This window comes from Pantoea sp. JGM49 (assembly GCF_018257655.1).
Classification (GTDB): domain Bacteria; phylum Pseudomonadota; class Gammaproteobacteria; order Enterobacterales; family Enterobacteriaceae; genus Pantoea; species Pantoea communis.
The window spans coordinates 57672-114831 of the sequence record NZ_JAERJM010000004.1 but is presented as its reverse complement, the minus strand read 5'-3'; the positions used below and the strand labels follow the sequence as shown (position 1 = coordinate 114831).

60 protein-coding genes and 1 tRNA gene (2 of these 61 only partly in view) are annotated in these 57160 nt (G+C 54.1%); 23 read left to right on the top strand and 38 right to left on the bottom strand.

Features of this window, described 5'->3' with window-relative positions:
- The 12 genes from fliI to JK231_RS08575 form a co-directional block, all read left to right on the top strand.
- Positions 1-675 carry the end of a flagellar protein export ATPase FliI gene (gene fliI / locus JK231_RS08630; protein ID WP_045815130.1) on the top strand. The gene continues 690 nt to the left of window position 1, outside the view, so 675 of the gene's 1365 nt are visible here — the last part of the coding sequence; the start codon falls outside the window, past its left edge; it ends in the stop codon at positions 673-675.
- Positions 676-698: 23 nt separating this feature from the next.
- Positions 699-1142 (top strand): flagellar export protein FliJ, encoded by a 444-nt coding sequence (gene fliJ / locus JK231_RS08625; protein ID WP_038646338.1) that lies wholly within the window; start codon positions 699-701, stop codon positions 1140-1142.
- Positions 1139-2422 carry a flagellar hook-length control protein FliK gene (locus JK231_RS08620; RefSeq protein WP_160832787.1) on the top strand — a complete coding sequence of 428 codons (1284 nt, stop codon included), beginning with the start codon at positions 1139-1141 and terminating at the stop codon, positions 2420-2422. Before fliJ ends, JK231_RS08620 begins: the two co-directional genes overlap by 4 nt.
- Before the next feature lie 130 nt (positions 2423-2552).
- Positions 2553-3038: a flagellar basal body-associated protein FliL gene (gene fliL, locus JK231_RS08615; protein WP_160832786.1), complete on the top strand. Its 486-nt coding sequence runs from the start codon at positions 2553-2555 to the stop codon at positions 3036-3038.
- A gap of 4 nt (positions 3039-3042) precedes the next feature.
- Positions 3043-4050 (top strand): flagellar motor switch protein FliM, encoded by a 1008-nt coding sequence (fliM, locus tag JK231_RS08610; protein ID WP_034824442.1) that lies wholly within the window; start codon positions 3043-3045, stop codon positions 4048-4050.
- Complete coding sequence (fliN, locus tag JK231_RS08605; protein WP_034824445.1) at positions 4043-4450, top strand: flagellar motor switch protein FliN; 408 nt, start codon at positions 4043-4045, stop codon at positions 4448-4450. Before fliM ends, fliN begins: the two co-directional genes overlap by 8 nt.
- 2 nt (positions 4451-4452) lie before the next feature.
- Positions 4453-4848, top strand: a complete 396-nt coding sequence (gene fliO / locus JK231_RS08600) for a flagellar biosynthetic protein FliO (protein ID WP_034824448.1) — start codon at positions 4453-4455, stop codon at positions 4846-4848.
- Positions 4848-5579, top strand: coding sequence for a flagellar type III secretion system pore protein FliP (gene fliP / locus JK231_RS08595; protein ID WP_034825234.1), 732 nt, complete (start codon positions 4848-4850; stop codon positions 5577-5579). The genes fliO and fliP overlap by 1 nt, the downstream gene beginning before the upstream one ends.
- Before the next feature lie 77 nt (positions 5580-5656).
- On the top strand, positions 5657-5926 hold the full coding sequence (fliQ, locus tag JK231_RS08590) for a flagellar biosynthesis protein FliQ (RefSeq protein ID WP_034824451.1): 270 nt from the start codon (positions 5657-5659) through the stop codon (positions 5924-5926).
- Positions 5926-6714 carry a flagellar biosynthetic protein FliR gene (gene fliR, locus JK231_RS08585; RefSeq protein WP_211728376.1) on the top strand — a complete coding sequence of 263 codons (789 nt, stop codon included), beginning with the start codon at positions 5926-5928 and terminating at the stop codon, positions 6712-6714. The genes fliQ and fliR overlap by 1 nt, the downstream gene beginning before the upstream one ends.
- 629 nt (positions 6715-7343) lie before the next feature.
- Positions 7344-7979: a transcriptional regulator RcsA gene (rcsA, locus tag JK231_RS08580; protein ID WP_097116789.1), complete on the top strand. Its 636-nt coding sequence runs from the start codon at positions 7344-7346 to the stop codon at positions 7977-7979.
- A gap of 176 nt (positions 7980-8155) precedes the next feature.
- Positions 8156-9862 (top strand): methyl-accepting chemotaxis protein, encoded by a 1707-nt coding sequence (locus JK231_RS08575; RefSeq protein ID WP_097116788.1) that lies wholly within the window; start codon positions 8156-8158, stop codon positions 9860-9862.
- 78 nt (positions 9863-9940) lie between these two features.
- On the opposite strand, the gene dsrB is transcribed toward JK231_RS08575, so the two are convergent.
- Both dsrB and JK231_RS08565 read right to left on the bottom strand, forming a co-directional pair.
- Complete coding sequence (gene dsrB / locus JK231_RS08570; RefSeq protein ID WP_160832784.1) at positions 9941-10135, bottom strand: protein DsrB; 195 nt, start codon at positions 10133-10135, stop codon at positions 9941-9943.
- A 67-nt stretch (positions 10136-10202) separates the two neighbouring features.
- Positions 10203-10361, bottom strand: coding sequence for a YqaE/Pmp3 family membrane protein (locus JK231_RS08565; RefSeq protein WP_034824466.1), 159 nt, complete (start codon positions 10359-10361; stop codon positions 10203-10205).
- A gap of 319 nt (positions 10362-10680) precedes the next feature.
- On the opposite strand from JK231_RS08565, the gene JK231_RS08560 reads away from it, so the two are divergent.
- The 3 genes from JK231_RS08560 to JK231_RS08550 all read left to right on the top strand — a co-directional run bounded on the left by JK231_RS08560 (position 10681) and on the right by JK231_RS08550 (position 13316).
- Positions 10681-10914: a DUF2525 domain-containing protein gene (locus tag JK231_RS08560; protein WP_160832783.1), complete on the top strand. Its 234-nt coding sequence runs from the start codon at positions 10681-10683 to the stop codon at positions 10912-10914.
- A gap of 360 nt (positions 10915-11274) precedes the next feature.
- Complete coding sequence (locus JK231_RS08555) at positions 11275-12072, top strand: mannosyl-3-phosphoglycerate phosphatase-related protein (RefSeq protein WP_097116786.1); 798 nt, start codon at positions 11275-11277, stop codon at positions 12070-12072.
- A gap of 23 nt (positions 12073-12095) precedes the next feature.
- Positions 12096-13316 carry a glycosyl transferase gene (locus JK231_RS08550; protein WP_034824481.1) on the top strand — a complete coding sequence of 407 codons (1221 nt, stop codon included), beginning with the start codon at positions 12096-12098 and terminating at the stop codon, positions 13314-13316.
- On the opposite strand, the gene dgcQ is transcribed toward JK231_RS08550, so the two are convergent.
- The 6 genes from dgcQ to vsr form a co-directional block, all read right to left on the bottom strand.
- Positions 13313-14965 carry a cellulose biosynthesis regulator diguanylate cyclase DgcQ gene (gene dgcQ, locus JK231_RS08545; protein WP_097116785.1) on the bottom strand — a complete coding sequence of 551 codons (1653 nt, stop codon included), beginning with the start codon at positions 14963-14965 and terminating at the stop codon, positions 13313-13315. The two genes, JK231_RS08550 and dgcQ, sit on opposite strands and share 4 nt — an antisense overlap.
- A gap of 131 nt (positions 14966-15096) precedes the next feature.
- The gene (locus JK231_RS08540; RefSeq protein WP_034824498.1) at positions 15097-15276 is read right to left on the bottom strand and encodes a DUF2158 domain-containing protein; all 180 of its coding nucleotides are present in this window, start codon (positions 15274-15276) and stop codon (positions 15097-15099) included.
- 180 nt (positions 15277-15456) lie between these two features.
- Positions 15457-15591 (bottom strand): hypothetical protein, encoded by a 135-nt coding sequence (locus JK231_RS25645; protein ID WP_255253243.1) that lies wholly within the window; start codon positions 15589-15591, stop codon positions 15457-15459.
- A 36-nt stretch (positions 15592-15627) separates the two neighbouring features.
- Positions 15628-16539, bottom strand: a complete 912-nt coding sequence (locus JK231_RS08535) for a DUF808 domain-containing protein (protein ID WP_034824501.1) — start codon at positions 16537-16539, stop codon at positions 15628-15630.
- Between the two features lie 11 nt (positions 16540-16550).
- Positions 16551-16826, bottom strand: coding sequence for a hypothetical protein (locus JK231_RS08530; RefSeq protein WP_034824504.1), 276 nt, complete (start codon positions 16824-16826; stop codon positions 16551-16553).
- A gap of 70 nt (positions 16827-16896) precedes the next feature.
- On the bottom strand, positions 16897-17373 hold the full coding sequence (gene vsr, locus JK231_RS08525) for a DNA mismatch endonuclease Vsr (RefSeq protein ID WP_097116783.1): 477 nt from the start codon (positions 17371-17373) through the stop codon (positions 16897-16899).
- A gap of 127 nt (positions 17374-17500) precedes the next feature.
- Between vsr and dcm the strand changes: the two genes are divergently transcribed.
- Positions 17501-18901: a DNA (cytosine-5-)-methyltransferase gene (gene dcm, locus JK231_RS08520; protein ID WP_211728375.1), complete on the top strand. Its 1401-nt coding sequence runs from the start codon at positions 17501-17503 to the stop codon at positions 18899-18901.
- Positions 18902-19023: 122 nt separating this feature from the next.
- Complete coding sequence (locus tag JK231_RS08515; RefSeq protein ID WP_211728374.1) at positions 19024-20625, top strand: methyl-accepting chemotaxis protein; 1602 nt, start codon at positions 19024-19026, stop codon at positions 20623-20625.
- 48 nt (positions 20626-20673) lie between these two features.
- Here the strand turns inward: JK231_RS08515 and JK231_RS08510 are convergent, their stop codons facing one another.
- Together JK231_RS08510 and JK231_RS08505 are read right to left on the bottom strand one after the other, a co-directional pair.
- On the bottom strand, positions 20674-20922 hold the full coding sequence (locus tag JK231_RS08510) for a hypothetical protein (protein ID WP_211728373.1): 249 nt from the start codon (positions 20920-20922) through the stop codon (positions 20674-20676).
- 76 nt (positions 20923-20998) lie between these two features.
- The gene (locus JK231_RS08505; protein ID WP_211728372.1) at positions 20999-21697 is read right to left on the bottom strand and encodes a phosphohydrolase; all 699 of its coding nucleotides are present in this window, start codon (positions 21695-21697) and stop codon (positions 20999-21001) included.
- 589 nt (positions 21698-22286) lie between these two features.
- Between JK231_RS08505 and JK231_RS08500 the strand changes: the two genes are divergently transcribed.
- The 3 genes from JK231_RS08500 to JK231_RS08490 all read left to right on the top strand — a co-directional run bounded on the left by JK231_RS08500 (position 22287) and on the right by JK231_RS08490 (position 24084).
- The gene (locus JK231_RS08500; RefSeq protein ID WP_034824525.1) at positions 22287-22967 is read left to right on the top strand and encodes a hypothetical protein; all 681 of its coding nucleotides are present in this window, start codon (positions 22287-22289) and stop codon (positions 22965-22967) included.
- 170 nt (positions 22968-23137) lie between these two features.
- Positions 23138-23905, top strand: coding sequence for a DgsA anti-repressor MtfA (gene mtfA / locus JK231_RS08495; RefSeq protein WP_211728371.1), 768 nt, complete (start codon positions 23138-23140; stop codon positions 23903-23905).
- Positions 23906-24008: 103 nt separating this feature from the next.
- Positions 24009-24084: transfer RNA gene (locus tag JK231_RS08490), tRNA-Asn, on the top strand.
- Positions 24085-24337: 253 nt separating this feature from the next.
- On the opposite strand, the gene ybiX is transcribed toward JK231_RS08490, so the two are convergent.
- From ybiX to JK231_RS08445, 9 genes are all read right to left on the bottom strand, one after another.
- Positions 24338-25015: a PKHD-type hydroxylase YbiX gene (gene ybiX / locus JK231_RS08485; RefSeq protein ID WP_097116735.1), complete on the bottom strand. Its 678-nt coding sequence runs from the start codon at positions 25013-25015 to the stop codon at positions 24338-24340.
- 47 nt (positions 25016-25062) lie between these two features.
- Positions 25063-27342: a catecholate siderophore receptor Fiu gene (locus JK231_RS08480; protein WP_211728370.1), complete on the bottom strand. Its 2280-nt coding sequence runs from the start codon at positions 27340-27342 to the stop codon at positions 25063-25065.
- Between the two features lie 361 nt (positions 27343-27703).
- Entirely contained in the window at positions 27704-27871 is a 168-nt protein-coding gene (locus tag JK231_RS08475) for a hypothetical protein (protein WP_166932180.1), read from the bottom strand.
- A gap of 135 nt (positions 27872-28006) precedes the next feature.
- Positions 28007-29419 (bottom strand): EmmdR/YeeO family multidrug/toxin efflux MATE transporter, encoded by a 1413-nt coding sequence (locus JK231_RS08470; RefSeq protein WP_160832776.1) that lies wholly within the window; start codon positions 29417-29419, stop codon positions 28007-28009.
- Positions 29420-29539: 120 nt separating this feature from the next.
- Positions 29540-30289, bottom strand: a complete 750-nt coding sequence (locus tag JK231_RS08465; RefSeq protein WP_166932178.1) for an ABC transporter ATP-binding protein — start codon at positions 30287-30289, stop codon at positions 29540-29542.
- Positions 30282-31157 carry an ATP-binding cassette domain-containing protein gene (locus JK231_RS08460; RefSeq protein WP_211728369.1) on the bottom strand — a complete coding sequence of 292 codons (876 nt, stop codon included), beginning with the start codon at positions 31155-31157 and terminating at the stop codon, positions 30282-30284. The genes JK231_RS08465 and JK231_RS08460 overlap by 8 nt, the downstream gene beginning before the upstream one ends.
- Complete coding sequence (gene livM, locus JK231_RS08455; RefSeq protein WP_211728368.1) at positions 31150-32433, bottom strand: high-affinity branched-chain amino acid ABC transporter permease LivM; 1284 nt, start codon at positions 32431-32433, stop codon at positions 31150-31152. The genes JK231_RS08460 and livM overlap by 8 nt, the downstream gene beginning before the upstream one ends.
- Positions 32434-32443: 10 nt before the next feature.
- Positions 32444-33358 (bottom strand): branched-chain amino acid ABC transporter permease LivH, encoded by a 915-nt coding sequence (locus tag JK231_RS08450; protein ID WP_211728367.1) that lies wholly within the window; start codon positions 33356-33358, stop codon positions 32444-32446.
- An 80-nt stretch (positions 33359-33438) separates the two neighbouring features.
- Positions 33439-34497, bottom strand: coding sequence for a branched-chain amino acid ABC transporter substrate-binding protein (locus tag JK231_RS08445; RefSeq protein ID WP_160868152.1), 1059 nt, complete (start codon positions 34495-34497; stop codon positions 33439-33441).
- A 402-nt stretch (positions 34498-34899) separates the two neighbouring features.
- Here JK231_RS08445 and JK231_RS08440 point away from each other — a divergent pair, with 402 nt between their 5' ends.
- Positions 34900-36348, top strand: a complete 1449-nt coding sequence (locus JK231_RS08440; RefSeq protein WP_097116728.1) for an AMP nucleosidase — start codon at positions 34900-34902, stop codon at positions 36346-36348.
- Between the two features lie 48 nt (positions 36349-36396).
- Here JK231_RS08440 and JK231_RS08435 read toward each other — a convergent pair whose 3' ends face one another.
- A complete protein-coding gene (locus JK231_RS08435) occupies positions 36397-37185 on the bottom strand; it encodes a hypothetical protein (protein ID WP_160832772.1) in 789 nt (262 codons plus the stop codon).
- 257 nt (positions 37186-37442) lie between these two features.
- Positions 37443-38741: an NCS2 family permease gene (locus tag JK231_RS08430; protein ID WP_211728366.1), complete on the bottom strand. Its 1299-nt coding sequence runs from the start codon at positions 38739-38741 to the stop codon at positions 37443-37445.
- A 416-nt stretch (positions 38742-39157) separates the two neighbouring features.
- Between JK231_RS08430 and JK231_RS08425 the strand changes: the two genes are divergently transcribed.
- Positions 39158-39904: a response regulator transcription factor gene (locus tag JK231_RS08425; protein ID WP_058959928.1), complete on the top strand. Its 747-nt coding sequence runs from the start codon at positions 39158-39160 to the stop codon at positions 39902-39904.
- On the opposite strand, the gene JK231_RS08420 is transcribed toward JK231_RS08425, so the two are convergent.
- The 6 genes from JK231_RS08420 to JK231_RS08395 all read right to left on the bottom strand — a co-directional run bounded on the left by JK231_RS08420 (position 39841) and on the right by JK231_RS08395 (position 46020).
- Complete coding sequence (locus JK231_RS08420; protein ID WP_160832770.1) at positions 39841-40893, bottom strand: carbohydrate kinase family protein; 1053 nt, start codon at positions 40891-40893, stop codon at positions 39841-39843. The two genes, JK231_RS08425 and JK231_RS08420, sit on opposite strands and share 64 nt — an antisense overlap.
- Before the next feature lies 1 nt (position 40894).
- The gene (locus JK231_RS08415) at positions 40895-41755 is read right to left on the bottom strand and encodes a ketose 1,6-bisphosphate aldolase (protein ID WP_166932172.1); all 861 of its coding nucleotides are present in this window, start codon (positions 41753-41755) and stop codon (positions 40895-40897) included.
- 11 nt (positions 41756-41766) lie between these two features.
- Entirely contained in the window at positions 41767-42450 is a 684-nt protein-coding gene (locus JK231_RS08410) for a D-lyxose/D-mannose family sugar isomerase (protein WP_097116724.1), read from the bottom strand.
- A gap of 50 nt (positions 42451-42500) precedes the next feature.
- Positions 42501-43439: an ABC transporter substrate-binding protein gene (locus JK231_RS08405; protein ID WP_058962098.1), complete on the bottom strand. Its 939-nt coding sequence runs from the start codon at positions 43437-43439 to the stop codon at positions 42501-42503.
- 81 nt (positions 43440-43520) lie between these two features.
- The gene (locus tag JK231_RS08400; protein ID WP_097116723.1) at positions 43521-44504 is read right to left on the bottom strand and encodes a ribose ABC transporter permease; all 984 of its coding nucleotides are present in this window, start codon (positions 44502-44504) and stop codon (positions 43521-43523) included.
- A gap of 10 nt (positions 44505-44514) precedes the next feature.
- Positions 44515-46020, bottom strand: coding sequence for a sugar ABC transporter ATP-binding protein (locus JK231_RS08395; protein WP_097116722.1), 1506 nt, complete (start codon positions 46018-46020; stop codon positions 44515-44517).
- Between the two features lie 145 nt (positions 46021-46165).
- Between JK231_RS08395 and JK231_RS08390 the strand changes: the two genes are divergently transcribed.
- Positions 46166-48751 (top strand): ATP-binding protein, encoded by a 2586-nt coding sequence (locus tag JK231_RS08390; protein WP_211728365.1) that lies wholly within the window; start codon positions 46166-46168, stop codon positions 48749-48751.
- Here JK231_RS08390 and phnE (JK231_RS08385) read toward each other — a convergent pair.
- The 11 genes from phnE (JK231_RS08385) to JK231_RS08335 form a co-directional block, all read right to left on the bottom strand.
- Positions 48705-49589: a phosphonate ABC transporter, permease protein PhnE gene (phnE, locus tag JK231_RS08385; protein WP_097116720.1), complete on the bottom strand. Its 885-nt coding sequence runs from the start codon at positions 49587-49589 to the stop codon at positions 48705-48707. The two genes, JK231_RS08390 and phnE (JK231_RS08385), sit on opposite strands and share 47 nt — an antisense overlap.
- Positions 49586-50449 (bottom strand): phosphonate ABC transporter, permease protein PhnE, encoded by an 864-nt coding sequence (phnE, locus tag JK231_RS08380; protein ID WP_182058129.1) that lies wholly within the window; start codon positions 50447-50449, stop codon positions 49586-49588. The genes phnE (JK231_RS08385) and phnE (JK231_RS08380) overlap by 4 nt, the downstream gene beginning before the upstream one ends.
- A gap of 80 nt (positions 50450-50529) precedes the next feature.
- Positions 50530-51456, bottom strand: coding sequence for a phosphonate ABC transporter substrate-binding protein (gene phnD, locus JK231_RS08375; protein WP_034824564.1), 927 nt, complete (start codon positions 51454-51456; stop codon positions 50530-50532).
- Positions 51457-51482: 26 nt separating this feature from the next.
- Positions 51483-52313, bottom strand: a complete 831-nt coding sequence (phnC, locus tag JK231_RS08370; protein ID WP_034824566.1) for a phosphonate ABC transporter ATP-binding protein — start codon at positions 52311-52313, stop codon at positions 51483-51485.
- A 79-nt stretch (positions 52314-52392) separates the two neighbouring features.
- Entirely contained in the window at positions 52393-53163 is a 771-nt protein-coding gene (gene phnP, locus JK231_RS08365; protein ID WP_211728364.1) for a phosphonate metabolism protein PhnP, read from the bottom strand.
- Complete coding sequence (phnN, locus tag JK231_RS08360) at positions 53160-53696, bottom strand: ribose 1,5-bisphosphokinase (RefSeq protein WP_211728363.1); 537 nt, start codon at positions 53694-53696, stop codon at positions 53160-53162. The genes phnP and phnN overlap by 4 nt, the downstream gene beginning before the upstream one ends.
- A complete protein-coding gene (phnM, locus tag JK231_RS08355) occupies positions 53696-54832 on the bottom strand; it encodes an alpha-D-ribose 1-methylphosphonate 5-triphosphate diphosphatase (RefSeq protein WP_211728362.1) in 1137 nt (378 codons plus the stop codon). The genes phnN and phnM overlap by 1 nt, the downstream gene beginning before the upstream one ends.
- Positions 54829-55533 (bottom strand): phosphonate C-P lyase system protein PhnL, encoded by a 705-nt coding sequence (gene phnL / locus JK231_RS08350; RefSeq protein ID WP_034824574.1) that lies wholly within the window; start codon positions 55531-55533, stop codon positions 54829-54831. The genes phnM and phnL overlap by 4 nt, the downstream gene beginning before the upstream one ends.
- Before the next feature lie 18 nt (positions 55534-55551).
- Positions 55552-56313, bottom strand: coding sequence for a phosphonate C-P lyase system protein PhnK (gene phnK, locus JK231_RS08345; protein WP_039332167.1), 762 nt, complete (start codon positions 56311-56313; stop codon positions 55552-55554).
- A complete protein-coding gene (locus tag JK231_RS08340) occupies positions 56303-57151 on the bottom strand; it encodes an alpha-D-ribose 1-methylphosphonate 5-phosphate C-P-lyase PhnJ (RefSeq protein WP_058962106.1) in 849 nt (282 codons plus the stop codon). The genes phnK and JK231_RS08340 overlap by 11 nt, the downstream gene beginning before the upstream one ends.
- On the bottom strand, positions 57144-57160 hold the final stretch of the coding sequence (locus JK231_RS08335; protein ID WP_211728361.1) for a carbon-phosphorus lyase complex subunit PhnI. The gene runs 1060 nt beyond the window's last position; 17 of the gene's 1077 nt are visible here — the last part of the coding sequence; its start codon lies off the right edge, out of view; it ends in the stop codon at positions 57144-57146. The genes JK231_RS08340 and JK231_RS08335 overlap by 8 nt, the downstream gene beginning before the upstream one ends.

Sequence of the window (57160 nt, the reverse complement as noted above, 5' to 3'; positions counted from 1 at the left end):
CGCTCGGTGGTGATCGCCGCACCGGCTGACGTTTCGCCGCTGCTGCGTATGCAGGGTGCCGCGTATGCGACACGCATCGCGGAAGATTTTCGCGATCGCGGCCAGCACGTGCTGCTGATCATGGACTCCCTCACCCGCTACGCCATGGCGCAGCGTGAAATCGCCCTGGCGATTGGCGAGCCACCGGCCACCAAAGGTTATCCGCCTTCCGTGTTCGCGAAGCTCCCCGCCCTGGTGGAACGCGCCGGTAACGGCACCCACGGCGGCGGTTCGATTACGGCTTTCTATACCGTGCTTACCGAAGGTGACGATCAGCAAGACCCGATTGCCGACTCGGCGCGCGCCATTCTTGATGGTCACATTGTATTGTCGCGCCGTCTGGCCGAAGCCGGTCACTATCCGGCGATTGATATTGAAGCCTCAATCAGTCGTGCGATGACCGCGTTAATTGATGACACCCACTACGCGCGGGTGCGTCAATTTAAACAACTGCTCTCCAGTTTCCAGCGCAACCGCGATCTGGTGAGTGTAGGCGCGTATGCCGCTGGAAGCGATCCGATGCTCGATAAAGCCATCAAGCTTTACCCGGAGATGGAAGCCTTCCTGCAACAGGGTATTTTCGAACGCAGCGACTATGACGACGCCAGTCTGCACCTGCAGGCCATGTTCGGCTAGCGCGAGCCCAAGCGAGGTAAGCCATGAAAACTGCCAGTGCTATCGATAAGCTGCGCGATATGGCGGAGCAGGATTTGGAACAGGCCGTGATTCATTTAGGTGACATGCGCCGTGGCGTAAAGCAGGCGGATGAGCAGCTCACCATGCTGCTCGACTATCAGGATGAGTACCGCAATAAGCTCAACACCGATATGTCAGGCGGTATTTCCAGCCTGCGCTGGACCAATTACCACCAGTTTATTCAGACGCTGGAGAAAGCCATTGAACAGCATCGGCAACAGCTGAATCAGTGGAATCAACGTCTGGATCAGGCGCTGAGCAGCTGGCAAGAAAAGCATAAGCGATTGAATGCGTATCAAACACTGATCACTCGCGCTGCCGAAAACGCATTACGACAAGAAAACCGTCTCGATCAGAAACGGATGGATGAATTTGCCCAACGGGCCGCTATGAGGAGAGGCGAATGATTACGCTGCCAACTATGGTTACGCAAACCTCTAAAGTCAGCGATGCAGACAGTGCTGTTGCATCGGACAATTTACTGGGTACAGATGCGCTGCCACAGGGATTTATCACTGAACTGGGTAACCGCTTACTGACGCTGGCTCAGCAACAAGGTGTTAACACGCAATCGACTGATCTGACAGCAGAAGTCGATGAAAAAGGCGTCACAAAAGCGTCATTAAGCGCGTTATTGCAGGCACTGGACAAACCAGAGGCGTTAAACGCACTTTTACAACCGGAAAACACTAAAGCCACGCTGAAATCAGCCGATGATAAAGACAAGTCTGAAGCAAGTTCGTTAAGTGCCAGCGACTTACAGAATGTGCAGGCACTGTTCGCGATGTTACCGGTTGCGGTTGAAGCGCGAAACAGTCAGAGCGCCGTCAGCGCCAGCACGGATAAAACCTCTGCCGATGCAGAGACTACGCTAAACGGATCATTGTTAAGCCGAACGCTGCAGAACGCCGTGAAAGATGAACAAGAGGCACAGTCCGACAGTACGCCTCATAAGAAATCCAGCGATGTGCTGAGCGCTGTCAGCCGTGATGTCAGTACAACGACAGCCAGTAGCAGTGCCGCTGCCGCCAGCACAACGGCCAGCAGCAGTAACAGCAACAGCGCACTGTCACTGGATGAAAGCTTTAAGCAGGTGCTGAGCACGCTCAGCAAACCGGAAGAACATCGTAATACTCAGAGCGACACGGTAACAGCATTAACCAGCGCCCCGGTCAGCAGCAGTAGCACACTGACCAACAGCACGGCGACGACCAGCACCACTCCGTCGACGCCGATGCTGAATGCCCAACTCGGCAGCAATGAGTGGCAGCAGGCGTTAAGCCAGCAAATCGTGATGTTCAGTCGCAACGGCCAGCAAAATGCCGAATTGCGCTTACATCCCGAAGATTTGGGTGCAATCCAGATCAACCTGACCCTCGACAAGGATCAGGCGCAGTTAAGTATGGTTTCCAGCCACAGCCAAGTGAGGGCCGCGCTGGAAGCGGCTCTCCCTCAGCTGCGTACAGCGCTGGCGGAGAGCGGTATCAACCTGGGACAGAGTAATGTCAGCAGCGACGCCTTCGCACAAAGCCAGAATTATCAGGGCCAGCAGGAAGGACGTCGTGATGGCCAGCACGGCAGCTTTACCCTCTCCCAGGACAGTGAAAACGAGATAACGCCTATTGCCGTCCCGGCAGCCCTTCAGGCGCGCGCGACAGGTAACGGCGCTGTCGATATCTTTGCCTGACAGCGGCTAAACGCTGAAGGTAAGCGTAAAACCCGCGTCTTTTCTTCCCATTGTTTGACTTAAGACGCGGGATAATCTGTCCAGGCGAGCCGAGAGGTTTGCCCATAATTCACAGGAAGTAACTGCAAACATGTCTGATAACGCGAAAGCTAAAGGCCGCAAACGTTCACTACTAATACCGGTGTTACTGATTGTAACGCTGGCCGCTTGCAGCGTGGCAGGCTATGCAGTCTGGCGAATGATGAATAAACACGGGGATGACAAACCGGAAGCGGCGAAAGTTGAGCCACCGGTCGCCCCTGTATTTTTTGCAATGGATACGTTTACGGTTAACCTGGTCAATACTGACAACGATCCCGACCGTGTGTTGTACGTAGGCTTTACCCTGCGTCTGCCGGATGAGGAGACCCGTCGTCGGTTGAATGATTACCTGCCTGAGGTGCGCAGCCGTTTGCTGTTACTACTCTCACGCCAAAGTGCTACACAGCTTGCAACTGAACAAGGCAAACAGGCTTTGATTGATCAGATTAAACAAGCGCTGGCACCACCGCTGGTAAAAAATCAACCACCTCAGGTTGTCAGTGACGTGCTGTTTACCGCCTTCATTTTGAGGTGATTTAATGGGCGATAGCATTCTCTCCCAGGCTGAGATTGACGCGCTGCTTAATGGCGACAGTGACAGCGCGGAAGTAGAGAACAGTTCCAAAGGGACCGATGGCGATATCCGTCCCTATGATCCTAATACTCAGCGTCGCGTGGTGCGCGAGCGTCTGCAGGCGCTGGAGATCATTAACGAGCGTTTTGCCCGTCATTTTCGTATGGCGCTGTTTAACCTGCTGCGCCGTAGCCCGGATATCAGTGTCGGTGCGATCAAGATTCAGCCTTACCATGAGTTTGCCCGCAATTTACCGGTGCCGACCAACCTGAACCTGATCCACCTGAAACCACTGCGCGGTACTGCGCTGGTGGTATTTTCACCGAGTCTGGTGTTTATCGCCGTAGATAACCTGTTTGGTGGTGATGGCCGTTTCCCGACCAAAGTGGAAGGCCGTGAATTTACCCATACCGAGCAACGCGTCATCCGTCGCATGCTGAAGCTGGCACTGGATGGTTACAGCGATGCCTGGAAAGCGATTTACCCGCTGGATGTTGAGTACGTCCGTTCGGAAATGCAGGTGAAATTTACCAACATCACCACTTCGCCGAACGATATCGTTGTCAACACCCCGTTCCAGGTCGAGATTGGTAATCTGGTGGGTGAATTTAATATCTGTATTCCGTTTTCAATGATTGAGCCGCTGCGCGAGCTGCTGGTCAATCCACCACTGGAAAACTCCCGTCAGGAAGATACGCACTGGCGCGACAATCTGGTGAAACAGGTGCAGCACTCGGAGCTGGAGCTGATTGCCCACTTCGCGGAAACATCCATGCGCCTGTCACGTATTTTGCAACTGAAACCTGGTGACGTCCTGCCCATTGAGAAGCCGGACCGCATCATTGCTCACGTCGATGGCGTACCCGTGCTGACCAGCCAATATGGCACCATGAATGGCCAGTACGCGCTGCGTGTTGAACACCTGATTAACCCGATTTTGAATTCGCTGAACGAGGAACAGCCCGATGAGTGACAGCAAAAAACCGTCCGATGATATTTCTGCGGACGACCTGTGGGCTGAGGCAATGAACGAGCAGGCAACCACCAGCACGCCTGATCCAACCGAGAACGTTTTCAAATCGTTTGAAAGCAACGGTGCCAGTGGCTCGCTGCAAGACATCGATCTGATTATGGATATCCCGGTCAAACTCACCGTGGAACTGGGTCGCACCAAGATGACCATCAAAGAGCTGCTGCGCCTGACGCAGGGTTCCGTGGTGGCTCTGGATGGCCTGGCCGGTGAACCACTGGATATCTTGATCAATGGTTACCTGATTGCGCAGGGCGAAGTCGTCGTCGTGAACGACAAATATGGCGTGCGTATCACCGACATTATTACGCCATCTGAACGTATGCGTCGTCTGAGCCGTTAAGCATGTTAAAAAACGCGCAAATTGGCCAGCCTGTTCATAGCCAGCCGGTGGTCTCTACCGGTTCGGTGATTGGGCAAGTCAGCAGCGTGCTGGCAGTGATTGTTCTGCTGATTCTGGCCTGTGGTTGGCTGGCAAAACGCCTTGGCTTTGCGCCCAAAACCGTCAACACCCAGGCGCTGAAAATTAGCGCCAGCGTGCAGGTGGGTCGTCAGGAGCGGGTGGTGATTGTTGACACCGCCGATGCGCGTTTAGTGCTGGGCGTCACCGCCCAGCAAATTACCCATCTGCATTCGCTGCCACCGCTGCCACCTGAAGAGCTGGTGAACAAAACCGTGGCGCCGCAGGATTTTCGTCAGCTGTTCCAGAATCTGGTTAAACGTCCCGGAAAACCCCAATGATGCGTCGATTGCTTCCCCTCTTGCCGCTGCTGTTGCTGGCACCGGTTGCCCATGCGCAATTGCCTGGTCTGGTCAGTCAGCCATTGGCGAATGGCGGCCAGAGCTGGTCACTGCCGGTGCAGACGCTGGTGTTTATCACCTCGCTGACCTTTATTCCGGCCATCTTGCTGATGATGACCAGCTTCACCCGCATCATTATTGTTTTTGGCTTGCTGCGTAACGCCTTAGGCACGCCTTCTGCACCCCCCAATCAGGTTTTGCTTGGCCTTGCGCTGTTTTTAACCTTCTTTATTATGGCGCCGACCTTCGACAAGATTTATAGCGACGCCTATTTGCCTTTCAGTCAGGACAAAATCAGCATGGACGTAGCGATCGACAAAGGCGCTCAACCGCTGCGTGAGTTTATGCTGCGTCAGACGCGTGAAGCCGATTTAGCGCTGTTTGCTCGTCTTGCCAACACCGCGCCGATTCAAGGTCCGGAAGCCGTACCGATGCGCATTTTGCTGCCGGCTTACGTCACCAGTGAACTGAAAACCGCTTTCCAGATTGGTTTTACTGTGTTCATCCCGTTCCTGATCATCGACCTGGTGGTTGCCAGCGTGTTGATGGCGCTGGGGATGATGATGGTGCCGCCGGCGACCATTTCTCTGCCATTCAAGCTGATGTTGTTTGTGTTGGTGGATGGCTGGCAGCTGCTGGTGGGTTCACTGGCACAAAGTTTCTACTCCTAGCGGCACACCTGGAAGTCGATGGCAACTCTCAATCCGGTCGGCCTGAAGGCCGCAACATATAACGCCAGGAGCGCAGCATGACACCTGAATCGGTTATGGTCATCGGCCAGGAAGCAATGCGAATTGCCCTGATGCTCGCCGCCCCGCTGTTGCTGGCGGCACTGGTCAGCGGTCTGATCATCAGCCTGTTACAGGCGGCCACGCAGGTCAACGAACAGACACTCTCCTTTATTCCTAAGATCCTTGCCGTTGCCGCCACCGCGGTGATTGCCGGCCCGTGGATGCTGAACCTGATACTGGATTACATGCGTAATCTGTTGACCAACTTACCTTATATCATCGGCTGATGATTAACCTCGATAGCAGCCAGCTGGTCCATTGGGTCGCGCAATTTTTCTGGCCGATGGTACGTTTGCTGGCACTCTTTGCCAGTGCGCCGGTGCTGAGTGAGAAATCCATTCCCAAGCGCGTGAAAGTGGGCCTCGCGGTATTGACGACCTGGATCGTCATTCCCGTGATGCCTCCGGTGGAAGTCACGTTATTTACCCCAGCGGGTTTCTGGATCCTGTTACAGCAATTACTGATTGGTGTGGGGATTGGCCTGACGATGCAACTGGCGTTTGCCGCGGTGCGTATGGCCGGTGAAGTCGTGGGATTACAGATGGGCTTATCCTTTGCCACCTTCTTTGATCCTGGCAGCCGCCTTAACATGCCCGTGCTGGCGCGTTTTCTCGATATGCTGGCCATGCTGCTGTTTCTGACCTTCAACGGACACTTGTGGCTGATTTCGCTGCTGGTGGACAGTTTTCATACTCTGCCGATTAACGATCAACCCCTCAACGCCAATGCTTTTATGGCGCTGGTGAAGTCCGCCGGGTTAATTTTCCTTAATGGCATGATGTTAGCGCTACCCTTAATTGTTTTATTGCTCACGCTAAACATGGCACTAGGTTTGTTAAACCGTGTTTCACCACAACTCTCGGTTTTCGCGATCGGCTTTCCGATTACCTTAACGGTGGGGATCCTCAGTCTGGGTATGATGATGCCGCTACTCGCCCCCTTCTGCGAACATCTCTTCGGCGAAGTCTTTGATTTACTCGCCCAGTTTGTCTCAGAACTCTCCCGCGCACGCTAATTAACGTTTCTGTAGAAGTTCTTATGCGATAGTTAAGTATTCAAAATCAATCTGTGCATTTTTCGAACCATATTTCTCAGAAATCAACTGAGGTTATTCTGATAAATGCGCATTTCTGGAGAAAATTATTCTTATTAAACGGCGCTTCGCGTATTTTAGTCAGACGATTCCTAAGGTGATAAACCTTGAGAATTGGTTGAATAAATGCTCAAAGGGCTGTTTTTAAACAAAAAAAATATTGCAGCGATTTTTCTTGTCTAAATCCCTTTTTTCCGGCATTGTCAACACTCGCTGAAACGTCACACTTTCGCGATTCAAATGTTTTTAAGAATTGTCCTATCAGATTTGTCTGTGACTTGCGCGATAGTGACAGGGCTCTCAAAAACAGAGCGAATTACACACTTAATGCAAACTCCCGGCGATTCCCACTATCGCGGGGACAAGAGTGACGTGGAAGTAACACAAAAAACTTCGCAGAAGGGATCAGGGATAGAGTCATGATGGCGCACGGATATCATTCGCCAGTCTGCCGAGCAGAATAAAAAAGTGTCTTTGGAAATCTCTCTCGTACCGCAAACGCGTATTCATCGTTGATTTAAACGGATAACAAATTGGTGAGGGTCGCTATAATGCCAACGATTATTATGGATTCATGTAACTACACACGCCTGGGATTATCAGACTATATGTCGGCCAAAGGAGTTAAAAAGAAAAATATTACTCCGGTCTCTGATATTGAACAACTGCAACAAAGATGTGAACAGTTAAAGCCTGGTGTCGTTTTTATTAATGAAGAATGCTTCATTCATGAATCCGATTCCAGCGATCGTATTCGTGCTATTATTATGCAGCATCCAGATACGCTATTTTTTATCTTTATGGCAATCTCGAATATCCATTTTGAGGAATACCTCTACGTTCGTAAGAACCTGATTATTACGTCAAAATCGGTAAAAACCTCGACTCTGGATTCACTGCTCGGCACTTACCTGCAAAAGAAACTCAGCGCTACCCCGCGTATTTCAGCAGGCCTGGATGTTCACCCACTGACATTAAGTCAGACTGAATCAAATATGCTGAAAATGTGGATGTCAGGACATGACACCATTCAAATTTCAGACAAGATGCAAATTAAAGCCAAAACGGTATCGTCACACAAAGGTAATATAAAACGCAAAATTAAGACACATAATAAACAGGTTATTTATCATGTGGTGCGACTGACCGATAATGTGACCTCCGGTATTTATGTCAACGTGCGATAGTTCTGCATGTAAACAGTTTGAGTAAATAGCCGTAGCCGACAAAGGGCCAATCCGCAGATTGGCCCTTTGTCGTTTTGCCTGGATCTGCGAGCCAGGTCTCACTTCGCCCCCTAATCCTTTAGCCTGAACTGCCGATGCTTGTTCTCAGAACACCTACCCAAAATGAGAGCAAGGATATGAAAACAGCATCGATTGATGAGCAATATAAGCTCAGCATCTGGCAGAACCTGCGCCTGATGCCTCTTTTCAGCATGATCTTTGGTGGCATTCTGCTGCTTTTTGCCCTGTGTATCGGCCTCGCCAGCTATTTTTTAATCCAGAGTAATAATTCCCTCAACGATGCGACGGATGAAATTCAAATCCGTATGGGCATCTCTAATAGCTCAAACCATTTGCGTACCGCTCGTCTGAACGTGCTGCAATCCGGCGCCGCTGCCCGCATCGGTGAAATGGACGGCTATCGTGCCGATCTGGCGCGCACGGAGACCCGCATCAAGCAAGCGCGTGACGGTTTTAAAACTTACATGGACCGCAAGGCGAAAACGCCGGAGGATATCGCGCTGGATGCGCCACTCACCGCGGCATTCAATGACTATATCGACAAGGGATTGAAGCCGATGATTGAGTCGGCTAAGCAAGGCAGCTTCGAAGGGATCGTGGCGCAGGAAACCGACGTGACACGCAAGTTGGATGATGCGTATAACGCGGTATTACTGAAAGCGATAAAAATTCGTACTGACCGTGCCGAAGCGATCAACGCGGAAGCTGCGCACCAGTCCCGCGTCGGCTTTATTGCCATGGCTGTGGCCTTTGCTGCTGCACTGGTATTGGTGCTCCTCACCTTCGTCTTCCTCCGCCGTGTGGTGATCAGCCCGCTGCGTCAGTCGGTTGAGCGTATTGAGCGTATTGCGCAGGGCGATCTGACCGCACCGGAACAAGCGTATGGCCGTAGCGAGATCGGTAGCCTGTTGCATAATCTGCAACTGATGCAGGCCGCACTGGTGCGTACCGTAGGCACCGTCCGCGAAGGCGCCGTTGCCATCTATCAGGGTTCCAGCGAGATCTCAGCCGGTAACACCGATTTGTCTTCACGCACTGAGGAGCAGGCCTCCGCGCTGGAGCAAACCGCTGCCAGCATGGAACAGCTCACCGCGACCGTGAAGCAAAATGCGGAGAACGCCCATCATGCCAGTCAACTGGCTGCGGATGCTTCCGGCAAAGCCCGTAGCGGTGGTGAGTTGGTGCATGGCGTGGTGAAAACCATGAACAATATCTCTGGCAGCTCGAAGAAAATTGCTGAGATCACCAACGTCATTAACAGTATCGCCTTCCAGACCAACATCCTGGCGCTGAACGCGGCGGTAGAAGCAGCGCGTGCTGGTGAGCAAGGACGTGGTTTCGCCGTCGTAGCGAGCGAAGTACGCAATCTGGCCCAGCGCAGTGCCCAGGCCGCGAAAGAGATTGAAACGCTGATTGCCGAGTCGGTTGATCTGATTAATAACGGTTCACATCAGGTGGGTGAAGCCGGCTCAACCATGGGTGAGATCGTCGAGGCGGTGCGTCGCGTCACCGATATTATGTCGGAAATTGCCGCCGCCTCCGATGAGCAGAGCCGTGGCATTCAGCAGGTGAGTCTGGCGGTTACCGAGATGGACAACGTGACGCAGCAGAACGCCTCGCTGGTGGAAGAAGCCTCTTCAGCGGCAGCCTCGCTGGAAGATCAGGCGGGTCGTCTGACACAGGCCGTTGCGGCATTTAAACTTAACGATTCACCCGCATCGCGAGTGATGGCACCTTCATCAGGCACCCTGAAGGCCCCGACGCTGACACCGCGTCCAGCATTGGCAGCGGCGAACAGTAATGACAACTGGGAAACGTTCTAAACCTTCTCGCCGTCATTGATGGCAGCGGTTGATATGCATCAGGTGCACCTTATGTGCACCTGATTTTTTTATGCAGTCTTAAGCTTGCTCGTAGGGCTCAACAAACACCCCTTCCGCATGGTCGCTTTCATTAAAGAACCAAATCCCCAGCGGATAATCCTCCAGCGCCACCAGGTACATGGTCCCTTCATTAAAACCTTCAACTGCCAGTACCGTACCCACGCGACGTGGGCCGCCATCGGTTTTTACCGTTACGCGGTCATTCACCTGCATTGATTACTCTCCAGATATTGTCCTGAATACAGTGTAACGGAAGAAAATGGCGGCCGCCTGATCCGGATCAGCGTCGGGCGATGACCCACACGGCATGCACAATGCCCGGGATATAACCGCACAGTGTGAGCAGGATATTCAGCCAGAAGGCACCGCCAAAGCCCACCTGCAGAAATACACCCAGCGGTGGCAGTAAAATCGCAATCACAATTCGAATAAAATCCATACTAACTCCCTGATATCACTTCTTTATCGTCAAGCTTTAAGCATAGCCGCTGATTCGATTGATGAGATGACAGACGGGTAAAGTTCTGTCAAACCGCGGCTTTTCACTTTCTTAACAGTACGCAGAGAGACTTCTGACGCGGGTAGCCCGTACACTTCTTCGTACTGCACCAACCCCAAAGGCGCAGTCAACCTAAAAGTAACAAGGATTTTTGCCCGCGCAGCGCGGGCTTTTTTTTTGCCTGAAATCTGCCCTTTCCTGCCCATTCTTCCCGTTGTCTATACTGATAAAGAATCTCATCGCCTCTGGGAGGCCGACCATGACAACCGCAAAAGAGTACAGTGACAACGTGCAGCGCGAAGTGAACATTGACGTTGAAGCATTGCTGGAAGCGATTCAGAAGAAAACCTCAGGCGAGGTTAAAGAGTTCATGGAAGCGGAACACGCTCACCGGGTGAAAGTGAATGGTGAAGCCTATGACTCTTATATCGAGCTGGCTGAAACATTTGAACTCGATATCCGTGACTTCTCGATCACTGAAGTTAACCGTTGAAATCGATTTCAAAAAAATACCCGGCGGGATGGCCGGGTAAAGTAAATCAGTGAATTCGTTACACCAGGAAATTCTTAACACCTGAGTCAGACTACGCTTTAGTCATCACAAGACAAGTCCCAATCTTGCGTATAAAACGAACAAAAAAGCATGACCTTCCCCATTTGTTACCGAAAACACCGTGTGCCTACTGTGTTTCTTTTATGCGCAATGTGTGCACGTCCCTAATCGTTACCCTGTGGATTTAAGATTTATCCTGGAAATTGACGCAGCAGACTCGCAAAAAAGTGTGATCTTCATAACGCTATTATACTGATTACTCTCTGCTTTACGGACGCGCCTGGCGTAAGGAGTGTGTAGATGCTCAGACTTAACTCGTCGCTGATGATTGTGACCGATCTCGATGGCTCGCTATTGGATCATCATGACTACAACTGGGATGCCGCCAGTGAATGGTTGCAGCGCCTCAAACAGCAGGCGATTCCCGTGGTGTTCTGTTCCAGTAAAACGGCCGCTGAAATGATCCCCTTACAGAAACGCCTGGGTCTTTCCGGTACCCCTTTCATCGCTGAAAACGGGGCGTTTATCGCTTTTGATGGCGAGCAGATTGCAGCGGAGGAACCGGGTGAACACTATCTTGCGCTGTGCCGCTGGTTGAAAACCCTGCAATCCACTTTCCGCTTCAGCGGTTTTCACGACTTTAGCGATGCGGAAGTGGCCCGCTTCACCGGATTAACCCTGGCCGAAGCCAGCCAGAGCCGACTGCGCAATGCTTCAGAAGTCATACTCTGGCGCGATGATAGTGAAAAGCTGGAGGATTTTCGTATGGCGCTGGCGGAACACAACCTGGCGCTCACCCAGGGGGGACGATTCTGGCATGTGATGCCCGCGGGCTGCGGTAAAGGCATCGCACTGCAGCAGCTGCAGCAGCATCTCGAACAGCGCAGTGGAGAGAAGCGGACCACCCTCGGCCTCGGTGATGGCCCCAATGATGTGCCGATGCTGGAGCAGGTCGATTATGCCGTAGTGATTAAAGGATTCAGTAAAACCCCGGTGATCCTCACGCGCCGCGATCAACAAAATGTCTATCACACCGCGCATGCTGGCCCGCTGGGCTGGCGTGAAGGGCTGGACTATTTTCTCGCGCAACCCGAATAACTCTCTGACCTAAGGATGAGAAAATGAGTGATTTTTACCAAAATGGTGTCATTACTAACTTTCATAATCTCACCCAACGCAGCGTTGAATCGCTGGAAAAAGAGATGGTACGTTTCGCGCGTAAACGCAAAATGGGGCTAATCCTGCCTTCCCTGTTCTCAGAACTGGAAGGTCCGGCGCTGGATAACATCGTCAATGAGCTGGCCAAAGTGCCTTATCTGGATGAGATCGTCATCGGTCTCGATCGTGCTGACCGCGACCAGTTTCTCTTTGCTCGCGAGTTCTTTTCTCGTTTGCCACAACGCCATCGCATCCTGTGGAATGATGGACCGCGATTGAAAGCGCTGGATGCTGAACTGGATAAAGAGGGGTTGTCGCCGAGCCAGCCGGGTAAAGGACGCAACGTGTGGTTCTGCACCGGGTATACACTGGCCTCGGATCGCACCCAGTGCGTGGCGCTGCATGACTGCGATATCGTCACCTATGAGCGCAGCATGCTGGCGCGCTTGCTCTATCCGCTTGCCAATCCAGCTTTCCAGTATGAGTTCTGCAAAGGGTTCTACGCGCGCGTTGCGGACGGCAAGCTTAATGGTCGCGTAGGCCGCTTGCTGGTCGGCCCGCTGCTGCGTTCGCTACAAAAAGTGTATGGCCATTCTGAATATCTGGATTACCTCACCAGCTTCCGCTATCCGCTGTCTGGCGAATTCGCCATGCGCACCCATGTGCTGAACGGCATCAAAATTCCCGGCGACTGGGGGCTGGAAATCGGCGTGCTGTCGGAGATTTATCGCAACTACACCACGCGACAAACCTGTCAGGTGGAAATTGCCGATAACTACGATCATAAACATCAACCATTGGCAGAAGAAGATGGCACCGGCGGCCTGAAACGCATGAGCAATGATATTGTCCAGTCGCTGCTGCGCAAGCTGGCGACCATGGGCGTGCCACTCACCAGTGACTCATTCCGCGTGCTCAAAGCCACTTATTATCGCAATGCGCTGGATATGATGGAGATCTACAATCACGAAGCGACAATGAATGGCCTGAAGTTTGATCAGCATATTGAGGAAGCGGCGGTCGAGATGTTCACGCAGGCGATACTTGATGCCGGGCAATCCTTTATTGAGCGGCCCAATGAGAAACCTTTCATTCCCAGCTGGAGCCGCGTGCAATCGGCGTTTCCTGATATTCTGCAGCGCATATATCAGGCGGTGGAGGAGGATAACGAAGGCAAGGTTTAATCTTCTGCCACCACGCGGTTGCGGCCGCCGGTTTTCGCCAGATACAGGCGGCGATCGGCGGTGGCTTGCAGGCTTTCGGCATGATAATCGCCCTGCTCTTCGCTGCCGGTCACGCCTGCCGAAAGTGTGACGCTGAACGTGGTGCTGGCATTCACCAGAATCGTTTTTGCCGCTAAACGCGCACGGATACGTTCCGCAATTGCACTGGCATCCGCCAACGTAGTTTCCGGCAGTACAATACAAAACTCCTCTCCGCCGATACGGCCCGCCACATCATATTTACGCAGCGTATGGCTAATCACGCCCGCCACCCGAATCAATGCCTGATCGCCTGCCGCATGTCCCCAGGTATCGTTCACTTTCTTGAAGTGATCGACATCCAGCTGAATCACCGCGAGGGGCGTTTGCTGCTGCTGGCTGCGGGCAGAGATCGCCACAAACTGTTCAAAGAACGCATTGCGATTGAGCAACCGCGTCATACCGTCGTAATTGGCACGCCAGGTGAGTTTGGCGGAGAGATCGTCCATACGGCGCACCAGACGAATAATGACCTGATGCACGACCAGCAGTAGCAGTACAAACAGCAACCACATGCCGAGCAAGAACAGCGATACGCGGCCAAGTTCCTGTGACATCCCCTGCCTCAGGCTCTGAATATTCACGATATACGCGTCCACATTCTTTAATTTGCTCCAGCTGGCAAACTGGGTGCCAAGGCGCATCACACCTCCAGGCAGTTGCCGGATTTGGCTCTCCAGACGCTCCTGCTGTTCTGGCGTCAAGGGCTCATCGTTGGGTGCATGCAAGCGAGTGATTTCATTTAACGAGCGGTCCACCATGAGCAACTTGCCTTGTAGCAAGCTGTGTCGTGCTTCGGCCATCAGCCCATGTATCCGCGCCTGGGTGAAATCCATCGACAGTACACCGTACCAGTAACCATGACTGACGATCGGCGTGCTCACTGTCATCATTAACCCTTCGTTAAATTCACCCTGATAGGCTTCACTCCAGCGCAATCGACCGCGCTGCGGATTATCCGGTGCCTGATCGCGAAAATAGGGGCGCTCCGTCATGGTGGTATAGCTTTCTATCAGCTCTTGCGGACTTTGCGGAGGCCTTGAACTGATAAAAAAACCGGCGCGCGAGATATACCAAAAGCGTGAGTGAAAATCCTGTCCCGGGTCGCTGAACTGCATGATAAAGCTGAATTCCATGGCGGCGCGCAATTCCGCATTGATGTGATCGCTGTTGCGCAGCAGCAGGGGATCGCGCATTAACCAACTGTCACTCACGCCATTCAACGGCATACTGCGCAGGCTGGCCAACTTTAACTGCCAGGTCGTTTGCTGGCGCAATTGTTGAAAGCGGGTAATGGCTTCGCGCGTTTGACTCGAATCCAGCGGATGCATCAACGCATAGTTGAGCATTCTCTCGTAATACGTCAATTCATCGATGCTTTCCTGAAACCGGCTATCGAGGTTTTTCTGGATTTCAGCCAGTTGTGCGCGCTGACGCTCCTCATAGTTATTTTTTAGCTCAATCGCTTCATGCACAGTAAGAAATGCAGAGAACAAAAAGACCGCCAGAAAGCAGAGATGCACCGGCAAAAAAGGATTACCTGTGCGTGGCGTCAAAGGCGAAGTGGGCATGGGCAACAGTTATTCAATAAAGGGCGGATGCGAAAAGTGTAGTCAGCAGGAGAAAAGTCGTACAGGCAGGGATCAAAGGAAAATCAGATAGGTAAAAACGCAACGGGACGGATTGACCGTCCCGCACACGCTTAGCTGGCCAGCTGTCGCGCTCCGGATAAGTGACTCAGTTCGTCACTACGGAACGCCTCGCGTCGCACGCTGTAGCCATCATACCAACGACACTCTACCATTCCGCTGGCATAGCCGGTCACCACCATCGTGGGTCCGCCCTCTTTGTGCTGAACTTCATCACTGATCGCAAAGGTCATACCGCGCCCTCCCTTTTTCCGTTGAATGAACGGATAAAGTTATAGCAGCTGCACCCCATTTACGCCTATAGGATAATGTTATTACTGTGACGAAATCGGAATAAGCAGTGTAAAATGTTGTTTATAAAAAAAGCCGATAAAAATTATTATCGGCTTTGAAACACTTTCCCGGGTGGGAAATCAGATTTTGCAACCTTCGCAGTCCGCTTCGTCGCTGATATCAGCCGGGACTTCATTGGCTTTTTCAGCCGCTTTCGCTTCAGCCTGTTCCAGCTGCGCATCGATATCAAATTCAAACATATCGTCGTTCATCATCGTTCTCCTGACCCGTGATTGATAAATTCCTGCGCTTTATACCGATTTACCGCGTACTTTCGCAACCAGATTTACCGCCAACAGCACGATCGACCCAATGATAAAGCCGAGTACCAGATTGGCACCGTTGCTCAGTAAGGCGGAGATAACGCCATGGAAGCCGCTGCTGTACTCCTCAATCGCGTGATGCAACGGCGCGATACCGTGCACAATAATGCCGCCACCGACCAGGAACATTGCCACCGTGCCCACCACCGTTAACACCTTCATCAACCAGGGGGCCAGCGCCAATAGCGCACCGCCAGTCGCCTGAGCCAGCGTGGAGGACTTTTCCCGCAGCCAGTATCCGAGGTCGTCGATTTTCACGATCATCGCTACGATGCCGTAAACACCAATCGTCACCAGAATCGCAATCCCCGCCAGAATCAGCACCTGATTCAACAGCGGCGCTTCAGAGACAATCCCTAAGGTGATTGCCACAATTTCCGCAGAAAGAATGAAATCTGTGCGTACAGCGCCTTTCACTTTATCTTTTTCGAACTGGCGCGGATCCTGCTGCGCCAGCTTATCCAGACGCTGTTGACGTGCCTCCGGGCTGCTTTCTGCCTTATCGTGATTCAGGCTGTGCAGCACCTTTTCCACGCCTTCATAGCAAAGGTAAGCGCCGCCCAGCATCAACAGCGGTGTGATTAGCCAGGGCGCAAACGCCGAGATAATCAGCGCCAGCGGCACCAAAATTAATTTATTAAGAAATGAGCCTTTTGCGACGCTCCAGACCACGGGTAATTCACGGTTGGCTTTTACGCCAGTGACCTGCTGCGCATTGAGTGAGAGATCATCACCTAGTACGCCAGCGGTCTTCTTTGCCGCGACTTTGCCCATCACTGAAATATCATCAAGCAGCGTCGCAATGTCATCCAGAAGCGTGAGTAAACTGGTTCCTGCCAAAATAGTTATCCTTATTCCGGTTCGTGATCCTGACAACAGGGGCATCGCTCAACCGCCGTCACTGACATATCAGCGATGCCCGCGCAGTCCCATTCGACGCGAAGTGTTTGCCCGGCAAGATCGCCAGCGTGCACATATTTGCTGACCGGACTTTCCGTCATTCCGCTGATCTCCTCGGTGGCCACCAGTTGCTCGCCTAAATAAATGCGTGCCGTTGCATGGGTGTTCACCATCCGCTCATCACGGAGTTGATACAGGCGTTTGACCGTCAGTTTGATGCTGCTCATGGCTCGATTCCGCGTCCCAGAGAAAGAGAAGATCTAAACCGTTATGGCGGCTAAAAGCAACAATCGCACGCTATTCAACACGATAGTGATGCAAGCCTTGATGATCGATTTCGCCACTGTGCATGGCGGCCAGCAGCCACTCTTCCAGTCGTTCAATCAACGCCTCATCTTCAAGGCGCAATTTTCCACGCAGCGCGCACTCCCAGACAATCAGTACCTTCCAGCCGCTTTGTTGTAACTGCCCGATATAACGGCGGTCGCGTTCAACGTTGCTGTTAATTTTGCCGTTCCAGAACTCAGTGCGCGTGGCGGGCATCTTGAATAAATAGCAGTGATGACGATGCCAGAAGCAGCCATGGACAAAGATAATCGCCCGCTCGTGTGGCAAAACAAAGTCTGGCCGACCCGGCAACGCTTTATCTTGTACACGATAGTTAAAGCCACGATCTTTCAAAATCAACGCGATACGCTGCTCAATCGCTGTGTCATGATTGCGAATGGCACGCATATTTTTGCTGCGAATAGCTTGCGAATGGACGTCGACCATGGCGTCTCCTTTTTATTGGGGCTTCTACAACTTTAGCGGTTTGGCGTGAAAGCGAAAGGCACGCGCAACAAGTGTGTGAAGACGCGAGGAGTGATAGCATAGCGGCTTCACTGTTAAGGAAAAACGCATGCTTGCTATCGATCCCGCCGCGACGGTTTCACCCTCCTCATTTTCTTCCCCTTCGGATGACGCCACATCGCTGTTAATGCAGGTCCTCGATATCTATGCCGCACGCGATGTGGTGCAAACCTTAACCGAGGCGGGCGGATGCGACTGGAGCGTGCCGCGTCTAAATCGCATTCGTCACGGTAAAAGCGCCGTTCCTGCCCTTTCCAGCGATGAAGTCAGCAGCCTGCAAGCGTTATTGCCTTCGCGCCCTGCTCATTACGCTGCGCCTAAATTTCAATTTGTCGATCTGTTTGCTGGCATCGGTGGGATTCGTCGTGGTTTCGAGCACATTGGCGGCCAGTGCGTGTTCACCAGTGAATGGAATAAAGAAGCGGTTCGTACTTATAAAGCCAATCACTATAGCGATCCGCAACGGCATCAGTTCAATAGCGATATTCGTTTGGTGACGCAGCCCGCAGGACTCACTGATGAACAGGCGATTTATCAGCACATCGACCAAACCATCCCCGACCATCAGGTGCTGCTGGCGGGTTTTCCCTGCCAGCCGTTTTCACTGGCGGGCGTCAGTAAAAAAAATGCGTTAGGTCGTGCGCACGGTTTTGAGTGTGAAGCGCAGGGCACGTTGTTTTTCGATGTTGCCCGCATTCTCGCTGCCAAAAAGCCGCCGTTCTTCGTGCTGGAAAACGTGAAAAACCTCAAGAGTCATGACAAAGGACGCACCTTCGCCATCATCATGGCGACGCTGGATGAACTTGGCTACGACGTTGCCGATGCGGCCGACAGCGCAACGCCCGACGCGAAAGTGGTGGATGCGCGCCATTTCCTGCCGCAGCATCGCGAACGCATTGTGCTGGTGGGTATTCGTCGTGACACCGGATTGAGCGACGGTTTTTCACTGCGCGCGCTTTCTCAACTCTATCCGCAGCAGGTGCCCACGCTGCAAAGCTTGCTGGAGCCGACGCCAGATGCGAAATATATCCTGTCGCCGACACTGTGGAACTATCTCTATCAATACGCCAAAAAGCACAAGGCTAAAGGTAATGGCTTCGGCTTTGGCCTTAACGATCCCCGTAATCCCAACGTATGTGTCCGCACTTTATCAGCGCGCTACTATAAAGACGGCTCAGAAATTCTGATCGACCGCGGCTGGGATCAAGCGCAAGGTGAAGCGGATTTCCAGCACGCCAGCAATATGGCTCTGCGTCCGCGTCGGTTAACACCGCGCGAATGCGCCCGACTGATGGGATTTGAGGCACCGGGACAAAGCCAGTTCCGTATTCCGGTCTCGGATACCCAGGCCTATAAGCAGTTTGGTAATTCAGTGGTGGTCCCGGTTTTTGCTGCTGTGGCACAGTTACTTTCGCCGCTTATCGAACAACATCTTAGCCAAAACACTTAGCGCCACAGGTCCACAATTTCCTTTAGGGACGCGTATTATGCTGTTTTGCGCTGAAACGCGTCTATTGTCACCAAACTGTCACGCCCGCTCTCAATACTCCTTTTTATTTTTGGGGGCGTTAGATGTCACTCCTTTCTGTAATCTCGTTACCGCTGCGTTTACGTACACGTCTTACCTGGCGCTTGCCGCTTTGGCTCACCAGTCTTCGTAACCAGTTTTTGCTGTTTATCGTGCTATTCTGTCTCCTGCAGTTCGCGGGCGTACTGCTGCTCAGCAATCACGTTAATCGGACGCAAACGTCACTCCAGCAAGCCAACCAACTGCGGGAAAGATTGGCCCTGCTGGATAAAGCACGTATCGAATTCCTCACCGCCAGTGATAACAGCCACCGTGCTGGTATCTATTTAATGCAGGATCAGCAAAGTGGCTCAGTCGATAGCTGGAAAAGTCTGGCGGCCGCTTCTGATGATTCGTTAAAAAAAGCGCAGGCACTGTTCACCGCCTACCATGCTAAAGCACACAGTCCGCTGGCTCAGGGCTTTGCGATGTTAGCGGAGGGTTTGCAAGAGCAGTTGAAAGGGTTAGCGGCCAATGACATCAATGCCTTCTTTATGGTGCCGATGCAGGCATTCCAGCAGCAGTTTAACGATGCCTGGTTCAGCGAGATTGAACAAGCCAACCATCAGTTGAGCAGCGTCAATCAAAATACCCTCAGTACGCTAAAGCAGAGTCGCAACATGTCGCTGATCGTCAGTGCCATTTTGATGGCGCTGCTGGTGCTGGCCTCCATTCTGTTGATGCGCGGCGTGCTGTTGCCGCTGCGTCGTGCCAACCGGCAGCTGGAGCAGATTGCCACCGGTGATTTAGTCCCGAGTCATGATACGCCACGCCGCCAGTGCTTAGAGACGCGCCAGCTGTTTCAGTCGATCGAATCAATGCGTTTCGGTCTGCAGCAGATTGTCAGCGACATTAATACCGTTGCTGTGAGCGTGGCGGCGGGTGCAGAAGATATGCAGCAGCATAATGAACAGGTGATGCAGCAACACCAGGCGCAGAATGCCAGCTTCCACCATCTGTCACAGCGTTTACATCGCGTGTCTGAAGAAGTCGAAATTGGTGCGCAGTTCTCGCAGCAGGCCACGCAGGAGGCGCAATCAGCCGATGCTCTGATGCGCAACTGCGCCACGGAAGTCGACAATATGGAACTCAAAATGCAGCAGATTGTTACAGCGTCGGGTGATATCGCCGGAATTGTGGGCATGCTGGATAGCCTGTCGATGCAAACCCGTTTGCTGTCGTTGAATGCCGCGATTGAATCCGCTCACGCTGGGTCATACGGTCGTAGTTTCTCCGTCGTCGCCAAAGAGATGGGGCTGCTGTCGCAAAAGAGCGGTGAATCAACGCGTCAGATTGATGGTTTAATTCAGCACACTCAGCAGCATGTGAATGATGGTTTTGACAAAGTGAAAGCGCTGGAAGTGTTGTTTACACAAATCAGCGGTGCGGTTTCGGGGGTCGTAACGCAGCTCGATGAGTTGCAGCAAAATAGCACTGCGCAAAGTCACCGCGTCAGTAAAATTGCGCACGAAGTGGTGGAGATGAGTAATCAGCTACAGCAAAACGAAGCGCTCAACGCCCATCAGGTCAATTCGGCTACGCAACTGCGTGAACTCTCTGATCGCCTCGCCCAGCGGGCACAGCAATTCCGCGTTGATGCCGCTTGAGTACAAAGATAAAAAAACCCGTCAAGTTGACGGGTTTTTAAATGTCGCTTATTTCTTCTTTTTGCTTTTCTTCAGCAGCATACGCACCTGCTTCAGTTCAGACGCAGTGAGCTGCTCGGTCACCGCTTCTTCCGTATTCAGACTATCAACCGCCGGTTGCTCAACAGCATGTAAACTGGCCTGCAGGCGGTTAACGATCTCCTGACTCATGGAGATTTGGTTATCGGCGGCTAACTGTTTGATGTGCTCTTTCAGGGCCGGGTCAATTTTAATGGTTAAGTTAACGGTCTCGGTCATCTTCACACTCCCTCTTGATTTACAACAACGTAGCGGAAGAAGATGAAAGTTAACAGACTGTCATAAAAATTTAATATTACGAGTGTATGGGGCTGAAATCCCTTAATACGGATTCATCAATACTGGTCAGGTTGCCCTGTAATTCCGCGCACAGCTTGCCCATATAGTGCACCAGGAAATCGGCATTATGCTCTGCCAACATGCGCCCCGCTTCGGTTTGCATGGTTTCTGGCAAGCGTAAAAGTTTTTTCTGGAAGTGGTCCAGCGTCCATTTCACATCGTCTAATTCACGTTCTTTTCCTAATGGATCTTCGCTATCAAACAGCGGACGGCCCAGCGCTCCGGCCGTATAGAAAACACGTGCGAGGCCGATAGCACCTAAAGACTCGAGGCGATCGGCATCCTGAACAATTTTTGCTTCCAGCGTCAGTGGCGTGATACGTGCGCTAAAGCTGTGCGCCTGAACGGCATGGGCGACGCCATCCAGCAGTTCCGGTGGGAAGTCGGGAAAATCCTGCTGCAGAATTCGACGTGTCTCTTCAGCGGCATAGGTGGAGGCCAGATGGCGCTCTGGGTGGTTTTTTGGCAGGTTAACCACGTCATGGAAGTAACAGGCGGTGAGGACCACCATCGGGTCGGCTGCACTGTGCTGCATGATGCGCGTGGCGCTTATCCAGACACGGCGCAGGTGCGCGATATCATGGGCTTTATCGTCGTGCAGCCAGTTCTGCTGCAGCCAGTTCTCGTAGCGTTGTTGCCAGCGGGTGAGTGACATCGTGCTTCTCCTTATTGCTGTTATAAAAGCACCGCCAATTCAGGGTGCTGCTCCTGGGGACATCATAGCGGCCTGATCGTGACACTTTTTTTACATCCCTCCTGGATGTGCAAAGCGTAAAAATGCGATCCCGATCTTGTTATAACGCTGTTAATGCCGATTTCCCAGCGGAGATCACGTTTTAGGCATTTCCTTAGCGTCATTTGAGTTAAATAACTCTGTTAAACAGGCGTAATCTATTTCATCCATCAACAATATTCACGCTTTTGAATTATTCCAGTTAAACATGCTTAATAACTCAGGGTAAAAGCGATAAACGCCCATGGATAAATCTGAAAAGTTTCCCATCCAGGCCGTTATAACGTACTGTATAGGGAATATTTCTGGCTCTCTCTCACCTGCAAAGGTACTTACAGCATGGATTTTGCTTAAGAGCCATTTTTAAAACCGGAATACGCAGTAATTGCCTGATAGTAAGGCGACAAATTATTAAGCAAATTGATTCAAACCCATTATGCTAATTCTCTCATCTGCGGTTGCAGGTGATTGTCGGAGTTCTCCGGGTGAGTAAAACTACATGAGGTACGTAATGAAAGAACGGCCGATTCTTTTTTCCGAACAGCGGGTCCGCGCCCTGTTGGTTGGCCAGCAAACGCAAACCCGGCGCATCATGAAAACTCAGGCCTTTGGTCCGGGTCAGGATCATCACGAAGGCGTCCATGCGTTTGACGTTAGCGCCAACCATCTGCATGGCTATAAATTGATGTCGATGGCAGATGTCAGCTCTCACTGTCCCTTTGGACAGGCGGGCGATCGATTGTGGGTGCGTGAAACCTGGCGCGGCCCCATCGTACCGGAAGAGCAACTCGCCGAATATGAACGCGATCCTCTGCCGTTCCGTAGCCCTGCGTTCTGTCAATATCGTTCTGACAGCAATGAACTGGGTCAACTGGATGAGGATGTAGAGCATGCCGAGCAGTTTGGCTGGCAAACAGCGATTCATATGCCGCGTTGGGCCAGCCGTATTGATTTGGCCATTACCTCGGTACGCGCTGAAAAAATTCAGGACATTAGCGAAGATGACATTATGGCTGAGGGCGTGCAGACCGATACGCACTTCCTGAATAACTTCTTCACGATGAACATGAACGCTGAATCCCCGAAAGAAGCCTATCGTAAAGCGTGGCAAAAGCAGTATGGCGCCACCAGCTGGGAAGTGAACCCGTGGGTTTGGGTGATCGAATTCCAGCGCGTTGAACGCGAGAGTTAACTGTCTTCCGCCCTCTCCCGCTCGGGCGAGGGTGATTTTCCTGCTTTGCCATCTTAATCACAGAAAAACCCTGTAGTAACTGATTGAATACACGGCTTTGATTCCGCGCTGGTATTTTTCATCTTGCCGCGTCAGGATAACCCTTTCAGCCCTGCAGAGTGAGTCGCGCGATGTTCAAATGGCCATGGAATGCGCAGGTAGATGCCACCGTCACAGCGCTTCCCTGGCAACAGGCAATGGCGCAACCGATCTTTTCGCTGCTCACACCTGATGAGCAAAGTGCCCTGACCGCGCTTGCCCAACGCTTTCTGCAACAAAAAAAAATCTCGCTGTTGAATGGGCTGCAACTCGATGAGCGGCAGCTGGCACGTCTTGCCTTGCTGTTTTGCCTGCCCGTGTTGAAGCTCGGTCTGGAGTGGCTGGATGGCTTTCATGAAGTGTTAATTTATCCCGAACCGTTCAATGTCGATGACCGTTGGGAAGACAGCAGCGGCTTAGTCCATCAGGCTCCAGCGGTGCATGCCGGTCAAAGCTGGACGCAAGGCCCGGTGGTATTAAATGCGTTGGATATTCAGGACTCTTTCGATCTTTCCGGCTACAACCTCGTCATCCATGAAATTGCGCATAAACTCGATGCACGCGGCAGCGGCTACACCAGCGGTATTCCCGTCATTGCCTTACGAGATGTCGCCCAATGGGAGAAAGACCTGCTACAAGCGATGGAAGAGATAGAGGCGGAAGTGGAATTGGTGGGTGAACAGGCGGCAACCATCGATCCCTACGCTGCCAGCGATCCCGCCGAATGCTTTGCCGTGCTGTCGGAGTACTTTTTCAGCGCCCCAGATTTACTGGCGAATCGCTTTCCTGCGATGTATCGCCACTTACAGCAGTTTTATCGCCAGGACCCGATGGCGCGTCTTGCAGCAGGTTCTGCTTAAATCGCGATCGCTTTGTACTATTGCTAGCCAGTTGAATACAAATGTATTTTTAGCTGTTGACACATTAATGAGGTGCCATTAATATGCGCCTCGTTCACACGATTCCTCTGTAGTTCAGTCGGTAGAACGGCGGACTGTTAATCCGTATGTCACTGGTTCGAGTCCAGTCAGAGGAGCCATATTCAGAGAAACCCGCTCAAGGAAACCTGAGCGGGTTTTTTGCTTTTCATCACGTTGCGTTCCCTCGTCTCTAAAAAACTGGCATCGACATCCTGTGCCAGATTCCGATCGCAAAAGGGTCATTTTTGAACCTTTCATACCCTTTTATGTATTTTTGACGCCCACATTCCCAATGAAAACACGCCAAAGGTTCAAAAATGAACCTTTGAGCCATCAGGTTGTGTACGAGCACTCAGCAACTGCCCTCATTCGCTACACTTCCGTCCAACCGCGCAGCAGGTTGTGATACATATTCAGCAGGGACAGCAGCTCCTCGCTATCGCCATGACGCGCTTTGAGGCTTTGGATATTACGATCCAGTTCAAACAGCATGGCGCGTTGTTTATCATCACGCACCATCGATTGAATCCACAGAAACGACGCCACGCGCGCACCGCGCGTCACCGGTGTAACACAGTGCAGGCTACTCGAAGGATATAGCACCAGATGTCCGGCAGGTAATTTCACTTTGTGCTGACCATAGGTGTCTTCAATCACCAGTTCGCCGCCGTCATAACTATCAGGTTCACTGAGAAACAGCGTGGCCGAGAGATCGGTTCGCATCCACCCGGCAGCACCATTATGTCTCACCGCGCCATCAACGTGAAAACCGTAGGTCTCACCCTGTTCGTAGCGGTTAAACAGCGGTGTAGAAATAGAGCGCGGCAGTGCAGCAGAAAAGAACAGCGGGTTGTTGTTCAAAGCCTGCATCACTGCTGTTTGTAACCGATCATAAAGCGGCGTACGCGTATCAATCTGCTGATTATTTTTTACCGTTGCGCCCTGGCTGCCCACCGTGGCGCGTCCGTCAATCCATTCGGCCTGTTGCAGCAGCGAACTGAAATTTGCCACCTCTTCAGGCGTCAGCACTGCAGGAATGTGATACATCATCGCGGTGTTCTCTCATAAATAGGGGCGCGAACGCCCCACGTTGAATCTTAGAAATGTACGTTTGCCGTTAACAAGAAGGTACGTGGCTCACCCGGATGATAGCGGTATCCACTCTTATTGATGGAAGCCACATAGTGGGTATCGAAAATATTGTACGCGTTGAGCTGCAGATCGAAGTTGTTATTAACCTTGTAGCCCAGCTTCGCATCTGCCACCCAATAACCTTCAGTATGGTCTGGCGTGCCTACCGCGCCATCGCTGCCGCGACGCAGACTGCCCACGTAACGCGCCCCCGCACCAACAGAAATCGCATCAGTGGCCTGATATTGCGTCCACAAGGTGAAGGCGTGTTTCGGTGTATAAGCGATAGCAGATGAACCATCCTGAGCGACGGCTGCGCCCTCTTGCACCGAAGCGTGCTGCTGGGTGTAACCGGCAATCACTTCCCAGTCTGGGGTGATGTTGCCAGTAGCTGAAAGCTCATAGCCCTCAACGCGTTTTTTACCGGTCTGTGAGTAAGTGCCGTCGTCATTCGCGGTGACTTCGTTTTCGATATCGGTGCGGAACAGCGCAGCATTCAGTAGCAGACGTTTGTCCAGAATCTGCCATTTGGTTCCCACTTCGCTTGATTTAGCTTTCTGAGGCTGGAAATCAGTACGGTTTGCACTGTTACCGGTGCCACCTGCCGCCAGCGCAAAACTGCTACCACCCGGAGGCTGCTGAGAAATCGCATAGTTGACATAAACATTGCCCTGCTCGGTCAAACGATAGAGCGCACCCGCTTTCCAGTTCACCAGATTGCCAGACTTGGCGGTATCAACGGTGGTGATAGGCGTGCCGCGTGCGATGCCCGTTGGACACGCCAGCGCACCGCGCCCGCTGCCGCCACACGCCGTAGCACTGTCATAATCAGTGTGATAGCTATCAAGACGAATGCCGCCGTTCAGCTCGAAGTTTTTGGTTATAGCCAGCGTATCGAAGGCATAGATTCCGGTGGTATCGGTCTGCCCGTTGGCATTGGCGCCGTTGCGAACCAGCCCTCCCACAGAAATGCTGCTGATCGGATGGTAGATATTAACCGCAGGCGCAGTAATGGCGTTGACGCCGTAGTTGGTCTGATTTTCACGCGTGAACTCCACGCCAGCACTGACATCGTGCCCCACTGAACCGGTATAGAATTTCGAGGTAATATTGGTCTGGTTAGTAAGGATGCGGTTACTGACATCTTTCAGGTTTGCGTTGCGCGTCCAGGTCCAGGTGCCAACATCATTAGGATTTGGCGTGGTAATGGTGCTGCCCATTACCGCGGTCAGCAGATACTCCTGCTTCACTCGCGACCAGCGCGTGGTGTTGCGAATCGTGGTGCTGTCGCTAAGATCGTGCTCGAAGCGAATAGTGCCGCTATCGGTGGTGGATTTGTCGAAATCGGAATCGGTGCCGTAATAATTACTGGTCGCCACTTTACCCGAATGATTAAGTGCAGAGGTAGCGGCAGTCGGTGACGAGTATCCCGGCAGGCCGATGGTCGGAATGCCGCCATCTGGCGTGTTGTTCTGATGCACATGCAGATAGTTCAGATACAAACGCGTTGACGTATCCAGACCGAATGCCAGTGAAGGCGCGACACCATAACGCTCATTTTGCACATTATTGCGTGCGGCATCGTGGGTTTTCTCGCCCATAAGATTGAGGCGAAACGCGCTGTTGTCGTTGAAGGCCTGGTTATAGTCCAGCGTACCGCGGCGCATCCACGCACTACCGACACTGGCCGACGCATCCAGGCCCGTATCCAGACGAGGCTGCTTACTGATCATGTTAATTGAACCCGACGGCGCGCTACGACCGTAATCAGTGCCAGACGGCCCTTTAATTACTTCAATCTGCTGAGTATTAAAGGTATCGCGTGTCACGCTACCAATATCACGAATGCCGTCCACGTAAATGCTGTTTGAAGTATCCATGCCACGCATATACACGGCATCACCGGTCGAAGAACTGCCATTTTCCCCGGCGTAGAACGCCCCCACCCCCGGCACATTTTTCAGCGCATCGGTCAGGTTATTGACACCTTGATCTTTGATCACCTGATCAGGAATGACCGTCATGGTGCGGGTGGTATCCACCAGCGGACGGGTAAATTTGGGGTCGGCAGAAGTATTAGGCGCATACAGAGAAGGCGTTTGCGCCGTCACCACTAAAGTGTCGTCAGATTTTTTGTTGGCATTATCAGCGGCCAGAGCAGCAGCAGGAGAAATACCAATACATAGCCCGGTGAACAGGGTCAGCGAATTGAAACTGCCAAACGGCAAATTGCGATTGTTATCCATTTTAAAAAGTAAATTTCTTATCGTTATTGACGGGCTTATTGCATCAAGCAAACCAAAACACTCAAGGTGCCATGATCTCCACTGCCTTGAGATGCAACACCTAAACGATAACGCCAATGGTTATCATTTACTTTTTTATTCTTGCATGAAGCGCAACGGCTTGGGAATAAGTTTCTTTACGGTAGCCTTACATAATTAATACAATCAGTGCCAGCAGGAGGGTTGCGTCAGGGTTTGCTCAAGAAGTCGTCAGGAAGGGCTAATATTCAGGCACAAAAAACCCGCTGGACAGGGCAGCGGGTTTTTAAGCAGCGCGCACAGTTCATTCCAGTAACTGTATCGCATAGCGTGATGCAGGCGTTCATCGCTCATAGTAGCGATACACCGACGGATGGAATTCAATGCCATAAAGTTGGCTGACCGGAATCAGCAAATCAATATGATTGCTGAGATCGAACTCACGCTCTTCAGCGGGTTGTGATGTGGCGTTGATCAGGCGATGGAACCACTGTGACAGCGTCGTTTTCATCGTCAGGTTCTCCAGTAAGGGTTGACCCTGACAGTAAAACCTAACTTGCTTTATAACCAAAACGATAAGATATGCGATGGAATCCCAATTAATGCATATATTGAAGGCCGCCGTCTGCTACGACGGCCCACTCCGTTATGCCCGGCTCTTCGCCAGCATACGACGGTAATTATTGAGCCATTTGCCGCTGGTCAAACGGAACCAGAAGAACACACCGCGCACTGTCCAGTCGAGGAACATGCCCAGCCACACCCCGACCACGCCCATACCGAGCATGATCCCCAGCACGTAGCCGGCAACCACGCGCGCACCCCACATGCTGAACATTGACACATACATGGTGTATCGCGCATCGCGCGCGCCTTTCAAACCAGCAGGTAGCACCCAGGATGCGGTCCAGATCGGCATAAAGGCCGCATTGAGCCAGATGAGGTGTTTGGTGACTTCAATAACTTCAGGGTCGCGGGTGTAGAATCTAGCCAGCGTGCCCGCCAGTGGTACGGTGATCAAGGCCAGTGTGCACAGCCCAATCATCGCCAGCCAGAACACATGTTTAATCTGCCTTTCCGCCTGCATCACCTGGTTTTTACCCAGCCGCTTACCGGTAATGATGGTGGAAGCCGAACCGAGGGCGTTGCCCGGAAGATTAATTAACGTGGCAATGGAGAAGGCGATAAAGTTACCGGCGATTTCATTGGTGCCCATGCCTGCCACAAAGATCTGCGTCAGCAATTTACCGCCGTTAAACAGCACTGACTCAATACTGGCCGGCACCCCGATCCCCAGCACTTCCATCAGGATGTTGCGATCCCAGCGTCGGAAATAGCTGGCGATGCTGATTCTTAACGCCGGCGTAATGCCACGATACAGCACATAAATGGCCGCCGCCGCGCCGATATAGCGTGAGATGGTTAATCCTAACCCGGCCCCAACGAAGCCCATCCCTTCCCACCCCATCGCACCATAAATCAGTACGCTACTGATCACGATGTTAAGGATGTTCATGCCGCCATTAATCAGCATCGGAATTTTAGTGTTTCCCGCTCCGCGTAGCGAGCCGCTACCGATCAGGGCGATCGCCGCGGCTGGATAGCTCCACGCCGACGTTTGCAGGTAGCTCAGCGCCAGTTCCTTCACCTTGGGTTCCGCGCTGCCCGCGATAACATCGATAATCAGATGTCCCCAGATCTCAATCACGATCACCAGCACGAATGCCAGCACCGTCATCAAGCCCAGCGACTGCCGCGTAGCTGCGCGCGCACGTTTGCCGTTGCGCTTGGCGAGGCTAAAGGCCACCACCACCGTGGTGCCGAGATCAATCGCCGCAAAGAAGGAGATAATCACCATGTTGAAGCTGTCGGCCAGACCGACGCCCGCCATCGCCTCTTTCCCCAGCCAGCTCACGAGGAAAGTACTCAGGACGCCCATCAGCATCACACAGAGGTTTTCAATAAAGATGGGCACGGCTAATGGGGTAATTTCACGCCACAACAGCGTGCGATAAGAGCGACGTTTCGGATACCACGCCGTATTTCTGACCGCCCGCATCACTGCTACGCCAGGATTTTGCAAGGGAGTACCAAATCACTTTGGAGAGGAAGAAGAGTAATAATGATGATAGGCCACTGAGAAATATGCAAAGTGTTTCCCATCACCATTTAATCATTATTACAAACTTTTTGTCGCCACCACCGCAGGATCCGCTGCACCACCGAGATAAGCGCTGCGCACCTCATCGTTATTTAGGAGTTCTTCCCCACTGCCGCTCAGTTTGATCTCGCCGTTGACCATCACATAACCGCGATCGGCCAGTCGCAGCGCATGACGGGCATTTTGTTCTACCAGGAACAGCGTCATGCCCTGCTGGGTCAATTCACGCAGGATGCTGAAAATTTGCTTCACCACAATCGGCGCCAGACCCAGACTCGGTTCGTCCAGCAGCAGCAGTTTTGGGCGACTCATCAGCGCCCGCGCAATGGCCAGCATCTGCTGCTCGCCACCGGAGAGCGTCATCGCACGCTGTTTGCGGCGTTCGAGCAGGCGTGGGAACAGCTGGTACATCCGCTCCTTGTCCTCTTTCACAAAGCGGTCGCCCACCGCAATCGTACCCATCAGCAGGTTCTCCTCCACTGTCATATCCGGAAAGATGCGACGGCCTTCGGGCGCTTGTGCAATGCCGCTGGCGGCGATGAAATGGGTGCTGCGATGGCTGATCGACTCACCACGTAAGCGAATGTCACCACTGGCAATGCGCGGCTGGCCAAAAATCGACATCAGCAGCGTAGATTTTCCCGCGCCGTTAGCACCAATCAGCGCCACCGTTTCCCCCTGGTTCACCGTCAGGGAAACCTGCCTGAGCGCCTGAACCGGACCATAAAACACGTCCACCTGTTCAAAACTCAACATCGGTTCAGTCATGGTCGCTCTCCTCATCTGCGCCGAGATAGGCGGCGATAACGTTGGGATCGTGGCGAATTTGCTGCGGCGTCCCCTGTGCAATGACATCGCCATGATCTAGTACCACAATGTGATCGGAGATGCGCATGACCATCGGCATGTCGTGCTCAATCAACAACACGCTGATACGGTGATCAGCGCGTAAGCGATGCAATATCTCACTCAGCGCATCGGTTTCGACCGGGTTTAATCCCGCGGCCGGCTCATCCAGACAAATCAGTTCCGGTCGCGTGCACATGGCACGCGCAATCTCCAGTCGGCGCTGCTGACCATACGAGAGCGTGCCAGCCAGTCGATTGGCGCTGGAGACCAAATCCACATTTTCCAGCCAGTAAAAAGCGCGGTCTAACGCGCGATTTTCCGCTTCGCGATAACCACGGGTATTCAATACGCCGGCCAGCAGATGACGATTCACCTGCATATGCTGCGCCACCAGCAGGTTCTCCACCACCGACATCTCGCGGAACAAGCGGATATTCTGGAAAGTACGCGCCAGGCCGGCCCGGTTAACCAGATGTGCGCCGCCAAACATTTTGTACCACACGCGCGAACCCAGCCGCGCCGGATGAAGCCAGTCCTGCGGATGAATTTTTTGCCCCAGCACCTGGATTACATCGGTACTGCGCTGTTGGGCATTGAGTATGATGCGCCCGCCGGTGGCGCGATAAAACCCGGTCAGGCAGTTGAACACCGTGGTTTTTCCCGCCCCGTTAGGGCCGATTAATGAGGTAACCGAACCGCGCGCCACAGAAAGGCTGACATCGTTCAGGGCTTTGATGCCGCCGAAGCGCATCATTAAATGATCAACTTGTAGAATGGCATCACTCATGGCGCACTCCTTTCCGCAGCGGAACACCCACACGTGCAGTACGAACCAATCCACGTGGTCGCCAAATCATCATTAACACCATCAGCATGCCAAACAGCAGCACACGATATTCGGCAAAACTTCGCAGCAGTTCAGGCGCGACTGTCAGTACAAAAGCGGCAAGCACCACGCCGAGTGTCGAGCCCATCCCCCCCAGAACCACAATCGCCAGGATTAACGCTGATTCGAAGAAAGTAAAGGAAGTTGGATTCACGAACCCCTGATAGCTGGCGAAAAACACCCCGGCAATCCCGGCCGTCGAGGCACCTAACATAAAGGCGGAGAGTTTGACCAGTACATGATTAAGCCCCATGGCGCGGCAGGCAATTTCATCTTCCCGCAATGCCTCCCAGGCGCGGCCAATGGGCATGCGCGTTAACCGATGCTTGATTAACAGCACCAGCAGCACCACGAGTACCAGCACCACATAGATGAAGATGAATTTCATATTGGGGTTGTAATCGAGATGCAGAAACTCGTGATAAGGCACGCCCCCGTCCCGCGCCCGGCGAGCAAATTCGAGGCCGAAAAATGTCGGGGAAGGCACCGATACGCCATTGGGTCCACCGGTAAACGACAACCAGTTGGTTAAGACCAGACGGATGATTTCACCAAAGCCGAGGGTCACAATCGCCAGATAGTCACCATGCATGCGCAACACCGGAAACCCCAGCAGCGCTCCGGCAAAGGCCGCCATTAATGCCGCGATCGGCAACATACTCCAGAATCCCAGGCCGAGGTACTCGTAGCCCAGTGCCAGGCCATAAGCGCCGATGGCATAAAATGCGACATAACCCAAATCAAGTAATCCCGCCAACCCCACCACAATATTGAGCCCCAGCCCCAGCAGCACATAAATCAGCCCCAGAATGGCCACGGTTAACAGGTATTTACTCGATAGAAATGGAAAGGCAAATGCGGCAATCAATAACAGCGGCAATATCCAGCGCATCCGCGAGCGATAACCCGATTCGCGGACATATACGCCATCGTCATTGCCTTCAAACTTGCGTGTAAAGCGTTGTCCATAGGACGTACGGGTGAACAGGCTGAGCATTAAGCGCCCTGCCATCACTAATCCCACTAACAGCGCCACACGTTGCGGCGACAGTGTGAAGCTGTAACCCTCCAGCACCACGCCCACAATCGGGCCAAACACCACCAGCGCAATCACTCCCGCCAGCAGTGTGTCGAGCAATGCTTCACGCACGCCCGCTTTTTGCGTCATTGCATTCATCGTGGCTTCCTCACACTTTTGCGACCAGCGGACGACCCAGCAGTCCCTGCGGACGGAAGATTAAAATCACCACCAGCAGCGAAAACGAGAACACATCTTTGTAGTCAGAGTTAACCAACCCCGCAAACTGCGCTTCCGCTACCCCAAGCAGTAGTCCACCGAGCATGGCTCCGGGTAGAGAACCGATACCGCCCAGTACTGCCGCCGTAAAGGCTTTGATACCGATAATGAATCCGGCATAAAAATCAAACGTGCCGTAATTCATGGTCACCAGCACGCCCGCCAGTCCGGCCATGGCTGCACCGATGACAAACACCAGCGAAATCACGCGGTCAGTATTGATGCCGAGAATCGATGCCATGCGCCGATCCTGCTGAACGGCACGGCAGATGCGGCCAAGTTTGGTGTACTGAATGATCCAGGTGAGCAGCGCCATGCCACAGAAAGCGGCAATCAGAATAAAGACTTTGGTCCAGGTGATTTGCACAATGCCGCCATCCACTTCCATGCGCAGCACACCCGTGAGCAGCGTCGGGATGCCCTGCTGGTTGGGCCCCTGGCTAAGCTGCACGTAGTTTTGCAGAATCAACGACATGCCGATGGCGGAAATCAACGGTGCAAGGCGTGTCGAGTTACGCAGGGGTCGATAAGCAATACGCTCGATGACCCAGCCATAAGCCGCCGTGACAATAATAGTGAACAGCAAGGTGCCGAAAATCAGTAATGGAAAGGAGTGAATACCAAAGAAACTCAGTAACGCTAAGCCTATCGCGCATAAGTAGGCGGAGATCATATACACCTCGCCATGCGCGAAGTTGATCATGCCGATAATGCCGTAAACCATGGTGTAACCGATGGCGATCAACCCATACACCGCGCCCAGCGTCAGGCCGTTAATCAACTGCTGTAAGAAAAAGGCGTCCATAAATCCATCCCGCGCGTAGAGGGAGCGCATACCTCGCGCCCAATGGCGAAAGGCCCCGCGATGCGGGGCCGCGTATCCAATTACAGTTGGTGATACTTGCCTTTATCATCCCACTGATAAACCACATAATCCGAGACTTTCAAATCGCCTTTGCCATCCCAGGCTTTTTTACCCATCACGGTATCGACGCTGTTGGCTTTTAACCAGTCACTGGCTTTGGCGTTGTCTTTACCCGCCGCTTTGTAAGCCGCCGCAATAGCCTGCACAGAGGCGTAAGCATACAGGGTGTAACCTTCCGGTTCGAAGCCGCTGGCGCGGAACTTCTCAATCACCGCTTTGCCATCCGGAATGGTGCGCGGGTCATTACCGAAGGTCATATAAACCCCTTTGGTGTATTGAGGGCCACCAGCCGCTGTCACCATCTCTTCCGTCACGATGCAGTCTCCGGAGAAGAAGGCGGCATTCACACCCTGCTCACGCATTTGACGCACCAGCGGACCGGCTTCTGGATGACAACCACCGAAATAGACCACGTCGGGTTTCACCGCGCCAATCTTGGTGACCAGCGCATTGAAGTCTTTCTCACCGCGTGAAAGCCCTTCATACAGCACCTCTTTCACGCCACGTTTTTCCAGCGCAGCTTTTGTGGCATCGGCCAGCCCCTGACCGTAAGTGTCTTTGTCATGGATTACCGCCACCTTTTTCGCTTTCAGTTTGTCGATAATGAAGTCCGCCGCAATCGCGCCTTGCTGATCGTCACGGCCACACATGCGGAACATGGTTTTCATGCCGCGCTCGGTGATTTGCGGGTTGGTGGACCCGGGGGTGATCGCCAACACGCCCGCTTCGTCATACACCTCTGACGCGGGCATGGTGGAGGAGGAACAGAAGTGACCCACCACCGCCATCACTTTGTCCTGATCGACGAGTCGGTTTGCTACTGATACCGCCTGTTTGGGTTCGCAGGCATCATCGCCCTGCACCAGCACAATTTTTTCGCCGTTAATACCACCAGCGGCATTGATATCATCGGCAGCCTGACTAGCGCCCTTCCAGTATTGCGCCCCGTAGGTCGCATTTGGACCAGAGAACGGGCCTGCCACACCAATCTTGATATCCGCCTGAGCGTAAAATGCCATGCTCAGACAACCTGCAAGTACCACCTTCACTGGGTGTTTCATGAATTTCAAAGACATGCTTTCAATCCTCAACGGGTCAGGAACGGAGCCATACCACGGCCTGGGAGAAATCAATTTCTGAAACTTTTGCAGCACTGTATGCAGCCGATAGGGCCACGATTTAGGATCAAGCAAGAAACTCGCCAAAGAAGACGGTCGGTGGCAGCTTTTTGCAGTGGCATCGCGCCAGGGTAGACGAGGCGCGAGGTGACATCCCTGCTAATCATAAACATAGCCAGAGTTAAGCCGCATACCAGCACCGTGATGGTGCAGAATGCGGTCGATCACAGATTATTCATCGTGCTGGGGTGTTTATCCGCTATGCTCTGGTCAAATCGGTCCACGTTTCCTGAAGGAGAATCTATGAATACGCAACGGAACGGATTGAGTAGCCAGCAGGCACTGGATGAACTGGAGCGCCTGTATGAAAGCGCAGTGGAAGCACTGCGCAACGCGATTCGCGATTTCACGACAACCGGCACGCTGCCGGATGAAGATGCGCGACAGAAAGGTCTGTTTGTTTATCCGGAACTGCGCATCACCTGGCTGGGTGAAGGCCCACAGCAAAACCGCACTCGTGCATGGGGACGTTTTACCCACACCGGCAGTTACAGCACCACCATTACCCGCCCGGCACTGTTGCGTCACTACCTGAGTGAGCAATTACAGATGCTGGAGAAAGAGTACGACGTCCTGGTTGAAGTGGTGCCTTCTCAGCAGGAGATTCCGTATCCGTACGTCATTGATGGCCTGACACTGGATCGCTCGATGAGCGCCAGCATTGCGCGCCATTTCCCTACCACCGAACTGTCGCAGATTGGCGATGAAACCGCAGATGGCCTGTTCCATGCGAATGCCATTTTCCCGCTGTCACACTTCGATGCACTGCGCACTGATTTCTCACTGGCGCGTTTACGCCACTACACCGGTACAGCCGTCGAGCATTTCCAGCCGTTTGTGCTCTTCACTAACTACACGCGCTATGTCGATGAGTTTGTGCGTTGGGCGATTGAGCAGGTTCAGGATCCTTCCACACCCTATGACAGCCTTGCCTGTGCTGGCGATGTGGTGATCACCGCTGACACCCAGGATCCCACGGCAATGATGTCTGATCTGGCCTGGAAGAAGCACCAGATGCCGGCCTGGCACCTGACATCACCGAATCGCCGTGGCATCACCCTTGTGAACATTGGTGTGGGTCCGTCCAATGCCAAAACCATCTGCGACCATCTGGCAGTGATTCGCCCCCACGCCTGGCTGATGATTGGTCACTGCGGCGGCCTGCGTGAAAGCCAGACCATCGGTGATTACGTGCTGGCGCATGCATATTTGCGTGACGATCATGTGCTGGATAGTGTGCTGCCGCCGGACATTCCTATTCCAAGCATTGCTGAAGTGCAGCGCGCGCTCTATGACGCCACCAAAGCCGTCAGCGGCATGCCGGGAGAAGAGGTGAAACAGCGTCTGCGCACCGGTACGGTAGTGACCACAGATGACCGTAACTGGGAGTTGCGTTACTCCGCTTCTGCACTGCGCTTTAACCTGAGTCGCGCGGTGGCAGTTGATATGGAGAGTGCCACGATTGCCGCGCAAGGCTATCGCTTCCGTGTACCTTACGGCACCTTACTGTGCGTCTCGGATAAGCCACTGCACGGCGAGATTAAATTGCCGGGCCAGGCGAATCGTTTCTATGAGGGGGCTATTTCTGAGCACCTGCAGATTGGCATTTGCGCGGTAGAACTGCTGCGTGCTGAGGGCGATAAGTTGCATTCAAGAAAGTTGCGCACCTTTAATGAACCCCCTTTCAGGTAAAGGTTTAACTCCGGTCCCATTGGGGCCGGAATTACATGGGATTTCAGTTCAAACTTTAACCAACAGGTCTTTCACAAACCAGGCCAGCACAGCCAGAATAGCGGGCACCATAATCGACCAGGTGAGTCGGTCATTCAGCTTTTCAAATTTCACATTGAGCTTTTCAAACCTCTCATCGATCCTGACAAACTTCTTCTCAAATTTTTCATCCATGCGTTCAAACTTCACATCGATGCGTTGTTCCATTTTGTCTAGCTTGTCGTCGATACGCAGTTCCATTTTGTCTAGCTTGTCGTCGATGCGCAGTTCCATTTTGTCCAACTTGTCGTCGATGCGCACTTCCAACTTTTCAAGTTTATCGTCAAAGTGAAACGCCATTTTTCCCAATTTATCATCGAAATGCAGCGCCATTTTTCCCAGTTTATCGTCGAAACTCAGCGCCATTGTCCCTAGTTTATCGTCGAAATGCCGCGCCATCCCTCCCAACTTATCGTCGAAATTCAGCGCCATTGTCCCTAGTTTATCGTCGAAATGCCGCGCCATTCCCCCCAGCTTATCGTCAAAGTGCAGCGCCATCTTTTCGAACTTACCATCGGTACGCTTTTCCGACTTTCCCATTTCTCCCAGCAATTCGGTACGCAGCGTGCCGATATCGGCCTTAGTCGCAAAATTCTCGGATCGCGCGGTCAGGACGGCAACATCCTGTTGAATTTGATGCGTAGTTTTTTCCAGCAATCCGACTCGTTGAGTTAATTCTTCCATTTTTGAATCTCCGATATTCCTGACGACATAGATAAGTGGTGGAAGAAACGGGGCAGTACGCATGGCGTATTCCATTACAAACCTCCAGAGAGTCCCGGCTATCTCTTCACCTTGCAGCGTAGTGAAACAGATTCGAGCCGCTTAAACATTCCACGAACCCGCCATTCGCGGCAAAAAAGTTCAGGCAGGCATCAATACGTCGCGCAGGTTAAAACTGGCAGAGAAATAATAAAAGCAGTCACAGTGAGGGATTGCGAGAGATGGCACATAAAATATTGGTGGGGATGAAACAGAAAACACGGAAGCCCGATCGGGCTTCCGGAAACCAAAACTTAAGCGCTCAGCCAGCCCAGTTTGATGACGAACAGAATCGAGAGAATCACCAGTGCAGCATTGATCTCTTTCGTACGACCACTCAGCAGTTTTACCACGGTCCAGGTAATGAAACCGAAGGCGATACCGTTGGCGATGGAGTAAGTCAAAGGCATGGTCAGCGCGGTGACGGTCACTGGCGCAGCCGTGGTGATGTCTTTCCAGTCAATTTCGGCCAAACCAGAGGCCATCAACACCGCCACAAACAGTAATGCTGGTGCGGTAGCGTAAACCGGAACACTACCCGCCAGCGGCGAGAAGAACAGGCTCAGCAGGAAAAGTACAGCAACCACAATCGCCGTTAAACCAGTACGACCACCGGCACTGACACCCGCAGCAGATTCAACATAACTGGTGGTCGTTGAGGTACCCAGCAGTGAACCAAACAGCGCAGCCGCACTGTCAGCGATTAACGCACGGCCCATTTTCGGCACATTGCCCTGCTCATCCGCCAGTCCCGCACGCTTGGTCACGCCCAGCAGCGTACCGGTGTTATCGAACACATCCACAAACAGGAAGGCAAAGATAACGCTCACCAGACCCACGTTAAACGCACCGGCGATATCCAGTTGCATAAAGGTGGGTGCAATAGAAGGGGGTGCTGAGAACACGCCACCAAATGGCGTCAGACCAATGCCCATCGAGATAAAGGTCACGACCAGGATGCCGATCAACACTGCGCCGGTCACGCGACGCGCTTCCAGTGCCACAATGATGAAGAAGCCTAACAGTGCCAGCAGCGGACCCGGTTTGGTCAGATCGCCCAGGCCAACCAGTGTTGCCGGGTTATCCACCACGATGCCCGCGCCTTCCAGCGCAATCAGTGCCAGGAACAAGCCGATACCGGCAGCGATACCCGCGCGCAGAGGCAGCGGAATACTGGCAATAATCCACTCACGAATTTTGAAAATTGACAGCGCAAAGAAGATCACCGCTGACAGGAACACCGCGCCGAGTGCGATCTGCCAGGTGTAGCCCATGTGCAGCACAACGGTATAAGTGAAGAAAGCATTGAGCCCCATGCCCGGTGCCAGCGCGATGGGATAGTTGGCGATCAGCCCCATCAGCACACAGCCAATTGCCGCCGCTAAGCAGGTCGCCACAAAGACCGCACCTTTATCCATGCCGGTCGCACCGAGAATGCTCGGGTTAACAAACAGAATGTAGGCCATGGCCAGGAAGGTAGTGATACCCGCAATGATTTCGGTGCGCACGGTGGTGTTGTGCGCTTTAAGTTTGAAGAGTTTTTCTAACATCATCATCTCTCATGAGCGGAGACGGCACGGGTGCACGTTCTCTCTTGCCAATGTGGTTAACAAACTAATTATTGTATTGATGAAAGCGACACACGCTGGACCCAAGGCAGACACACCTTCCGCTTTCCCCTGTCCACATAGCAATAGCTATGCCATCACCGTACGCAATCGTTTACGTTTCAAAATGCGGTTGCGGTTAGGATAATTCTGAACCCGAACAGGGCGCGATTATGGTGCATTGCACCATGGCTGCGCAATCGTTTTCCCTTCTACTGCCTTCCAGAGGAAAAAGATTGCGGCAACGCACGCTTTCGCACACTGCTCAGCGATGGCGCTCACGTTTCTGCAGCACAGGACAGCAGCTCAAAAACATCGGGTTACACTGCTTTTAACCCTTTCGCAACATAAGAGACAGCGCAATGAAGCCCGCGATTTTGGTCGTTGATGATGATCGTGCCGTGTGTGAATTGCTGCACGATGTATTGAGTGAACATGTGTTTACCGTCTACAGCTGCCATCAGGGCAAAGATGCCCTTGCGCTGCTCAGCCTGCATCCCGAGATCTCCCTGGTGATGCTGGACATGATGCTACCGGACACCAACGGCTTACTGGTGCTGCAACAGATGCAGCGGCAGCGGCCGGACCTGTTGGTCATCATGCTGACCGGGATGGGGTCGGAAGCAGATATGGTGGTGGGATTAGAGATGGGTGCGGATGATTACATCGCCAAACCCTTTAATCCTCGGGTGGTTGTCGCGCGTGCACGTGCAGCACTGCGCCGCTGTGGACGTCTGACACAAGCTGATGCACAGCAGGATGAAGGATGGCAATTCAATGGCTGGCGGCTGGATGATGCGCGTTGTCAGCTGTTTAATCCTCAGCGCGAAAGTGTCGCCCTCACTCAAGGCGAATATACCCTGTTGCGCGCCCTGGTGGGTCACGCACGCAAAGTGCTGACGCGCGATCAACTGCTGGAACTGACTCACAATGAGAGTCTTGAGGTGTTCGACCGCACCATAGACGTGCTCATCATGCGACTGCGGCGGAAAATCGAAGCCAATCCACACCAACCCAGCCTTATCCGCACCATCCGTGGCCTCGGTTACGTATTTTCCGCTGATGTATTGCGTCCGGCTTCAGCCGCGCGTGAAACACAGATTGCCTGATTCATCCAGCGCTGCATCTCGGCCAATGGCCGCGTGCCGTCCAGCGCATTCGCTGCATGCAAATTGAAACAAGCGCAGGTATGTGCCAGCTTCAATGTCTCCAGCAGGGGCCAACCTTCATGACTGGCATATAACACCCCAGCACAAAACGCATCTCCCGCCCCAACGCTGCCGACAATCTCTTCTGGTTTCAGGCACCACGCCGGCTGCCACCCTGCTTCACCCCTGCTCTCTTGTCCCCAGGCACCTTCAGGGGCATGGATCACCACGCGTTGGCGCACGCCCTGTTCCAGTAACCAGGCGGCGGCCTCGGCAAACGCGCTGGGTGCTGCCAGCCCCGAAGCGCTGCGCAGCGTCACGCCAGTGAGTGACTGCGCCTCCAGTTCATTAATCACCAGATAATCGAGCCAGCGTAACGCCGGCACCACCAACGGGCGATACTCCCCGGTTCGCGACACCAAATCCAGCGAAGTGAGGTAACCCCGTTGCTGCATTTGTGCCAGCAGATGCGCGCTGCGCGTACCAAAAATCTCATCAGACTGGTCGAGACTATCCAGCAACAACAAATAGCCGAGATGAAATATACGATGTGAAGTGACAACTTCAGCAAAATGGGGCAAATCCAGTTCGGCATTGGCGCCGCGGGCATGGAAAAACGTGCGTTGACCATCGGGCGTGGTCATCACTTGTGTCATCGCCGTGCTGACATTGCGCGTGCGTTGTACAAACTGACGATCAATCTGATGATCGTCCAGCAACTGCACGATGTAATCACCGTCACTGTCCCCGCCCACCATGCCGACACCGGCCAGCGGCAAATTGACCTGCATGCGCGCCAGGGTGAACAGCACATTCAGTGCAGCGCCTCCGCTGCACTTCTCACTGTGGGTGATCTCCGCTAACCAGCCTTGTTCTGGCCAATGCGTGATACGTTGTACATGATCCACCAGCATACTGCCCGCACCGAGAATACCGTTGCGTTGCACCATGTCAGGCCCTCCCGGCGCTGCCAAACACCTGCATCTGCTGCGCCACCACATTGGCAATATCGTGTTCTACCGCCATCAGCAGTTCAGCAAACGAGTCGTAGCGCGCATCACGCTGAGTAATTTGCTTTTCTATCGCGCCTAGTGCGGCTTGTGACATGCCGGTATAGAAATTGATTTTATGAATGCCCAAACTGATGGCGTGGCGGAAATCGGCATCACTGATCCCTGAACCGCCATGCAGCACCAAAGGAATGCCTGCCGCCGAGCGAATTGCCGCCAGACGCTCAAAGTCGAGCTTCGGCTCACCTTTGTATTTGCCGTGCGCGTTGCCAATCGCTACGGCCAGACAATCGATCCCGGTTGACTGGACAAACTCCGCCGCCAGAGCAGGATCGGTGAATTTGTTGCTGTCAGCCTCACCAAACAGTGCCCCACCTTCATCGCCGCCCACCGCGCCCAATTCCGCTTCAACCGATACGCCAATGGCGTGGCACATCTTCACCACTTCACGGGTCTGGCGCACATTCTCCTCATAGCTGAGGGTGGAGCCATCAAACATCACCGAAGTAAATCCGAGGCGAATCGCCTGCATTACCGCCTCAAAATGCAAACCATGGTCAAGATTAAGCACCACTGGGATATCATGCAGCGCCGCTTCTGTGCGAATCGCCGCAATCAGATGCTCGAGGCTGACATACTTAAAATGCACTTCCGCGATATTGATGATGAACGGTGAGCGCTGTTGCTCAGCCGCCTGGAACAGCGCACGCAGAAAATGGGTATCCAGCACGTTAAATGCGCCGAGCGCGTATTGGTGCTGTTGCGCATGGGCCAGGCCCTGCGCCAGAGAAATCAGTGCCATCGTGAACTCCTTTATGCCAGCCAGCGGTGATATTCGTTACACAATAGCCAGCGCGGATCTTCATCCTCATTAATCGGATTAAAGCGCGCCAGCGGTGTGAGAAAGACGTTGTCATGCTCGTCATCGTTCGGCATCGAGACTTCGCCAACCAGCACATCGCCATAGCCCTCTTCGCCCCAGAAACTGTGCCAGATACCGGGCAGCAAGGTGACACTCTCGCCCGGGGAAAGACGCAGTTGCGATCCCGCCGCGTGAGTTTGGCGAATGCCATCTAAAGTGACTTTTACCGGTGAGTCATCAAGCCGGTCGCCCGCGCGGTTATGCAGCGTGACGATCAGATTGCCGCCACCGCGATTGATGATGTCTTCCATCTTTTGTGGGTGGTAGTGCATCGGCGTCACCTGCCCTTCCCGCACGTGCATGATTTTTTCAGCGTAAGGTTTTCCCCACGGCTGACCGCCGCGCGACCCGTTGCGCAGAGTAAACAGGGTTAAGCCAGTCTGAGAGAAATCATCAGCGCCAAAACTGGTGACATCCCAGCCCAGATGCAGCGCCAGCAGCTCTTCTGCGTGGCGTTTATCCAGCGCACGCCATTGGCTGAGGCCATAGTCGGCCCAGGGCGGCAGGTGCACATCCTGTCGCATAAAGAATTCGCGGGTGAGTTGCAGAATGGCGTTCACTTCGGATCGATGCATAACTCCGCTCCCAATGTGGGCGGCCCAGAGACCGCCTCAAGAAATCAACGTTATTTCACCGTCCAGCCTTTGTAGCTGCTGACAGTATTGCGATCGATCATCGTGACCGGAATCAGCACCGGTTTGTCAGGTGCGGGTTTGCCCTGCAGGATGTCGTAGCCAATCTCCACCGCTTTGGCTGCCATCACCTGCGGGTCTTGCGCTGGGGTGGCGACAAACAGCGAGCCTTTACGTTTCAGGGCTTCTTCGCCGTCTGGCGAACCATCGACGCCGACAATAAAGAACTCACTGCGCTGGGCTTGCTTGGCAGCCAAATCGGCACCAATCGCCGTTGGGTCGTTAATCGCAAACACCGCATCGATCTTCGGATTGGCAGACAGCAGTCCGGTCATCACCTCCAGGCCACCATCGCGACTGCCCTTGGCGTTCTGGTTATAGGAGAGCAGTTTGATATCGGGATGAGTTTTCAGCTCGTTCATACAGCCTTCAACCCGGTTTTGCACCGCTGACACCGGCGGTCCGTTGATGATCACCACGTTGCCTTTATCTTTCAGGCGATCAGAGATGTATTTACAGGCCATCGCACCTGCCTGGGTGTTATCGGAGGTGATGGTGGCATTGGCACCGTCAGCCGCCACGTCGACCGCCACCACCACGATGCCGGCATCACGAGCACGTTTCACCGCGGGAGCGATGCCTTTGGAATCGGCGGCGTTAAGGATGATCATGTCCACTTTGGCGGCGATAAAGTTATCTATCTGCGCCACCTGCTGACCAAGATCGTAACCGCTGGAAACCAGCGTCACATTGACCTTGTCGCCGGCCAGTTCACGCGCCTTCAGCTCAGCACCTTTAGTGATCTGCACGAAGAACGGATTGGCGAGATCGCCGACGGTGACACCAATGGATTTGAGTTCTTTTGCCTGCACCAGTGGCGCACTCAACAACGTCGCCGCCAGCAGTCCGGTCAGAATCGGATTAAAACGCATAGTCGATGTTCTCCTGCTTTTTTGATTATGTTGGCGATCCAGCAGATCGCCGTTGTGTGACAGCCTGTTGCAAATACACCCTTAACCCACGTGATGACGTGTGCGGTACTTATCGATGAGTACGGCAATGATGATCACAGCGCCCTTAATGACCAACTGCCAGAAGTAAGAAACGCCCATCAGCGTCATGCCGTTGTTCAGCGTGGCGATTATCAGCGCACCAATCAGCGTGCCGGTAATGGTGCCGATACCGCCGACAAAGCTTGTGCCGCCCAAAATCACCGCAGCAATCGCATCCAACTCGTATCCCACACCCAGGTTGCCGTTAGCGCTGTAGAGACGTGAGGCACTCATCAATCCACCCAGCCCCGACAACATGCCGCTCATGGCATAGACGAACACCAGCACCATACCGACCTTGATCCCGGTGAGGCGCGCCGCCTGCACGTTGCCGCCCACGGCGTAGATGTGCACACCCAGGGTGGTACGGCGCAGAATAAACCAGCACAGCGCGATGACGGCAAAGGCAATAATGATCAGCCAGGGGATCGGCCCGAGATAACCGTTGCCTATCCACTCGAAATTGATGTCAGAGTTGATGACGGTAGTGCCATTCGCCAGTAAATACGCCGCCCCGCGCAAGGCGGTATAGGTGCCGAGCGTCACGATAAAGGGCGGTAAGCCAGCCCATGCCACCAACAGTCCGTTGAACAGGCCCATAATCAGCCCTGCGCCGAGCGCCGCCGGGATGGTCAGGCCCGCAAAGGCCGGATCCAGCGACACCACCATCGCCACGACCGCCGTGGTGCCCAGCATCGAGCCCACTGACAGATCGATCCCGCCGGTGAGGATCACAAAGGTCATCCCCGCCGCCAGCACGATATTGATCGAAGCCTGACGGGTAATATTCAGCAGGTTAGCTTCGGTAAAGAAGTTCGGCGCAACAAAACCAAATACCGCCACAATCAGGATCAAAATCGGCAGAATCCCTACCGTTTGCAGCAGGTCGCTCATCAAGGCGCGTTTAAGCGTTGGACTTTTTACGCGTGCAGTTTCACTGGTCATTGCGGTCTCCTCAGGCCTGTACCGGCTGTGCGCCGGTGGCCAGTGTCATAATGTTTTCCTGGCTAATCTCTGCGCCGCTCAGCTCTCCGGCAATACTGCCCTCACGCATCACATACACGCGGTCACTCATCCCGACCACCTCCGGCAGTTCGCTGGAGATCATCAAAATCGCCACGCCCTGTTGCGCCATCTGGTTCATCATGCGGTAGATTTCACTCTTGGCGCCGACGTCCACGCCGCGCGTGGGCTCATCCAGCAGCAGAATGCGTGGTGCAATCGCTACCCAGCGTGAGATCAGCAGTTTCTGTTGATTACCGCCCGATAGCCCCCCGGCCCGTACCTGGGCGTGCGGCACACGAATGTTGAGTGATTCGATGGCATCACCGGCAATCTTTTGCCCTTTACGCCGATTAAGCAGGCCGTAGCTGGCATCGCGTTCCAGCGTCGCCATCACGATGTTTTCCTGTGCGGCCAGTTCCAGGAACAGCCCCTGCTCTTTACGGTTCTCGGTGAGGAAGCCAATACCACGTGCGATGGCATCTCGCGGCGAATGAATTTTGACTTTCTCGCCATCGATCCAGATTTCGCCTCCCCTGGGTTGATGCACGCCAAAAATCAGCTGCGCCAGCTCACTGCGTCCGGCACCGACCAATCCCGCCAATCCGACAATCTCCCCGGCACGCACCGAGAGACTACTGGGATGGACTTTGCGGTTATCGGTCAGGTGATTGACAGCGAGACGGACCTCGCCGAAGGGAATGTTGCGGTCTTTATTGAACAGATCGCTCAGCGGACGGCCAACCATCATGCGCACCAGTTCACTGGCATTAAGCTGATCGCGCGTCAGGCTGCCAACATACTGCCCATCACGCAGCACGCTGACGCGATCCGAAAGCTCATACACTTCGGCCATGCGATGGCTAATGTAAATGATCGCCATGCCTTCGCTGCGCAGGCGTTTAATCAGCGCAAACAGCTGTTCGGTTTCGCGATTGGAGAGTGCTGCCGTGGGTTCATCCATCACCAGAATGCGGCTGTTGCGGTGCAGCGCGCGGGCAATCTCCACCTGCTGCTGCTCAGCGATACTGAGTTTGCTCACCAGATCGTTGGCACTGAATTGGGCACCCAGACGATTAATCACCTGCTGTGCCTCTTCCGCCATCTGCCGCCGTTTCACCAGCCCACCGCGCGTGATCTCGCTGCCGAGAAAGATGTTCTCTGCCACGGTGAGATTAGGTGCCAGATTGATTTCCTGATAAATCAGCGTGATGCCTGCTGCCAGCGCTTCTTTTGGGCCTTTGATGGCGTAGGGTTTACCGTTGATAAGAATTTCCCCGCTGCTGGCGGTATAAGCACCGGCCAGAATCTTCATCAGCGTACTTTTCCCGGCACCGTTTTCGCCCATCAGCGCATGGACTTCACCCGGCCACACGGTCAGATCCACGCCCTTTAACGCGTAGAAACTGCCGAAGCGTCGGGTGATTTCGCGCATTTCTAATATCGGTGTCGCCGCCATCGCCTGACTCCTGCTTTCTGAAGTTGTCGCCGAGTGTTGCAACGCCAGATAAATGGAAAATGTCAGCGGCCATTCATATTTGTCATATTGCGCCCCGGTCACGCTTCTATACTCGCCGGGAGCTGAGAGGTAAGGAGTGACCGCAATGAGTCAGAGTCTGCACTGGCACGCTGGCGCGCGGGGTCGCCTGCTGCTGTTTAACCTGTTAGTGGTGAGTGTCACGCTGGCGGTGAGCCTGGTGGCTATTTTTGGATTTCGCCACGCCGGTCACATTCAGGAGCAGGCACAGGCGCAAACCCTGGCGGATATGAACGGCAGCCTGGCGCTGGCGCGGGATACTGCCAACGTGGCCACCGCCGCCGTACGATTGGCGCAGGTGGTGGGTGCGCTGGAGTATCAAAGCGAGTCGGCTCGTCTGCAGCAGACGCAGCAAGCGTTACAACAATCCCTATCCCTGCTGGCGAACGCGCCTCTGGCCGCACAGCAACCTGAACTGCTGGCGCGCATTCGAGAACGCAGCCAGATGCTGGAACAGAGCATCAATCAGCTGCTTAGGGTTGGCCATCAACGCCACTTACAACGTAATGTGATGCTGAGTGGCCTGTGGCAGGCACAACTCTTGCTGAATCGCATTGATGTGCTCGCCAGCGACGGCGCTTTTTTGCCGCTGCGCCAGCAAACGGATGCCCTGTTAAAGGTGGCAATCCAATCCACTGCGCCACAAGCCGCTGAACAGCAATTACAGCAGGTGCTGCCCATCTGGTCCGCCTTACCGTTACAAGATGCGCTGGCAATGCAGCGTGACCGATTGGTCGACACCGCGCGCAGCCTGCAGCCGGTCGCTGAACAGCTTGAGCAGAGCGATATCGCGATTGCCTACGCGACCTATCGCATCAAAGCGCTGGTGGCGATGCTGAATGGCGACATCACTCATTATGTGCAACTGGTGGCGCAGCAGAGCGATGCGCGCAGCACCTCCACGCATCAGGAACTGGACTCCATCATCGGTTTTATTGGCCTGTTTATGCTACTGGCACTGCTGATCACCGGTTACGCGGGTTACTACATTTATCGCAATCTCGGTTCCAGCCTGACCGCTATCGCCCACGCCATGACGCGTCTGGCCCAGGGCGAGAAAAGCGTCAATGTTCCGGGATTGGCCCGCCGTGATGAGCTCGGCGATCTGGCTCGCGCCTTTAACGTCTTTGCACGCAATACGGCTTCACTGGCCCACACTTCCCGCCTGTTAAAAGAGAAAAGCAATCAGCTGGAATCCACTTTCCTCGCCATGCGCGATGGCTTTGCGTTGTTCGATAACAGTGGGCAACTGGTGGTGTGGAACGCGCAGTACGCCGAGTTACTCGGCATTCCGGCACGCGACCTGCATCGCGGCCTGCATTATCAACGTCTGCTAGAGCGAATGGATGTGCAGCTCACCAGCCTGCAGGATGCGCAGGAAGTTCGCCTGCCCGACGGCCGCACGCTGGAACTGCGCTTTAGCCCGGTGCCACGCCGGGGCATGGTCAATACCGTGCTTGAGCGCACCACACGTAAGGCGCTGGAAGAAGCGCTGCTGCACAGCCAAAAAATGAAAGCGGTGGGCCAACTCACCGGCGGTATCGCCCACGACTTTAACAACCTGCTGGCCGTGATTATTGGCAGTCTGGCCCTCACCGTGGGCCAACTCCCCTCCGGTTCACTGGCCAGTCGCATTGAGCGAGCCCGGCTGGCGGCCGACCGCGCGGCACAGCTTACCCAGCGGCTGCTGGCCTTCTCACGTAAACAGTCGCTTTATCCGCGTGCGGTATCAGTCATTGAGCTGGTCGATAATCTGCACTCACTGTTACAGCATGCACTGTTGCCCGGTCAGCAATTAGTGGTTGATGCGCAACGCCCCGGCTGGCCCGCGTGGATCGATGCCGGGCAACTGGAAAATGCGCTGATGAATCTGGTGGTCAATGCACGCGATGCCATGGAGAAGCAGAGCGGAGAAATTCGCCTGCGCATCTGGAATCAGCGAATGCAGGAAGCGGATGGTAAACGCGATCGCGTGACCATTGAAGTTATCGATCACGGCTGCGGCATGTCAGCCGAGGTACGTGAACAGGTGTTTGAGCCATTTTTCACCACCAAAGAGACCGGCAGCGGCAGCGGACTGGGGTTGTCGATGGTATATGGATTTGTGCGTCAATCTGGCGGGCAGATCGAAGTGGAAACCGCCCCCGGCCAGGGCACCACCGTGCGCCTGTTACTGCCGCGCGCACCGGAAGCGGTCCAGCCCGCGCCGACTCTTCCCGAGTTTACGCCGGGTGCCAGCAGTGACCGGCTGGTGTTGGTGCTGGATGATGAACCCGCCGTCAGGCAGACATTGTGTGAGCATCTGCATCAACTCGGCTACCTCACTTTAGAGTGTGGCGATGGTGAATCCGCACTGACGCTGCTGCGGCAGACGCCAGATATTGAGTTGTTGATCAGTGATTTGATGTTACCCGGCGCGTTAAACGGGGCGGATGTGATTCGCCAGGCGCAGCAGCAGTGGCCAGAACTGGCCACCCTGCTGATCAGCGGTCAGGATTTGCGCCAGAGCCAGGTCACTTTGCCACTGTGTGAACGGCTGGCAAAACCCTGGCAACAGGCACAGTTAGCGCAGGCGCTGGAGCGCGCCTGGCAACGCAGTGAACGGCTTAATCGCGCACGGCAGGCTGCCACAGCGGCAACGGTTTTCCCGTGATGTAACGCTTACGCAGTTTGCTGGAGATCACATCCATGATCATCACCACGCCAACCAACAAGATGGTCAGGAACATCACCACATCCCAGTTCCACAGGCGCATGTTCTCGGCATAAACCAGACCGACACCCCCTGCGCCAACGAAGCCGAGTACCGCCGCCGAACGGGTATTGGATTCAATCTGGTACAGGCTCAATGCCAGGAAGGTCGGGAAGGATTGGGTAAAGATGCCAAAGCGATGTTTCTGCAGACTATTGGCCCCCACCGCACCTAAACCCCGGCTCGGCGAACGCTCAACCGCTTCATGCCCTTCCGCATACAGTTTGCCCAGTAAGCCCACATCCTGTACCACAATCGCCAGCACACCCGCCAGTGGTCCCATGCCAACTGCACGCACAAAGATCAGGCCCCAAATCGCCATATCGACACCGCGCAGGATGTCAAGCAAACGGCGCACCACTAAGGAAATCGGACGGGCAATCGGATCGTGCATCACGTTGCGGGCGGCAAGGAAGGAAACCGGCAGCGCAATAATGGAAGCGGTCAGCGTCCCGGCGAAGACAATCGCCAACGTGATGCCAATCTGGGAGAAATAATAGCCAAATGGCCAGTTCATAAAGTCTTGCCAAACGAACATGCGCAGGAAGTAACGCCCTAGTTGCTCGCAACCGATAATAACTCGGCTCCACTCAATACCGAAAAATTCAAAGAAGAACAGGTAATAGAGCGCGATGGCAAGTGCAACTCCAGCCACGCGGCGTAGATAACGGTTCTGTGCGGCGAACAGTGCAGGATGTTCCTGCTTCAGTTTTGCCACATCCGGTACTAATGCGATCATTTGATATCCCCTTCCACCACGCGACGGCGCAACCAGCCGGATACCGTATCCAGCAGCGACACCACCACAATGATCAGCAGCAGTGTGATGCTCACCTGATCGTAACGATCCAGTTTGATGTTGGTCATCAGCTCCTGACCGATACCGCCCGCCCCCACCAATCCAAGGATGGTAGAAGAACGGAAGTTCACTTCCAGACGCATAAAGCTGTAAGAGAGAAACGTTGGTTTCACCTGCGGCCAGAAGGCGAAGCGCATGCGCTGTAATTTGGTCGCTCCACATGCCGCGAGGCCGCGTACCGGTTTGTCTGAAGCGCTTTCAATCGATTCATAAAACAGTTTGGTCAGGCTGCCCACGGTGTGCAGCGCCAGTGCGAGGAAGCCGGGAATCGCCCCAATGCCAAACGCCATCACGAACATCACTGCCCACGCCAGTTCTGGCATGGTGCGCAGGAAAGCGACGAAAGCACGGATCGCGATGCGGACGCTGCGCGGCGTCTGGGTGTTATCAGCTGCGAAAAACGCCAGTACCCCAGCCACCATCACTGCCACAATGGTCGACGACAGCGCCAGCTGCAGGGTTTCCCAGATCAGCGGCAACTGGAAGTGCAGACGGTAGCCCCAATAGGCCAGCGAGCCTTCGGTTTTTCCATCGGAGAACAGCACGGGCAGATGCAACACCGGCACGGTTTCGCCGATGTAATCGAAAAAGTGTGGCAGTGATTGCCAGACGGTGACCAGATTGAATTCCGCCATCTTGCCCGCAGCGAGGTAGAGCGCCACCAACAGCAGCGACCAGAGCACAGTGTCGCGCTTTTGCTGGCGACGAATGCGTTGGTAGTAGTGTTCGAAATCGGTCAAGGGGAATGTCCTGTGGTAGAGGGTGGTGCAGATGTGAAAAGGGTCGCCATCACGGGCGACCCTGCCAGCCAGACGCGAAATTAACCGCGTGAGCCTTTCATCAGATCACGTTTCATATCAATGATGTTCTGATAATCGGCAACGGTTGCCGGGCCGATGTGCTGAGCACCGCCCACCGCTTTAACAAAGCAGCTGTGGTCTTCTTTATCCAGCTTCTTGATCGCCGCCACCAGCTTCTGTTTGAAGTCAGCGGGCAAGTTATTGCTCACCAGGATTGGACCGTTCGGGATCAGCGGAGACTGCCAGATGATACGGATTTTCTTCATCAGGTCAGGTTGGTCCATACGCATCATGCGGCCAAAGGCACCAGAGGTATAACCCTTGTCGTAATCACCGATCATGGAGGTCCAGGTCACTGCGCCTTCGAACTGACCATTCAGCACACCCAGGATGTCCTGCTCATGGCCGCCAGAGAAGGTGACGCTGGAGAAGGTGTTATTGTACTTGTCGTCAACTGTGCCACCGAACTCTTTCTTGAACGCCTGGTTTGGCATCAGGAAGCCAGAAGTTGAATCCGGATCGGCCATGCCGAAAGATTTACCTTTCAGGTCTTCCAGTTTTTTGTACGGGCTGTCCGCTTTCACGATCACGACTGAGTGGTAACCCTGTGAACCGTCTTTGTCATCTACCACGATGCCGACAACATCAACCGCTTTCGGGTTCTGCAGATAGACGGAAGCGTAAGATGCTGGAGACATGCTCAGCACCATATCAATTTTGTTACCCAGCAGGCCCTGAATCACGCCTGAGTAGTCAGACGAGTTGCGCATTTTGGTATCGACATTCAGCTCTTTATCGAAGAAATCTTTCACGCACTGGTTATCACCGATCTGCTGAGTGGCGTTCTGTCCACCCAAAATCCCGAGGTTCAATTCTTTTGGTGCATCCGCTGCGTTAACGCCAAAAGTCATTGCAACAGTCAATAAAGCTAAAGAGGTCAGTTTCATTCGTGTTTTTTCTCTTGCCGTGGAAGTTAGTGGAGCTGGTTAATTTCGTCGCCGTATAGCTCATGCAGCAAGCCATCAGTCAACTGAGAAGGATGTCCGTCAAACAGCACTTTGCCGCGCTGAATGCCGATAACACGGGTGCAGTACTGCTTCACCAGTTCAATCGAGTGCAGGTTCACCATCACACTGATGCCCTGCTCGCTCACCTGACGCAGCACATCCATAATGCGTTTGGTGTTTTTCGGGTCGAGTGAGGCCACCGGCTCATCGGCTAGCAGGATGCGCGGGTTCTGCATCAACGCACGGCAAATCGCCACGCGCTGCATCTGTCCGCCTGACAGGTTCTCCGCACGCTGCAGCGCCTGCGGCAGCATGTTCATCCACTGCAGCAGCTCAATGGCCTGCGCACGGTCCGCTTCGGAGAACACTTTGAAGAAGGATTTCAGGGTTGAGGTCTGGCTCAGGCGTCCCAGCAGGACGTTGGTCAGTACATCAAGACGCGGCACCAGACAGAAGTCCTGGAAGATCATGCCGCATTCGCTGCGCCATTCGCGCATCTGGCGGCTGTTGAGCGTCACTACATCACGATCCGCTTCACCCTGACGATTGCTGAGAATCGCGCCCTGCGAAGCACTGATGGTGCCGTTCAGCATGTGTAACAGTGTCGATTTGCCTGCGCCTGAGCGACCAATCACGGCCACCAGCTCGCCCGCATGCAGATCGAAGCTGACATTATCCAGTACGCGGTTTTCGCCGTACGCCTTGCACAGTCCCTGTACCGACAGCACCTTGTTGCCTTGCCCGGCGTGCGGAACATAAGGATTGTCGATAACGGTTTTCAGTAATGCCTGTGCCATGTTGCACTCCATCTCGCTGAGGTCTTGATTGCCCGTTATTACGGGCAAATCCGATGAAGTCTTGATGACAGTAAAATGATTAAACAGTGACAGCGTGTGAGGAACCGACCGTGATGGTCTGACCGTCAGTAGCCGCCAGCACATTGTCCGGTAAGCGATTATTGAGTAACCAACTGTCCATCTCATGGCTCAGGTGGATAAGCCAGGCCTGGCGCGGCGCCAGCTGTTCAATAATCTGCAATGCGCGCGTCACATCATTATGATTGCGCACGCTTTCTCGCGGCGGGTCATTGCAGTCAATCACCAGCTGATCCAGCGATTGACCATCAAGAAAATCTGCAGTGTCCGGGGGTAGTCCGCAGGTATCACACAGCCAGGCAAGACGCGTACCGTGCCAGTCGAACAGGTAGCCATAAGTGAGTTTTGAGTGCTGTAACGGCAGCGGCGTGACCTGCAACGTCCCGAAACTGTGAGGCACAAAAGGCGTGAGCGCGGAGCGGAAATCCAGCAGGCCCGGATGCTTAAACAGGTCATTACAGCCCTTCTCATCCGGTGGCGCCCACACCGGAATCGGTTCACCCAATCCCCAACGCAGGCTAAAGAGTCCCGCTACATGATCCATATGAAAATGGGTCAGTAAAATGCGGCTCAACTCGCCGGGACGAAAGCGCTGATGCAGATCGTGACGTCCGGCATCCAGCAAAATACGTTCGCTGCCGGTGTCAATCAGCGCACTGGTGGCAGCACGAGCGCGTCGTGGCTCAAGACGTGCACGTTCGCAAGCGTGGCAATCACAGCCAAACAGCGGCGCAGATTGCACGCCTCCAGTACCGAGAAAAGTGAGTTTCATGGCGGATGCTCCAGCAACTGGCGCAGCCGGTCGAGCGTATCGCTCAGTGCGCCATCGTTATTGAGCGGATGGCAGTGCGCAGGCAGCGGTTCTGCCGCACGCGCCAGCCGTTTACCGATTTCGGCTTCACTTTCACGTCCGCGCTGCCGTAAACGCATTTCCAGCACCGCCGGAGAGACTTGCAGCACCAGCGGCAACAGTTGTGCCCCGTAATGCTGCTCAACAATCGGCAAATGCAGACGTGAACCATTGACCAGCACATTTAAACCCCGCGCCAGCCAGTGGTCGATCTCCTCTCCCAGCCCGTAGAACAGGCCGTGCGCCTGCCAGCTAATGGCAAACAATCCCAGTGTCTGACGCCGCCGAAACTCGGCCTCGCTCAGCGCCACATGGTTTTCGCCCCCGGCATCGGCCGGACGCGTAATGTAGCGATGGGCGATGACCAGGTTATCCGGCGGCGCTTCGCGTAGCGCATTCAACAGACTGTCTTTACCCGAGCCCGAAGGCCCGGTTAGCCAGATCAGGCGCGCCATCAGAACACCAGCCTGCCCTGCGACCAGACGTGGCGAATGTGAGGATGCCCATGTTCGGTATGCGCCAGCACCAGGTCGGCACGCATGCCTTCGCCAATCACTCCGCGATCGTGCAAGCCAATAGCGCGAGCCGGATTACGTGTCACCAGCGCGGCGGCTTGTGGCAACGTCAGGCTGTTGCGCTCATCCGCCACTAAACGGAACACCGCGTCCAGCAGGCTCGCCGGGTAATAGTCGGATGACAGAATATCCAGCAGGCCATGGCTGGCCAGCTCCCAGGCTGCCACGTTGCCGGAATGCGAGCCGCCGCGTACGATATTCGGCGCGCCCATCAACACCTGCATACCGCATTCGCGCGAGGCGCGTGCGGCCTCCAGCGTGGTGGGGAATTCAGCAATGGTGCTGCCCACATCGTGTGATTCGGCAACGTGTGCCGCTGTGGCGTCATCGTGGCTGGCAATCGGAATGCCGCGCGAACGGCACAGGCCGGAAATGGCGTTGCGGTTCGGGGTGGAGAACTCAGCGGCCAGCGCCAGTTGCTCACGCTCGAACTGATCCATCTGCTCATCATTAAGCGAATATTTGCCCTGATAATAGAGGCGATACATCTCCAGTGAAGCGTACTGACGCTGACCTGGCGAATGGTCCATCAGCGACACCAATGACAGCTCCGGCGTACTCATCAGCTTTTCGAACAGCGGCAGTGTGGTGTTATGGGGCAACTCACAGCGCAGGTGCAGATGGTGATCGACACGGTTAATGCCTTTGCGGTTACTGTCCTGAATCGCGTTGATCATCTTGCTCAGGTTCTCAATGCGATGACCGCCGTCGCGCACATCGCCGACACCAATGGCATCCAGCACCGTGGTAATACCGCTGGCGACCATCAGCGCATCGTGGCTACTCATTGCTGAGTGCGCCGGCCAGTCCACTTTCGGACGCGGCGTGAAGAACTTATCGAGGTTATCGGTGTGCAACTCGACCAGACCTGGCAGCATGAAGGCGTTTTCGCCATCCAGTGCGCCCGCTAATTGGCTGGTACTGTCACTGAAACTGGCAATGCGACCCTCACGGATTTCCAGCGAACCGGTGACAACTTCATGTTCCAGCACCAAATGGACGTTATTGACGATCATGCTTCTGCTCCTGTTTTAACCGGCTGCATGACGTGCAGGCGATCGGCCACGCGTGCGCGCACCGCTTCGTCATGGAAAATACCCACAATGGCGGCACCACGGGTGCGCGCCTGTTCAATCAATTCCACCACCGCGGCGCTGTTGGCACTGTCGAGGGAAGCGGTAGGTTCATCCAGCAGCAGCACTGGATAGTCGGCGATAAAACCACGCGCGATGTTGACGCGCTGCTGTTCACCACCGGAGAAAGTGGATGGCGCGAGTGACCATAAACGCTCCGGCACATTCAGCCGTGTCAGCAGCTCTTTGGCACGTTTCTCGCAGAAAGCACGCTCCACGCCGCGCTCTAACAGCGGTTGCATTACGATCTCCAGCGTCGGGACGCGAGGGATCACCCGCAGGAACTGGCTGACCCAGCCAACGGTTTCGCGGCGAATCGCCAGTATCTGGCGCGCGGGAGCCTGTGCCATATCGATCCACTCACCCTGATGTTGCAGCCAGATATGACCGCTGTTGGCCTGATAGTTGCCGTACAGCGCGCGCAGTAAGGTGGATTTTCCGCTGCCGGAGCGACCGTGCAGCACCACGCACTCACCGGCGCACACTTCAAGATTGGCATCCTGCAGCACCGGCAGCTCGGCGCTGCTCTGGTTGTGCAGCACAAAGGTTTTGCTGAGTTTCTCTACGCGCAATAAAGGTTGCATGTTGATGTCCTGATGAAGTTAAGCCAGCACCGATGAAACCAGCAGTTGGGTGTAGGGATGGTGCGGATCATCCAGCACCCGATCGGTCAGACCGCTCTCCACCACTCTGCCCTGCTTCATCACCAACAGACGGTGCGCCAGCAAGCGCGCCACGCCGAGATCGTGCGTGACAATCACCACCGCCAGATTGAGTTCACGTACCAGGGTACGCAGCAGATCCAGCAGTCGCGCCTGCACGGATACATCCAGTCCGCCGGTCGGCTCATCCATAAACACCAGCGTGGGCTGGGTCACCAGGTTGCGGGCAATCTGCAAACGCTGCTGCATACCGCCGGAGAAGGTGGTCGGCAAATCGTCAATGCGGTTGGCGGGGATTTCGACGTCCTGCAACCAGCGCATCGCCTCTTTACGGATATCGCCGTAATGGCGCTGGCCGACGGCCATCAAGCGCTCACCGATATTGCCGCCTGCCGTGACCTGCGGACGCAATCCATCCAATGGATGCTGATGCACCACGCCCCACTCGGTGCGCAGTAAGCGGCGGCGATCGCTTTCACTTAGCTGATAGAGATCCTGAGCGCGATAGAGAATGTTGCCCTGCTGTGGCGCTAAACGCGCCGACAGGCTGCGCAGCAGCGTGGTTTTGCCGGAACCAGACTCGCCCACAATGCCCAAGACTTCCCCTGGATAGAGTTCAAAGCTAACGTCTTCAAAACCTTTGCCTGGCGCATAGAGGTGCGTCAGATTGTTGACCGCAAGCAGCGGCTGTTCACTGTGCATGTTGTTGTTCCTGCTGCTGGTGGCAAAAATCGGTATCGGAGCAGACAAACATGCGCGTACCGGCATCATCCATGACCACCTCATCAAGGTAGCTGTGGCGTGAACCGCACAGGGCACAGGGTTCATCCCAGCTTTGTACGGTGAATGGGTGGTCGTCGAAGTCGAGGCTTTCCACTTTGGTGTACGGCGGCAGCGCGTAGATGCGTTTTTCACGGCCAGCACCAAACAGCTGCAGTGCGGGCATCATGTGCATCTTCGGGTTGTCGAATTTCGGAATCGGCGATGGATCCATCACGTAGCGATCGTTGACCTTGACCGGATAGGCGTAGGTGGTGGCGATATGGCCGTAGCGGGCGATATCTTCATACAGTTTGACCTGCATGATGCCGTACTCTTCCAGTGCGTGCATGGTGCGAGTTTCCGTTTCGCGTGGTTCGATAAAGCGCAGCGGCTCAGGAATCGGCACCTGGAAAATCAGCACCTGATCTTCCTGCAGTGGCGTCTCCGGAATGCGGTGACGCGTCTGGATCAGCGTGGCATCTTTGGTGGCTTCAGTGGTCGCTGCGCCGCTGACGCGCTGGAAGAAACGACGGATGGATACGGCGTTGGTGGTGTCATCCGCGCCCTGGTCAATCACCTTCAGCACGTCGCTGTCACCAATGATGCTGGCGGTGATCTGGATCCCGCCAGTGCCCCAGCCGTAAGGCATCGGCATTTCTCGTCCGGCAAACGGCACCTGATAACCCGGAATCGCTACCGCTTTGAGGATCGCGCGACGAATGGTGCGCTTGGTCTGCTCATCCAGATAGCCGTTGTTATAGCCGGTTAACTCACTCATCGTTTTGCT

Coding starts and splice junctions, on each gene's coding strand:
- phnL (WP_034824574.1), bottom strand. CDS start 55,533: ATGCAACCTTTATTGCGCGTAGAGAAACTCAGCAAAACCTTTGTGCTG.
- JK231_RS08415 (WP_166932172.1), bottom strand. CDS start 41,755: ATGGCACTGATTTCTCTGGCGCAGGGCCTGGCCCATGCGCAACAGCAC.
- JK231_RS08435 (WP_160832772.1), bottom strand. CDS start 37,185: ATGGAATACGCCATGCGTACTGCCCCGTTTCTTCCACCACTTATCTAT.
- dsrB (WP_160832784.1), bottom strand. CDS start 10,135: ATGCAGGTGAATGACCGCGTAACGGTAAAAACCGATGGCGGCCCACGT.
- JK231_RS08575 (WP_097116788.1), top strand. CDS start 8,156: ATGAAAACAGCATCGATTGATGAGCAATATAAGCTCAGCATCTGGCAG.
- JK231_RS08470 (WP_160832776.1), bottom strand. CDS start 29,419: ATGCGGGCGGTCAGAAATACGGCGTGGTATCCGAAACGTCGCTCTTAT.
- JK231_RS08450 (WP_211728367.1), bottom strand. CDS start 33,358: ATGGACGCCTTTTTCTTACAGCAGTTGATTAACGGCCTGACGCTGGGC.
- fliN (WP_034824445.1), top strand. CDS start 4,043: ATGAGTGACAGCAAAAAACCGTCCGATGATATTTCTGCGGACGACCTG.
- JK231_RS08445 (WP_160868152.1), bottom strand. CDS start 34,497: ATGGCATTTTACGCTCAGGCGGATATCAAGATTGGTGTGGCAGGCCCG.
- JK231_RS08460 (WP_211728369.1), bottom strand. CDS start 31,157: ATGAGTGATGCCATTCTACAAGTTGATCATTTAATGATGCGCTTCGGC.
- phnK (WP_039332167.1), bottom strand. CDS start 56,313: ATGCACAGTGAACAGCCGCTGCTTGCGGTCAACAATCTGACGCACCTC.
- JK231_RS08405 (WP_058962098.1), bottom strand. CDS start 43,439: ATGCGTTTTAATCCGATTCTGACCGGACTGCTGGCGGCGACGTTGTTG.
- JK231_RS08440 (WP_097116728.1), top strand. CDS start 34,900: ATGAATACGCAACGGAACGGATTGAGTAGCCAGCAGGCACTGGATGAA.
- JK231_RS08505 (WP_211728372.1), bottom strand. CDS start 21,697: ATGTCACTCACCCGCTGGCAACAACGCTACGAGAACTGGCTGCAGCAG.
- phnP (WP_211728364.1), bottom strand. CDS start 53,163: ATGAAACTCACTTTTCTCGGTACTGGAGGCGTGCAATCTGCGCCGCTG.
- JK231_RS08475 (WP_166932180.1), bottom strand. CDS start 27,871: ATGAAAACGACGCTGTCACAGTGGTTCCATCGCCTGATCAACGCCACA.
- phnM (WP_211728362.1), bottom strand. CDS start 54,832: ATGATCGTCAATAACGTCCATTTGGTGCTGGAACATGAAGTTGTCACC.
- JK231_RS25645 (WP_255253243.1), bottom strand. CDS start 15,591: ATGATGAACGACGATATGTTTGAATTTGATATCGATGCGCAGCTGGAA.
- mtfA (WP_211728371.1), top strand. CDS start 23,138: ATGTTCAAATGGCCATGGAATGCGCAGGTAGATGCCACCGTCACAGCG.
- JK231_RS08410 (WP_097116724.1), bottom strand. CDS start 42,450: ATGCATCGATCCGAAGTGAACGCCATTCTGCAACTCACCCGCGAATTC.
- JK231_RS08510 (WP_211728373.1), bottom strand. CDS start 20,922: ATGACCGAGACCGTTAACTTAACCATTAAAATTGACCCGGCCCTGAAA.
- fliO (WP_034824448.1), top strand. CDS start 4,453: ATGTTAAAAAACGCGCAAATTGGCCAGCCTGTTCATAGCCAGCCGGTG.
- fliR (WP_211728376.1), top strand. CDS start 5,926: ATGATTAACCTCGATAGCAGCCAGCTGGTCCATTGGGTCGCGCAATTT.
- JK231_RS08620 (WP_160832787.1), top strand. CDS start 1,139: ATGATTACGCTGCCAACTATGGTTACGCAAACCTCTAAAGTCAGCGAT.
- ybiX (WP_097116735.1), bottom strand. CDS start 25,015: ATGATGTATCACATTCCTGCAGTGCTGACGCCTGAAGAGGTGGCAAAT.
- JK231_RS08515 (WP_211728374.1), top strand. CDS start 19,024: ATGTCACTCCTTTCTGTAATCTCGTTACCGCTGCGTTTACGTACACGT.
- livM (WP_211728368.1), bottom strand. CDS start 32,433: ATGAATGCAATGACGCAAAAAGCGGGCGTGCGTGAAGCATTGCTCGAC.
- fliQ (WP_034824451.1), top strand. CDS start 5,657: ATGACACCTGAATCGGTTATGGTCATCGGCCAGGAAGCAATGCGAATT.
- JK231_RS08465 (WP_166932178.1), bottom strand. CDS start 30,289: ATGACTGAACCGATGTTGAGTTTTGAACAGGTGGACGTGTTTTATGGT.
- JK231_RS08565 (WP_034824466.1), bottom strand. CDS start 10,361: ATGGATTTTATTCGAATTGTGATTGCGATTTTACTGCCACCGCTGGGT.
- JK231_RS08425 (WP_058959928.1), top strand. CDS start 39,158: ATGAAGCCCGCGATTTTGGTCGTTGATGATGATCGTGCCGTGTGTGAA.
- fliP (WP_034825234.1), top strand. CDS start 4,848: ATGCGTCGATTGCTTCCCCTCTTGCCGCTGCTGTTGCTGGCACCGGTT.
- phnE (WP_097116720.1), bottom strand. CDS start 49,589: ATGATCGCATTAGTACCGGATGTGGCAAAACTGAAGCAGGAACATCCT.
- fliM (WP_034824442.1), top strand. CDS start 3,043: ATGGGCGATAGCATTCTCTCCCAGGCTGAGATTGACGCGCTGCTTAAT.
- JK231_RS08340 (WP_058962106.1), bottom strand. CDS start 57,151: ATGAGTGAGTTAACCGGCTATAACAACGGCTATCTGGATGAGCAGACC.
- JK231_RS08540 (WP_034824498.1), bottom strand. CDS start 15,276: ATGACCTTTGCGATCAGTGATGAAGTTCAGCACAAAGAGGGCGGACCC.
- dgcQ (WP_097116785.1), bottom strand. CDS start 14,965: ATGCCCACTTCGCCTTTGACGCCACGCACAGGTAATCCTTTTTTGCCG.
- JK231_RS08420 (WP_160832770.1), bottom strand. CDS start 40,893: ATGGTGCAACGCAACGGTATTCTCGGTGCGGGCAGTATGCTGGTGGAT.
- JK231_RS08430 (WP_211728366.1), bottom strand. CDS start 38,741: ATGATGTTAGAAAAACTCTTCAAACTTAAAGCGCACAACACCACCGTG.
- fliJ (WP_038646338.1), top strand. CDS start 699: ATGAAAACTGCCAGTGCTATCGATAAGCTGCGCGATATGGCGGAGCAG.
- JK231_RS08500 (WP_034824525.1), top strand. CDS start 22,287: ATGAAAGAACGGCCGATTCTTTTTTCCGAACAGCGGGTCCGCGCCCTG.
- phnD (WP_034824564.1), bottom strand. CDS start 51,456: ATGAAACTGACCTCTTTAGCTTTATTGACTGTTGCAATGACTTTTGGC.
- phnC (WP_034824566.1), bottom strand. CDS start 52,313: ATGGCACAGGCATTACTGAAAACCGTTATCGACAATCCTTATGTTCCG.
- dcm (WP_211728375.1), top strand. CDS start 17,501: ATGCTTGCTATCGATCCCGCCGCGACGGTTTCACCCTCCTCATTTTCT.
- rcsA (WP_097116789.1), top strand. CDS start 7,344: ATGCCAACGATTATTATGGATTCATGTAACTACACACGCCTGGGATTA.
- JK231_RS08530 (WP_034824504.1), bottom strand. CDS start 16,826: ATGAGCAGCATCAAACTGACGGTCAAACGCCTGTATCAACTCCGTGAT.
- fliL (WP_160832786.1), top strand. CDS start 2,553: ATGTCTGATAACGCGAAAGCTAAAGGCCGCAAACGTTCACTACTAATA.
- JK231_RS08390 (WP_211728365.1), top strand. CDS start 46,166: ATGAGTCAGAGTCTGCACTGGCACGCTGGCGCGCGGGGTCGCCTGCTG.
- JK231_RS08550 (WP_034824481.1), top strand. CDS start 12,096: ATGAGTGATTTTTACCAAAATGGTGTCATTACTAACTTTCATAATCTC.
- JK231_RS08560 (WP_160832783.1), top strand. CDS start 10,681: ATGACAACCGCAAAAGAGTACAGTGACAACGTGCAGCGCGAAGTGAAC.
- JK231_RS08395 (WP_097116722.1), bottom strand. CDS start 46,020: ATGGCGGCGACACCGATATTAGAAATGCGCGAAATCACCCGACGCTTC.
- JK231_RS08480 (WP_211728370.1), bottom strand. CDS start 27,342: ATGGATAACAATCGCAATTTGCCGTTTGGCAGTTTCAATTCGCTGACC.
- phnN (WP_211728363.1), bottom strand. CDS start 53,696: ATGGCGCGCCTGATCTGGCTAACCGGGCCTTCGGGCTCGGGTAAAGAC.
- JK231_RS08400 (WP_097116723.1), bottom strand. CDS start 44,504: ATGACCAGTGAAACTGCACGCGTAAAAAGTCCAACGCTTAAACGCGCC.
- vsr (WP_097116783.1), bottom strand. CDS start 17,373: ATGGTCGACGTCCATTCGCAAGCTATTCGCAGCAAAAATATGCGTGCC.
- JK231_RS08555 (WP_097116786.1), top strand. CDS start 11,275: ATGCTCAGACTTAACTCGTCGCTGATGATTGTGACCGATCTCGATGGC.